The organism is Rhodospirillales bacterium (genome assembly GCA_016872535.1).
Lineage (GTDB): Bacteria > Pseudomonadota > Alphaproteobacteria > Rhodospirillales > 2-12-FULL-67-15 > 2-12-FULL-67-15.
In genome coordinates this window covers 1-47,942 of the sequence record VGZQ01000012.1, presented here as the reverse complement: position 1 = coordinate 47,942, position 47,942 = coordinate 1, and the positions used below count along the sequence as shown (strand labels likewise).

General features: G+C 63.2%; 38 protein-coding genes and 1 pseudogene. 25 read left to right on the top strand and 14 right to left on the bottom strand.

Going from position 1 to position 47,942, the window contains the following annotated elements:
- The first annotated feature begins 823 nt into the window (after positions 1 to 823).
- The 7 genes from FJ311_04050 to FJ311_04020 all read left to right on the top strand — a co-directional run bounded on the left by FJ311_04050 (position 824) and on the right by FJ311_04020 (position 10,250).
- Positions 824 to 3,088, top strand: a complete 2,265-nt coding sequence (locus FJ311_04050) for a flagellar hook-basal body complex protein (GenBank protein MBM3950608.1) — start codon at positions 824 to 826, stop codon at positions 3,086 to 3,088.
- A gap of 167 nt (positions 3,089 to 3,255) precedes the next feature.
- Entirely contained in the window at positions 3,256 to 4,380 is a 1,125-nt protein-coding gene (locus tag FJ311_04045; GenBank protein MBM3950607.1) for a flagellar basal body P-ring protein FlgI, read from the top strand.
- Positions 4,380 to 4,700, top strand: coding sequence for a hypothetical protein (locus tag FJ311_04040; GenBank protein MBM3950606.1), 321 nt, complete (start codon positions 4,380 to 4,382; stop codon positions 4,698 to 4,700). The genes FJ311_04045 and FJ311_04040 overlap by 1 nt, the downstream gene beginning before the upstream one ends.
- A 38-nt stretch (positions 4,701 to 4,738) precedes the next feature.
- On the top strand, positions 4,739 to 5,188 hold the full coding sequence (locus tag FJ311_04035; protein MBM3950605.1) for a flagellar protein FlgN: 450 nt from the start codon (positions 4,739 to 4,741) through the stop codon (positions 5,186 to 5,188).
- A 27-nt stretch (positions 5,189 to 5,215) separates the two neighbouring features.
- Positions 5,216 to 7,423 (top strand): flagellar hook-associated protein FlgK, encoded by a 2,208-nt coding sequence (gene flgK, locus FJ311_04030; GenBank protein ID MBM3950604.1) that lies wholly within the window; start codon positions 5,216 to 5,218, stop codon positions 7,421 to 7,423.
- An 11-nt stretch (positions 7,424 to 7,434) separates the two neighbouring features.
- Positions 7,435 to 9,519, top strand: a complete 2,085-nt coding sequence (locus tag FJ311_04025) for a hypothetical protein (GenBank protein MBM3950603.1) — start codon at positions 7,435 to 7,437, stop codon at positions 9,517 to 9,519.
- Between the two features lie 53 nt (positions 9,520 to 9,572).
- Positions 9,573 to 10,250 carry a hypothetical protein gene (locus FJ311_04020; protein ID MBM3950602.1) on the top strand — a complete coding sequence of 226 codons (678 nt, stop codon included), beginning with the start codon at positions 9,573 to 9,575 and terminating at the stop codon, positions 10,248 to 10,250.
- Here the strand turns inward: FJ311_04020 and FJ311_04015 are convergent.
- Positions 10,234 to 10,713 carry a flagellum biosynthesis protein FlbT gene (locus tag FJ311_04015; protein ID MBM3950601.1) on the bottom strand — a complete coding sequence of 160 codons (480 nt, stop codon included), beginning with the start codon at positions 10,711 to 10,713 and terminating at the stop codon, positions 10,234 to 10,236. The genes FJ311_04020 and FJ311_04015 overlap by 17 nt on opposite strands.
- A gap of 158 nt (positions 10,714 to 10,871) precedes the next feature.
- On the opposite strand from FJ311_04015, the gene FJ311_04010 reads away from it, so the two are divergent.
- Positions 10,872 to 11,891: a GNAT family N-acetyltransferase gene (locus tag FJ311_04010; GenBank protein ID MBM3950600.1), complete on the top strand. Its 1,020-nt coding sequence runs from the start codon at positions 10,872 to 10,874 to the stop codon at positions 11,889 to 11,891.
- Here the strand turns inward: FJ311_04010 and FJ311_04005 are convergent.
- The 8 genes from FJ311_04005 to pseB are packed head-to-tail and all read right to left on the bottom strand — an operon-like array spanning position 11,888 to position 19,409.
- Positions 11,888 to 12,238, bottom strand: coding sequence for a hypothetical protein (locus tag FJ311_04005; protein MBM3950599.1), 351 nt, complete (start codon positions 12,236 to 12,238; stop codon positions 11,888 to 11,890). The genes FJ311_04010 and FJ311_04005 overlap by 4 nt on opposite strands.
- A 49-nt stretch (positions 12,239 to 12,287) precedes the next feature.
- A complete protein-coding gene (locus FJ311_04000) occupies positions 12,288 to 13,313 on the bottom strand; it encodes a hypothetical protein (protein MBM3950598.1) in 1,026 nt (341 codons plus the stop codon).
- A 4-nt stretch (positions 13,314 to 13,317) separates the two neighbouring features.
- Positions 13,318 to 14,646 carry a DegT/DnrJ/EryC1/StrS family aminotransferase gene (locus FJ311_03995; GenBank protein ID MBM3950597.1) on the bottom strand — a complete coding sequence of 443 codons (1,329 nt, stop codon included), beginning with the start codon at positions 14,644 to 14,646 and terminating at the stop codon, positions 13,318 to 13,320.
- Positions 14,643 to 15,671, bottom strand: a complete 1,029-nt coding sequence (locus tag FJ311_03990) for a Gfo/Idh/MocA family oxidoreductase (protein MBM3950596.1) — start codon at positions 15,669 to 15,671, stop codon at positions 14,643 to 14,645. Before FJ311_03990 ends, FJ311_03995 begins: the two co-directional genes overlap by 4 nt.
- Positions 15,643 to 16,377 (bottom strand): spore coat biosynthesis protein F, encoded by a 735-nt coding sequence (locus FJ311_03985; GenBank protein MBM3950595.1) that lies wholly within the window; start codon positions 16,375 to 16,377, stop codon positions 15,643 to 15,645. The genes FJ311_03990 and FJ311_03985 overlap by 29 nt, the downstream gene beginning before the upstream one ends.
- Positions 16,378 to 16,421: 44 nt before the next feature.
- Positions 16,422 to 17,135, bottom strand: coding sequence for a spore coat polysaccharide biosynthesis protein F (locus tag FJ311_03980; GenBank protein ID MBM3950594.1), 714 nt, complete (start codon positions 17,133 to 17,135; stop codon positions 16,422 to 16,424).
- The gene (gene pseC / locus FJ311_03975; GenBank protein MBM3950593.1) at positions 17,132 to 18,328 is read right to left on the bottom strand and encodes a UDP-4-amino-4,6-dideoxy-N-acetyl-beta-L-altrosamine transaminase; all 1,197 of its coding nucleotides are present in this window, start codon (positions 18,326 to 18,328) and stop codon (positions 17,132 to 17,134) included. The genes FJ311_03980 and pseC overlap by 4 nt, the downstream gene beginning before the upstream one ends.
- 19 nt (positions 18,329 to 18,347) lie before the next feature.
- Positions 18,348 to 19,409 carry a UDP-N-acetylglucosamine 4,6-dehydratase (inverting) gene (gene pseB / locus FJ311_03970; GenBank protein MBM3950592.1) on the bottom strand — a complete coding sequence of 354 codons (1,062 nt, stop codon included), beginning with the start codon at positions 19,407 to 19,409 and terminating at the stop codon, positions 18,348 to 18,350.
- Between the two features lie 105 nt (positions 19,410 to 19,514).
- Here pseB and FJ311_03965 point away from each other — a divergent pair, with 105 nt between their 5' ends.
- From FJ311_03965 to FJ311_03945, 5 genes are all read left to right on the top strand, one after another.
- On the top strand, positions 19,515 to 20,774 hold the full coding sequence (locus FJ311_03965) for a methyltransferase domain-containing protein (GenBank protein ID MBM3950591.1): 1,260 nt from the start codon (positions 19,515 to 19,517) through the stop codon (positions 20,772 to 20,774).
- Positions 20,584 to 22,011 (top strand): methyltransferase domain-containing protein, encoded by a 1,428-nt coding sequence (locus tag FJ311_03960; protein MBM3950590.1) that lies wholly within the window; start codon positions 20,584 to 20,586, stop codon positions 22,009 to 22,011. The genes FJ311_03965 and FJ311_03960 overlap by 191 nt, the downstream gene beginning before the upstream one ends.
- Before the next feature lie 363 nt (positions 22,012 to 22,374).
- Positions 22,375 to 23,670 carry a flagellin-like protein gene (locus FJ311_03955; protein MBM3950589.1) on the top strand — a complete coding sequence of 432 codons (1,296 nt, stop codon included), beginning with the start codon at positions 22,375 to 22,377 and terminating at the stop codon, positions 23,668 to 23,670.
- Positions 23,671 to 23,841: 171 nt separating this feature from the next.
- Positions 23,842 to 26,052, top strand: a complete 2,211-nt coding sequence (locus FJ311_03950; GenBank protein ID MBM3950588.1) for a motility associated factor glycosyltransferase family protein — start codon at positions 23,842 to 23,844, stop codon at positions 26,050 to 26,052.
- A 112-nt stretch (positions 26,053 to 26,164) separates the two neighbouring features.
- A complete protein-coding gene (locus tag FJ311_03945) occupies positions 26,165 to 27,010 on the top strand; it encodes a hypothetical protein (protein MBM3950587.1) in 846 nt (281 codons plus the stop codon).
- Positions 27,011 to 27,014: 4 nt separating this feature from the next.
- On the opposite strand, the gene FJ311_03940 is transcribed toward FJ311_03945, so the two are convergent.
- Entirely contained in the window at positions 27,015 to 28,985 is a 1,971-nt protein-coding gene (locus tag FJ311_03940; GenBank protein MBM3950586.1) for a tetratricopeptide repeat protein, read from the bottom strand.
- A gap of 253 nt (positions 28,986 to 29,238) precedes the next feature.
- Between FJ311_03940 and FJ311_03935 the strand changes: the two genes are divergently transcribed.
- From FJ311_03935 to FJ311_03880, 12 genes and pseudogenes are all read left to right on the top strand, one after another.
- A complete protein-coding gene (locus tag FJ311_03935) occupies positions 29,239 to 30,657 on the top strand; it encodes a hypothetical protein (GenBank protein MBM3950585.1) in 1,419 nt (472 codons plus the stop codon).
- A gap of 9 nt (positions 30,658 to 30,666) precedes the next feature.
- Positions 30,667 to 30,978 carry a flagellar hook-length control protein FliK gene (locus FJ311_03930; GenBank protein ID MBM3950584.1) on the top strand — a complete coding sequence of 104 codons (312 nt, stop codon included), beginning with the start codon at positions 30,667 to 30,669 and terminating at the stop codon, positions 30,976 to 30,978.
- A gap of 37 nt (positions 30,979 to 31,015) precedes the next feature.
- On the top strand, positions 31,016 to 31,687 hold the full coding sequence (locus tag FJ311_03925) for a flagellar hook assembly protein FlgD (protein ID MBM3950583.1): 672 nt from the start codon (positions 31,016 to 31,018) through the stop codon (positions 31,685 to 31,687).
- 53 nt (positions 31,688 to 31,740) lie between these two features.
- Positions 31,741 to 33,855 carry a flagellar hook-basal body complex protein gene (locus FJ311_03920; GenBank protein MBM3950582.1) on the top strand — a complete coding sequence of 705 codons (2,115 nt, stop codon included), beginning with the start codon at positions 31,741 to 31,743 and terminating at the stop codon, positions 33,853 to 33,855.
- Positions 33,856 to 34,110: 255 nt separating this feature from the next.
- Positions 34,111 to 34,461: a DUF1153 domain-containing protein gene (locus FJ311_03915; protein MBM3950581.1), complete on the top strand. Its 351-nt coding sequence runs from the start codon at positions 34,111 to 34,113 to the stop codon at positions 34,459 to 34,461.
- A 237-nt stretch (positions 34,462 to 34,698) separates the two neighbouring features.
- Positions 34,699 to 36,354, top strand: a pseudogene (gene fliF / locus FJ311_03910) (flagellar M-ring protein FliF).
- A gap of 21 nt (positions 36,355 to 36,375) precedes the next feature.
- On the top strand, positions 36,376 to 37,395 hold the full coding sequence (gene fliG, locus FJ311_03905; protein MBM3950580.1) for a flagellar motor switch protein FliG: 1,020 nt from the start codon (positions 36,376 to 36,378) through the stop codon (positions 37,393 to 37,395).
- 18 nt (positions 37,396 to 37,413) lie between these two features.
- Positions 37,414 to 38,181 (top strand): hypothetical protein, encoded by a 768-nt coding sequence (locus FJ311_03900; protein ID MBM3950579.1) that lies wholly within the window; start codon positions 37,414 to 37,416, stop codon positions 38,179 to 38,181.
- Positions 38,174 to 38,512, top strand: a complete 339-nt coding sequence (gene fliN, locus FJ311_03895; protein MBM3950578.1) for a flagellar motor switch protein FliN — start codon at positions 38,174 to 38,176, stop codon at positions 38,510 to 38,512. Before FJ311_03900 ends, fliN begins: the two co-directional genes overlap by 8 nt.
- A 45-nt stretch (positions 38,513 to 38,557) precedes the next feature.
- The gene (locus FJ311_03890; GenBank protein ID MBM3950577.1) at positions 38,558 to 39,886 is read left to right on the top strand and encodes a sigma-54-dependent Fis family transcriptional regulator; all 1,329 of its coding nucleotides are present in this window, start codon (positions 38,558 to 38,560) and stop codon (positions 39,884 to 39,886) included.
- Between the two features lie 37 nt (positions 39,887 to 39,923).
- The gene (flhA, locus tag FJ311_03885; protein MBM3950576.1) at positions 39,924 to 42,050 is read left to right on the top strand and encodes a flagellar biosynthesis protein FlhA; all 2,127 of its coding nucleotides are present in this window, start codon (positions 39,924 to 39,926) and stop codon (positions 42,048 to 42,050) included.
- 343 nt (positions 42,051 to 42,393) lie between these two features.
- Complete coding sequence (locus FJ311_03880) at positions 42,394 to 43,104, top strand: response regulator transcription factor (protein ID MBM3950575.1); 711 nt, start codon at positions 42,394 to 42,396, stop codon at positions 43,102 to 43,104.
- A 42-nt stretch (positions 43,105 to 43,146) separates the two neighbouring features.
- Here FJ311_03880 and FJ311_03875 read toward each other — a convergent pair whose 3' ends face one another.
- The 4 genes from FJ311_03875 to FJ311_03860 form a co-directional block, all read right to left on the bottom strand.
- Entirely contained in the window at positions 43,147 to 43,989 is an 843-nt protein-coding gene (locus FJ311_03875; protein ID MBM3950574.1) for a protein-glutamate O-methyltransferase CheR, read from the bottom strand.
- Positions 43,986 to 45,074, bottom strand: a complete 1,089-nt coding sequence (locus FJ311_03870; protein ID MBM3950573.1) for a chemotaxis response regulator protein-glutamate methylesterase — start codon at positions 45,072 to 45,074, stop codon at positions 43,986 to 43,988. Before FJ311_03870 ends, FJ311_03875 begins: the two co-directional genes overlap by 4 nt.
- 87 nt (positions 45,075 to 45,161) lie before the next feature.
- Positions 45,162 to 45,527, bottom strand: a complete 366-nt coding sequence (locus FJ311_03865; protein ID MBM3950572.1) for a response regulator — start codon at positions 45,525 to 45,527, stop codon at positions 45,162 to 45,164.
- Between the two features lie 85 nt (positions 45,528 to 45,612).
- A partial coding sequence (locus FJ311_03860) for a response regulator (GenBank protein MBM3950571.1) occupies positions 45,613 to 47,942 on the bottom strand: 2,330 nt, incomplete at its 5' end.

Below are 47,942 nucleotides of genomic sequence, written 5' to 3'. Positions count from 1 at the left end.
TGCTGCGCGCGCTGGCTCCCGAACCGGGCGTAATGCTGCTCGACGAGCCGTTTTCCAATCTCGACGCGACGCTCCGGGTGCAGGTTCGCGCCGATACGCTCGGTCTGCTCAAGGAAACCGGCGTCGCGACCCTGATGGTGACCCACGACCCCGAAGAGGCGATGTTCATGGCCGACCGGCTGCTGGTCATGAACGACGGTCGCATCATCCAGGCGGGAACGCCGCTCGATATTTATTTCCGCCCCGCCAATTCGTTCGTCGCGTCGCTGTTCGGTCCGCTCAACCGAATCGAGGCCGTCGTCCGCGACGGACGGGCGAATACGTTCATCGGTTCCTTCGCCGCCTCCGGAATCGCGGACGGAACCCCGGTCGAGGTGCAAATACGACCCGAAGCCCTTATGCCGCGCGCGCCAGTGCCGCCCGCAACCGAGCAGCGCCCGGTGATCCCGTCGCCAATCCCGCTGACGGTGCTTGATATCCATCCCATCGGCCGGGCGAGTTTCGTCCGCTTCGCCGGGCCTGGCGGCGAGCGGATGGACGCGCGCATACCCGGCGTCTTCCGGGCGGTACCGGGCAGCGACGTCGAACTGACCATCGATCCGGCGCGCAGCTTCGTTTTTCCCCGCTAGGCAATAAATTCCAGCCCGGTGCGACGCCCGTTGACCGCGCTTAAGCGCGGCTGATCAAAGTCGTTCCACTTCAATAGGTTAGATAAGTCAAAAGCTGGCATTCCGTTTGCTTCATTCCAACCGGATCAGACCGTCCGCGGCGTGGGAGTCCTCCCTTCCGCCGTGGCCGGCCGCGATCCACAGGAGCCATCGCCATGCCCGTCTACAGCGCATTCGCCCCCAGCATTCTCGGCCTGCAAAGCCAGGCCCAGAGTCTCGGCACCATCAGCCAGAATATCGCCAACGCTACCACCGGCGGCTACAAGCGCACCGAAACGCGCTTCCAGACGGTCTTGAGCGAATCCCTGCGGAACCAAAGCGATCTTGGCGGATCCCGCCCGATCGACGTGCAAATGATCGATAACCAAGGGGTCGTGCTCACCACCACCCGTGACCTCGATCTCGCCATTGTCGGCGATGGGTTCTTCGTGGTCAGCACCGCGATTACGGGTGGCGAGACTTTCTATACCCGCGACGGTTCGTTCGAAATAAAAGTGGGAGCGCCCGTCACCAGCGGCACGACCACCACAACTCCCGGTTATCTGGTCGACAAGAACGGCTATTACCTGATGGGTTGGGCGCCCAACGCGACAACCGGGGTGTTCCCCACCTCGGGCGCGGTGCAGGCGCTGCGCGTCGACGCGGACAATTTCGCCAACACGTTCACCGCTACCACCAAGGTCGATTTGGGAGTCAACCTGCCGGCCTCGACGACGTTGATACCGGGGACCCGGCGGGTCGATACCGTTACCTTTGCCGGCACCATCGAGGCGGGCGACGTGTATTCGATAACGGTCGGGGGTGCGACATATTCCTACACCACCACCGGCGGCGAGGCGAACATCAACGCCGTGCGCGACAACCTGATTTCGCAGATCAACGCCGCGGCCGGCGCCCCCGTCACCGCCAGCATCGGCGGCACCGGAGTGGTTCAGCTCTCGGCCAAAACCATCGGCACCGCGTTCACCGCCACGGCAAGCGCGACCAACGGCGGCGCCACCGCCGACAACACGGCCACGCCCGCAACCGTCACCGCCAATGTGACCGCCGCCGCCGCGCACGCCACCGCCGTATCCAACGCCGATTCCGGCTCCATCCCGAATGGCTATCACAGCTATTCGATTTCGGTGATCGATTCCGCCGGCAACCGTCAGCCGGTTCGGCTTAATTTCACCCGCAGCGACGAGAATACGTGGCAGGTGTCCGCCACCCATAGCCGAACGCCGACCGCGCAGGTCGACACCATTACGCTCGCCGGCGCCGTCGAACCCGGCGATTCCTATTCCGTGACGGTCGGCGGTACGACCTACACCTATACCCGCTCCGGCGCGACCACGACCATCGATACTGCGCGCGACGCCCTGGTGAGCCAGATCAACGCCAATACCAACTCCACCGTCACCGCAGCGGCTGGCGGGACCGGCGTGCTGACGTTGACCGCCAAGACCGCCGGTACTGCTTTTACGGCTTCTGTCAGCGCCACCAACGTCACCAGCACCGCCGACAATACAGCCAACGGCGTTAATATCACCGCTGCCGCCCCCGGCGTGGCGCAAGTGGATGACGTCACCATTGCCGGCACCATCGAAGCCGGAGACTCCTATTCGATCACCGTCAACGGCACGGTTTTCACTTACACCTTGACCGGATCCGAATCCGGCATCAACGCCGTCCGCGATGCCCTGATTGCCTCGATCAACGCCGACGCCGCCCTGCCCGTCACCGCGTCGGCCAATGGCGCTGGCGTCATTCGCTTGACCGCCGATGCCGTCAACACGCCGTTCACACGCACTCAATCCGCAACCAACATCGGCGGTGGCGCCGCCAACACCGCCAGCCGGACAACCACCACCGCCAACGTCACCAACACGACCACAACTGCGTCGACTACCCTGACTTTTTCCGGGAAGGGCGCGTTATCGTCCCCGACGTCTCCTATCTCCTATTCCCTCACCTTCAACGGCGGAACCACGGGTAGTTTCACCCTCGACCTGTCGACCACGACCCAATTCGACACCGGCTTTACGGCCCTTAGCCAGAATTCGGACGGGTTCGAAAAATCGAACCTGGGCGGAATATCCTGGGACCAGGACGGATTCCTTGTCGGCACTTTCAGCAACGGCAACAGCCGCCGCCTCTATAAGCTTCCGCTTGCCTACTTCACCAGCCCCAACAACCTGACCATGCGCAACGGCATGGTGTTCGAGGAAAACGAAGCGTCCGGCACCCCGCGCATCGAGGATCCCAACACCAACGGCAAGGCCCTGTTCGCCGCCGGCGCGGTCGAGTCGTCCAACGTCGAAATTGCCGACGAGTTCTCGCGCATGATCCAAACCCAGGCGGTCTACAACGCCAATGCGCTTGCGTTTCGCACCAACGACGAGTTGACCGTGACGATACGCGACTTGGTCCGGGCCTAGGCTGGGCGCGGGGTGGACCGGTAAAAATTGCCGGGAGGTTGAAAATGGCCAGCGTCAGATCGAAAAATGATCCCATGAAGCGACAAAAAATGTTTTTATTCCAACTAGTTACATTAATCCGGACACTGGCACGAAATTGGCAGGGATACGACCGCAGGAGCCCATCCATGATCCGCCGCTTCACCCTAGGTCTTGTCGCGTTCGTCCTGGCGTTCGCTCCGATCCTCGGTTCCGGACCGGCGTCCGCGTCGTCGCGGATCAAGGACATCGTCGATTTCGAAGGGGTGCGCGAAAACCAGCTGGTCGGCTACGGCCTCGTCGTCGGCCTCAACAACACCGGTGATTCGCTCAAGACCGGCCATTTCACCAAGCAGAGCCTGCAATCGATGCTCAACCGGCTCGGCGTCAAGCCGACCGACGCTGGACTCGATTCGAAAAACGTCGCCGCGGTGATGGTGACCGCGAAGCTGCCGCCGTTCGCGCGTCAAGGCGCCCGTCTCGACGTGCGCGTCAGCGCGCTCGGCGATTCCAAAAGCCTGCTCGGCGGCACGCTGCTGGTGACGCCGCTGCTCGGCGCCGACGGCGAAGTCTACGCCGTCGCCCAGGGCACGCTCACCGTCGGCGGCTTTGCCGCCAGCGGCCAAGCCGAAACCGTGACCAAGGGCGTGCCGACCTCGGGGCGGATCGCCAACGGCGCCATCGTCGAACGCGAAATCGCCTTCAAGCTCGCCAATCTGAGCCGCGTGAAACTCGGGCTGCGCAATCCGGACCTGACCACCGCGCGGCGCGTCGCCCAGGCGATCAACGCGTTTCTCGGCACGGACGCGGCGCGGCCGAGCGACCCGACCACCATCCATCTTCTGGTTCCGGAAAATTATATCGGCAATGTCGTCAACCTGCTGACCGACATCGAACAGTTGCGCGTCGAACCCGACCAGGTCGCCCGCATCCTCATCGACGAGGCGACCGGGACCATCGTCATGGGCGAAAACGTGCGTATCTCCACGGTCGCGATCGCGCAAGGCTCGCTCACCATCCGCATTACCGAGGCGCCGCAAGTATCCCAGCCGGGTCCCTTCGCGCAAGTCGGCACCACCACGACGGTGCAGCGCACCGATATCCAGGTCGAGGAAGGCGCCGAGCGCCAACTCGCGGTGCTCAATCAAGGCGTGACGTTGCAGGAACTGGTCAACGGTCTCAACGCGCTGGGCATCGGCCCGCGCGACCTGATCACCATACTGCAGGCGATCAAGGCGGCCGGCGCCATGCAAGCCGATATGGGAGTGCTGTGATGAGCCTTGAGAACGCCGTCACCTTCCAGGCCGAACAGCTTTTCGTTAACAAGCCGGTTGCGCCGTCGCTCGGCAAGAAGGCGAGCGAGGAGCAGGCCAAAAAAGTCGCGCGTGATTTCGAATCGTTCTTCATCGCCCAGATGCTGCAACCGATGTTCCGCGAGGTGGATCCGGCGGAGCCGTTCTCGGGCGGACCGGGCGAAGAGATCTGGCGCGGATTCCAGGTCGAGCAGTACGGCAAAGCCGTCGCGCGCTCGGGCGGAATTGGAATCGCCGACATGGTTTACCGCGAAATTCTCAAGGCCCAGGAATCGCGTTGAACGGCGACTCGTCAGAAGCAATCTCCAGGAGAATCCTTATGGATATCAACAAACGCCTCTCCGAACTGATCGCGATCTCCGGGCAACTGGCGGACGTGCTCGAGCAGGAAAACGCGGCGCTGACCCGTTACGAGCGCGGCAGCCTCCCGGCCCTGCTCGAGGAAAAGACGCGCCTGGGGCGCGCTTACGAATCGCGCATGGAAACTCTCGGCGACGACCCTGCCGCCATGGCCGAAGCCGACCCGGATCTCGGCGGGCGCTTGCGCGAAATCGGCGCGCGGGTGCGGGATCTGATTGAGCGCAACGCGCGGTTGCTCAAGATCGCCATCGAAGCCAATCGTCGCGTCGTCGATCTCATCGCCGAAGCGGTCAAATCGAGCGCGCCGGGACCGGCGATTTACGGCGTTCGCGGCCGAAAAGCCGCGGCGGCGGCCGGCGCGCGCGGAGCTCCGAAAAGTCTGCCGATCACCCTCGATCGGTCGTTGTAAAAATTCCGCGACGGAAGGCGGATCGACATGGCCGGCGATATTACCCTCGCGCTGCGAACGGTCCAGAGCGGCTTGCTCACCAGCCAAGCCGCGCTGAATACCGTCGCCAACAACATCGCCAACGTCAACACGCCGGCGTATTCGCGCAAGATCGTGAATCTGGAAACGCGCGTGGTCGGCGGCGCCGGCGCGGGTGTCCAGATCGCCGATATCGGCCGCCGGGTGGACGAGGGCCTGCTGCGCGCCATGCGCCGGGAAAGCAGCCTGTTCCGGCGATTCGACAGCCAGATCGCGATATTCGAGCGCCTGCAGGATGCGTTCGGCGCGCCCGGCAACAACAATTCGCTCGCCCATATCACCCAGAAGTTCGTGGATGCCGCCGAATTGCTGGTGGTTTCGCCCAACCGCTTGATCGAACAGAGCAACCTGGTGCGCTGGGGCCAGCAGTTGACCGATTCACTCAAGTCCATGACCGCCACGATCCAGGATTTGCGCCTGCAGGCCGACATCGCCATCGGCGAGCACAAGGACCGGATCAACGGACTGATCACCCGGATCAGCGACCTCAACGATTCCCTGATTGCCAACTCCTCCACCGGGCGCGACGTATCCGATTTCAAGGACCAGCGCGATCAGGCGATCGACGAACTCGCGTCGATCATCGACATTCGCTACTTCTTCCGCTCGGACGGCGATGCCGTTATCTACACCACCAACGGGCGTACGCTGGTCGACAAGATTCCCGGAGTGCTGTCGCACGACGTCGCCTCAACCATGTCGGAAACGCTCAGCCATGCCGGCGGCCAGATCGACGGCCTCTACATCGGCGACAAGGTCGCCGGCAACGACCTGACCAATTCCATCCAGGGCGGCAAGCTGAAAGGCTTGATTGATGCGCGCGATCAGGTTCTGCCGAAACTGCAAAGCGAGCTGGATCACTTCGCCGCGATGATCCGCGACGTGGTCAATCAGGTGCACAACCGGGGCATGCCCTTCCCCGGCATGCAGACCATGACCGGCACGCGGACTTTCATCGAACCGGGGTCGCAAACGATCCGGCTTGATCCGACCGGCTCGGTCGACGACGTGACCATCGTGCTGTTCGATTCGAGCGGCAATCAAAGCCAGGTCTCGACGCTCAACACCATCATGACCAGCGTGACCGCCAGTCTTGGCGCGCAGGCCAGCCGCGGCCCCTGGACGATCAACAACGTCGCGACGAAACTGCAGGACTGGCTGCGCGACAACGGGGCGTCGACCGCGACGGTGGCGGTCAATTCGAGCGGCAAATTGGCGATCGAGCTCAACCAGCCGTCCCTCAGCCTCGCGTTCCGGGACCAAACCGCGACCGCCAACGGCAGCACCCACCAGGACGCCGAAATCGGGTTCGACGCCAACTTCGACGGAACCGTGGATCAGACGGTTTTTGGATTTTCCAATTTCTTCGGGCTTAACGACTTCTTCGTCGACAATCTCGCCGATAACGTCCATGAATCGGACGTCATCACCGGCACATTTTCTTCGGGTGCCGCGACACTGGTGTTCCGCGACTCGACCGGCGCGCTGACCGGCAGCCCGCTTGCGATTCCCGCCGGCACCAGCCTGCAAGGCATCGCCGACCTGATCAACAATAACGTTCCCAAGCTCGACGCCGCGTTGGTGCCGGACGGCGCCGGCTACCGGCTGCGAATCACGCACGAAAACGGCAGCAGCTTTACGCTCACCCAAACGGCCGGCACGCTCTTAAGTACTTTGAACATGCACATTGCCGACATCCGCACCGCATCGGCCCTGGCCGTCCGTTCCGACATCGTTCTGACACCGTCCCTGATATCGCGCGGGACCGTCCAGTGGGATTCCAACCTTGGCGCCTCCGGCCTCTATTACGCCAGCGCCGGCGACGATACCTCGGCCCTGCAGCTCGCCCAGGCCCTGAACGCCAACACAACCTTCAAGACCACCGGCCATCTTGGCGGAATTACCGTCAATTTTACGGGCTACGCCGCGCAAATTCTGTCCGAAAATGCCAATCGCGCCGACAACAACACCGCCGACGCCGAAATGAGCAAATCCTTGTTCGAGTCCCTCAAGACAAAGTCGGATAACGAGCGCGGCGTCAACCTCGACGAGGAGATGTCCTCGCTGCTCCTCTACCAGCAGTCCTATTCGGCGGCAGCGCGCGTCGTCAACGTGATCCAGCGCATGTTCGAAGCGCTCAACAACATCGTCACCTGACGGAGAGCTTCATGGCCCGCATCGCCACACTCGCCACCAATAACGTTCTCATCAATCACCTATTCGACGTCAATCGACGCCTTCAGAACGAACAAATTCGACTGTCGACCGAAAAGGTGTCCCAGACCTACAGCGGCATCGCCGCCGATTCGCAGCGCCTGGTCACCTTCGAGAACTCCGTTGCCGCTCTCCGCCAATTCGTTACCAATAACGAAGCCGTTCAAACGCGGCTCGACATCGCATCTTCCGCGCTGGAGGCGATTCAATCGACCATCAAAGATTTCGAAGGCGAATTGCTGCGTTTCCAGTCGTCCGCGGTCAAGGATCGCGTCGCCGCCGATCATCTGCAGAACGCCGCCTTCCGCGCGATGGCCAATCTGTCGACGTACCTCAACACCGAGGCCGACGGCCGGTTCATTTTCGCCGGAGGCCGGGTCGACCGCCAGCCGGTCGAACTGCCGTATTCAAACCTGGCCGCGTTCCAGGCGACCTTCAACGGCTCCACCGTCACCTACCCGACCACCCGCAGTGCCCAGCTTGAAAACTTTTCCCTGGCCAAGGACGGCAACAACGTCACCAACTGGCTCACCTTCCGGCGCGACAACGGCGCCTCGCCGCCGCTTGGACGGATTACCTCGGCCACGGCGCAATTTGCCAACGTCGCCGTCGGCAGCACCATTACCATCTCCGGAACCGCGAGCAACAACGGCACCTATACGGTCAAGGCCGTGGGCGGCGGCGGCACCACCATCGATATCGTGACCGAGATGCTGACCGACGAGACGTCGGTGCCCATCTCCGTCACCTATCCGAATCCCAACCAATCCAACGCGACGATAACGCTCAATACCACCGCTACCTTCAACCGGGCCAACGGCACCATCACCTACAGCGGCAGCGATCTGGCGGCCATACCCGCCGGCTCGGCCATCACCGTTGCCAATTCGGCGAACAACAACGGCACCTACACGGTGTCCTCGAATTCGAGCAGCGTTATCACCATCGTCCAGAAGAAGCTGACCGACGAAGGGGCCTCGACGGTTTTCCAGAACACGGCGGGTGGCACCATCACCTTCACCGACGTGGGCGCCGCCGGCACGGACACCATTACCTTGCCCGCGGGCACGGTCGCCGGCCTTTCACCCGCGCCCACGGCCGGAACGACGTTCAAGATCACCGGTACCGGCGCCACCGACGGCACCTACACGGTGGTCAGCGTCGCTGGCGACGTCATCACCGTCGCCGAAAACATAGCCGCGACCACCAATACGACCGACAACGCCGCCACCATCGTGTTCGGCCCATCGGCCTATTTCCAGTTCGCCGCGGCCGCGAACACCATCACCTTCACCAACAACACCGCACCGACCAAGGACACCATCGCCTCGACCGTCGCCGGCGCCTTCAGCAGCCTGAAAGCCGGCATGCAGGTCAAGCTGACCGGCAGTTCCAGCACCAACGGCGACAACGACACCTATACGATCGATTCCGTTTCCAGCGACGGCAGAACCCTTACCATCAAGGAGGATCTGCCGGCGGCGACCGTGACCGACGCCACCGACATCATCAATTTCCTGGTCATGACCGCACCCGGCACCATCGCCGCCACACCCTATTACCGCGGCGACGCCATCAACCTGTCGCACCGCCCGAGTACGCAGCGCGAGATGGATTGGGATTTGACCGCCGCCGATCCCGCTTTCGAAAAGGCGTTTCGCGCCATGGGGCTGATCGCCCAAGGCGCCTTCAACAGCGAAGGCGGACTCGATCAAAATACCAGCCGCGTCAACCAAGCCTTGTATCTGGTGCGCAGCAGCCTTTCCGTCACGGTTACCGGCACGCCGCCGTTCGGCACCGAGGAGATCGGCAGCATCGAGGCGGTTACGCAACGCATCGGCTACAAGCAAGTCCTCCTCAAGGAAACCAACGAGGTCCATGTCTCGTTCCGAGGCTTCCTGGAGACGCGGATGAACAAAATCGAGAACATCGACCGCATCGAAGTTATGATGAATATCCTCGACGACGCCCGTACCCTGGAAGCGTCTTATCAAGCGCTCGCGCGGATACGCGAACTGACGCTCGTCAATTTCCTCTGAGCGGCGAAATACACCGGCCCTCCGGCTACTGAGGGTCCGTAAGGGATTTCCCCATGTTGCGATCCGAACAAAGAAGAGCTAAGGTCGTACCCGCTCACGAGGGGTACGCCAACGATCACAATCCGAGCCGGCCGAGCGGTTTAGAAGCCGTCCCGCTCGCGGCGACAGAAGTCGTTCATCATCGGAATTACCCAGGAGCGAAGATGCCCCCGCAAGTCAAAGGATACCCTCAGAGTGGCGGGAACTATTCCCGCGTTCCCGCTCCGGGCTCGCCCACCTACACCGAAGCCTGGGCGCTGGTCGAGGCGGCGCGGCGCTTGGCCGTCGCCATTGAAAGCGGCCCGCTTGAATCCCCCGACGTGCGCAAGGCCGTGCGCGATGCCCTGCGCTTGAATTGGCGCCTGTGGACCATCTTTCAGTCGGAACTGAGCGCGGATGAGAGTCCGGTCCCGGTCGAAATCCGCCAAAACATGCTGAGCCTGTGCAACTTCGTCGATACCCACACGGTGCAGGCGATGGCCGAACCGACCGCCGAGAAGATTGCGATCCTGATCGAAATCAACCGCAACATCGCAACTGGGCTACTCGAATCTCTTCAAGCCCGGATTCAAGCCGAGGAAGCGGCGAAAGCCAAAGCCGCGCCCTCCGCCGGCAAGGATGAAGGCAAAGCGGCCGGCAAAGCGGAAAGTGCGACGCCGCCGACGCCGAGTTCCTTCAACGCCGAGGCGTAGGCGTCTCGGCGGGCGCCGTTTCGGCGGAAGAAGGCTTTTCCTCGGGAAGCGATTCCGCGATTTCCGTCACTTTTCGCTGCATCGATTTGAGAATTTCGCTTTCGTGGGCGATCAGTTTTTGCGCCGCCTTGAGGGCACGGTAAAGCTTTTCGTCCTTGATTTCCCTGCGAATTTGTTCGCCGATCGGTTTTCCGCTCGGACATGCAGTGAGATAATCGTCGAGCAGCTTCTCGAACTTCGCCAAATATTCCGCGTTCTTGTCGGCGAAGATGTAGGCGCACTGCAAAGCGAAATAAGCGCGCGCCGCCGGCGTGCCGCAATCTTCTTCCGACAGGACTTCCTTGCCGCGCAGGATCGCAGCCTGGTTGTGGACGAACAGCTTGGTGCTGTTGCCTGCGTTCTCGATCACCGCGCCGTTGATGATAACCTTGTCGCCGGGCTTTATGTCGATCAGCAGCGGCACGGGTTATATCCCATTCCAAAAATAGACCGGACCGACGCCGACCCGGGCGGGTACGATCCTTTCAGATTCGAGCGCAAAACACAACGTCATGGGCGGGAGGTTCGCCCACCCACGCGTAATTTCGCATGTTATATTGACGCCGGCGGTGGTTAAGAACCTTGAGCAAACCGAATTTCCATATCGTCGATTCCGACGGCGGGCCCACGACGGCGGCCAAAGCCTTCGAAGCGATCGACCGCGCCCACTTTCCGGATCTCGACGAACACCCCTTGTTCGGCGAATTCACGCGTCGCCTTTACCGGACCATCAATCCCGGCCGCCATCCGGACCGATCCTTCGTCGTTGCCCACGAAACGGGGCCGGTTGCGGCCGTGGCCGCGACCGTGCAGGACGGCGAAATCTCGATGTTCGGCTTGCCGGCGGTGATCGCACTGCGTCGCGATCTCGATGCGGCCGCGGCGAGCAGGGCGCTCGCGGCGGCGCTGGCGCACCTCGACCGGATCGGCGCCGCCGACGGCGCAACCCGTGTCCGGTTGCGCGGCGGCGCGGCCTCCAGCCTCGGCCCGCTCGATATGGCCTGCATCGGACGCCTGGCCAAGCCCATCGCCAAAATGCATGCGGTGGTCGACCTCGCCGGCGGCGAAGACGCCATACGCCGGGGCGTGCGCGACAGTTATCGTTCGCTGATCAACTGGGGGCGCAAGCAGTTGATCATGACCTACGTCAACCGGGACAATCCCGATCGCGCCGCGTTCGATTCCTATCCCGCCTTCCATACGCGCGTCGCCGGCGCGGGCGCGCGCGGCGAAAGTTACTGGAACGTGATCTGGGAGGAGATCGCGCGCGGCCGGGCCGAATTGTCCCTCGGCCATCTCGACGACGGCAACTTGGTCGCCGGAACGCTCACCGCGTTTGCGGGCACGACCGTCTACTACGCCTCTGGCGTCTACGATCGCGAGCGGTTTGAAAAGCCGCTCGGCCATTGGCCCGTGTTCGACGCCATGGCGCGCGCTGGGGCGCGCGGCATGACGCGTTTTGACCTGGGCGAAATCGTCCCGCGCGGCGAGGGCTCCGACAAGGAAACACAGATCGGATTTTTTAAAAAAGGATTTACCGATCGGATCGCGCTGTGGATCGAATGGCGCGTGCCGCTCGCGCCCCCGGCCGCTCCGACCTAGGCCCGGCGCTTGGCGCCTTCGAGCAGGCCTTCGGAAATCTGCAAATTGATGTTGATGAGGGTGTTGAGCGTCGAATCGGGAATATCGATGCCGTGCATGAACGTCGTGCTGGCGACGAACATGGACAACCGCAAGAGATTTTCGCGGATATTCGGTAGAATGGTGGAGGCGGGATCTTCCACCAGCGTGCGAATCGCCACCCAGACCTCGACGTTCGCCTCGAGCGCCTTCGCCAAAACGACCGGATCGCGCGTACCCGCCCGCGCCTGGTCGAGGCCGATCGCGGCCTGAGACAAGACCAAGGCCTGCTCCTCGATGGCGCTGAGATCGGGAAAATCGTCTTTCATCGATTCCTGCCGTGCGGAGGCGGAACCCTGGGGATTCGGGACCCGCCTGTCAAGCGCGCTCGCGCAGGATTTCCTCCACGGTCGTCGCTAATCGCGCCGGATCGTCGAGCAAATCCCTTGCCGTCGGGGCCTGAACCGCACGATCAACGCCAGACAACCACGACCGGACGGCATCCGCGGCTTCTGCCCGGCGCGAGACGACGGAAACCACATCCTCCAAAATCGGGACGAGAATCCCCGGCCGGTCCGGCTGCAACGACAGCGTCGGAATTCCCGCCAACGCGGCCTCGACCAGCGCCATGGTGGTCATGCCGAGAACCCCGTCGGCCGCCGCGAGCAGGGCCTCGGTGTCCTCCGTCGCCAGGCGCGCGTTCGGCGCGCGCGCCAACCAATCGCGCCAGCGTGCCTCCGTCTCGCGCGGATGTGGTTTCACCTCCACCGTCACCGACGCCGCTCCGGCCAGCGCTTCGGCGGCGAGCGTCGCCACCTCGAACTGGGTGAATCCGCGCGCAATCGGCCCGTAATCCTCCTCGATCGGCTCGGAGAAGAACACGATCCGCTTCGGCGCGCCGCCCGGACGGTTCTTGCGTCGCCGCCGCAGCCGGTCGACCCGCCCGGCGAGATGCGGCTGGCCGACCACCAACACGCGCGCCGTGCACCACCCTTCGGCGGCAATTTGCGCGCGGGTACGTTCGTCCGTTACGCCGAGCGCCGATGGCTGTTCGAGCGAGCCGTCCGCCGAGCGGAAACGCTTTTCGATGTTGGTCCAGGAGTCGAGCGCCGCGAACGACGGAATCCCGAGCTTGCGCGCGGCCGCCCACAGGGCGCGCTCGTATCCGTCGTGAAAGCTGGTCCCCGTCAGCAGCAGCGCCGGCTGCTCGCGCGTAATCGCCGCGATCGCGGCCGACGCGGTCATAGCTTCGGGTACGTATTCGCCCGCCTCGCGCCAAAGCTTCGCCGCCGGCCCCGCCGGCAGCCACAGCAGCCCGTGGCCGCGATCGCGCAACCCGGGCGCCGCGGCGGCGAGAACCCCCGCTCCGCCCGGATCGTGCGCCGCGAGCGCGATTAAGGCCACCGGCTCAGGTCCCCTTGGCGGCGAAATTGCTCAGCGTCGACACGTTTTCCGCCACCTTGTGAAAAGCGGCGGCGACGTCGTCGAGATCGCGTTCGGTCATCGGCGGGCGCATGAGTTCATGGGTAATCAGGGTTTCGGTATGCGCGCGTTCCGCGTTCGGGCAGAGGCCCGGGCGGTAATCGGCCTCGCCCTGGTAATGGGGACAACGGAACGGGCATTGGACCGAGCCGTAGGCGATCTTCTTCTGGTACATGGGCTCGAGATAGAGCGGACGCAGGTAGCCCGCGCCGACCAGCGGCCCGTGCTGCTCGCGCAGGCGCGTCGGCGGCAACTCCGCCTTGACCGCGCGCACGAACAAATCGCGCGAAACGCCGGCACGGTTGGCGTCGAACAACAGCGGATGAACGTAATAGACGTGGGTATCGCCGGGGCGGACCGGGGCCGGGGCGAGGCCGGGAATCCCGGCGAGTTTTTTTTCGAGCGCGGCAACCAGCGCCCGGCGCTTGGCCACCAGTTCGGGCCCTTTGGCGAGCTGGCAGCGGCCGACCGCCGCTTCCATTTCGCCGAGCCGGAAATTGAATCCGACCATGTTGACGAGGTCGTCGTGGCCCTGCTTCTTGCCGACCACCGCTTCGCCGTGGTTGCGGATCAGGGCCACGCGTTCGGCCAATCGATCGTCGTTGGTGACCACCACTCCGCCTTCGCCGGTGTGGATGTGCTTGTGGTAGTTGAGGCTGAAAACCCCCATGTGGCCGAGAGTGCCGGGCGGACGGCCCTTGTAGGCGCCGAACGGAATCTGGGCGCAGTCTTCGATCACCGTCAAATGGCGCTCGCGCGCGAGCGCCATGATCGGATCCATGTCGGCGGGGCCGCCAAAGATGTGGACCACGATCACCGCCTTGGTGCGCGGCGTCAGGCGGGCGCGAATGGTGTCGGCGGTCAGGCAAAAGGTTTGCGGGTCGATGTCGGCGAACACCGGCACCGCGTTGAAGATCAGCGCCGCAGTCGCCGAGGCCATCATGGTGTAGGGCGACACGATCACCTCGTCGCCCGGGCCGACGCCGGCGGCGCCGGCGGCGGCATAGAGGCCGCTGGTGGCGGAATTGACCGAAATCGCGTGCTTGGCCTTGAAGGCGAGCGCCCATTCGGCTTCGAAGGCGCGCACTTCCGGCCCGCCCCAGAAATCGTCGTGCCAGGTGCCGAGATATTGCGAGAGGTTTCCGCTCTCCAGCACGCGGGTCACCGCGGCGATTTCCTCGCGCCCGACGAAGTTATAGGCGGGAAAGGGCTCGCGGCGCACCGGATCGCCGCCGAGCAGGGCCAGTCGGCTCATGGTCTTCCTCCTTGAGCGCCGCCGTCCATCGCCAGCAGCGCGGCGCAGATTTCTTCGGCCGCGAGCGCGTTGGTGCCATCGCTGAGCAGCGCCTCGCCCCGGGTGACGCATCGATGCAGGTTATCGACGCCCTCGACCAGCGCCCGGCCGAACCCGGTCGGGCGGCGTCGTTCCGAAACCAACACGCGATAGCCGGCGAACAGCGGGCTCGATTGCACGCGGCGCACTCGCAGGCGCTGGCCCTGTTCCTCGATGGCGAGGCGGCCTTTGTCGGTGGTGATTTGCAGCTCGAAATCGAAGAACGCACGGGAATCGGTTGCGACCAGATGAAAAAGGCCGCCGTCCGGACCTTCGAGCACCGCGTCCAGCGACGGATCGTTCGGCAGGTGATCGTCGAGCCGTCCCGATACCGCGCGCGGCGCGAGCGGCCCCCAGAGATAGGCGAGCAAGTCGATCAGATGGCTGCCGCAGTTGAGAAGGCCCTTGCCGTAGTAGCCGACCGCGCCGTGGACCCGGCCCCAGGCGCCGGCGGCGATTTCGCGCTTGAGCGCCCGCAGGACGGGATCGAAGCGGCGGAAATAATTGACCGCGAGCGGCCGGCCGGCCTTGGCGTAAGCCGCGACGATCCGGCGCGAATCTGCGGGTGCGCCGGTCAACGGCTTTTCCGCGAACACCGCGCGCACCGGAAACGCGAGCAGCGCCTCAAGCTGGGCGGCATGCGCGGGCGTCGGCACGCAAATGCTGGCGACATCGAACGCGGCGCCGGATTCGAGACATTCGCCGAGACTTGCGAACCCCTGCTTGACCCCCCAGCGGGCCATGAACGCCTTGCGCCGTTTCGCATCCGGCTCGACGCATGCCGCCAAATGGTACCCCTTATGCGCGCGGTAGGCCCCGGCGTGGGTGAAAACGCCCGCGCTTTTTGCCCTCGTCGGACGCCGTTCATCGTAGCCGCCGGCGATGGCGCCGCAGCCGACGATCAATACCGAGAGCGTTTTAGACTTTCTTGCGGCGGACATGGGCATTCATTTCGGCGATGTCGGGCCGGCGGTCGAGCAGCGCCAGCACGTCGGCGAGCGTAAAGACGGGATTCTTCGGATACAACTCCGCGAAGATCGCGCCGATCAGGCGATAATCCTCGGGCGTATCCAGCGTCAGCGCCAGATCGGGACGCCTAAGCGCGGCCGGCGCCGGCACGTTGCGCAACGAATAGATTTCGGGGTGGCGGTAGATGTAGAGACTGACGTGCTCGTGGTCGCCGGCGTCGTCGGTGCGGCGCGCCACGTCGGCGAGCACCGAGGTTGCGAACACCTGGGTATCCATGCCGATCGGATAGCTCCGCTCCAGGACGTTGGACACGTAATCGACCTTGGCCGATCGATACGTCCGGATGCAGTCCTCCACCAGCGCCGGGTCGATCAACGGGCAATCGCCGGTCGTTTCGACGATCACGTCGATCTTGTGATGGACGGCCGCGTCGAGCACCCGTCGCAGCACGTCGTCTTCGCTGCCGCGCCAAACCCCGACGCCGAGGCGGCGCGCCAGCGCCTCAACCGGGTCGTCGGTGGCGTTGGTCGTCGTCGCCACCACAATCCCGTCGAGGGAAGGCACGCGCCGGAGCCGCTCGATCATCAGTTCGAGCATCGGCTTGCCGAGAACCTCCTTCAGCACCTTGCCGGGAAGCCGGGTCGAGGTCATGCGGGCTTCAATGGTGGCGACGGTGCGCGGCATGGCTAGGCTCTGAATGTAATCCAGGGCGCCCGCCAACGCACCGGTCAAGCGCGCGATTCGTCCACGTGGGCGAGCGCGGGATCGGCCTCGACCAGGGCCAGCGCCGCGCGCCAGTTGTGGCCCGCCGGTCCCGCCGGCAACCGGGGAAACAACGCACGCATGAAGGCAAGATCGGCCGGCGTGTCGAGGGTCCAGCGATGCTTGGCCACGCCCGCGATCGGGCACGGTAGGTTCGCCTTGCGCGAATCGGGATGCGCGCGGATGAAGGGCGTTACGTGCTCGCGGTCATGGGGCTTGCTCGCTTCGCGCGCGGCGCGATCGAGCCAGGCGAACGTCATCGCCTCGCAGTCGAGCCCGTGCGGCCAGGTCGGCGGCATGTTGTTGCAGGTGTAGTCGAGGCCGTCGCGGGCGCGCAAGCCGAGCACTTCGGCCGCCACCGCGGGATCGATCAGGGGGCAGTCGGAGGTGATGCGCATGACGACGTCGGCCTTGAGCGCGCGCGCGGCCCGCCAGTAGCGGTCGAGGACGTCGGATTCGGAGCCGCGAAAAACCGCGATGCCCAAGCGGCGAGCCTCGGCGGCGACCGGATCGCTGTCGGCGGTGTCGGGAATCGCGCAACACACCACGTCCCCGCCGGCGACGGCCCGGCACCTGGTCATCACGTGATCGAGCACGGTCTTGCCGCCGACATCCATCAGAACCTTGCCGCAGAGGCGGGTCGAGCCCATGCGCGCCTGCACGATGATCGCCGTGGTCACGATTTCAATCCCAGGGCGCCGGCGAGCGCCGCGACCACGCGCGCGACATCGGCCCGCGTCAGCCCGACATAGAGCGGCAGCGAGAGCGTGCGCTCGTAATAGGCGTCGGCCCCGGGCAGCGCCAGGTCGCCGTAGAGGCGCCGGTAATAGGGCTGGCGATGGACCGGGAGATAATGAACCTGGGAGCCGACGCCTTTCCCCGCCAGCGCGCGCATGACCTTACCCCGCGTCGTGCCGGCGGCGCGAAAATCGATCAGGACGACGCACAAGTGCCACGAGGGCTCGCTCCATGCCACGCGCGGCAGCGGCCGGACCACGGGCGCGAGCGGCGCCAATGCTTCCGCGTACCAATCGACGATGCGGCGGCGTTCGGCGGCGAATCGGCCGAGCTTGGCGAGTTGGCTTTCGCCTAGCGCGCATTGGATGTCGCTGGCGCGGTAATTGAATCCCGGTTCGGGCATTTCGTAGTACCAGGGATTGGGCTCGCCATCGGACCCAAACCCCTGTTCGCGGATTTCGAAGCGCGCCGGATCGCGCACCATGCCGTGGCTGCGGAGTTCCGCGAGCAGGCGCGCGAGAGTCGCGTCGCGGGTAGTGACGGCGCCGCCCTCGCCCATGGTGATCGTCTTGACCGGATGGAACGAAAACGCGGCCATGTCCGAATGCGCGCACGCGCCGACCGGCTGACCGGCGCACGTCCCGCCGAGGGCGTGACAGGCGTCCTCGACCACCTTGAGGCCACGCGCGCGCGCGATCGCGCCCACGCCTTCCATGTCGACGCATTGGCCACCGAGATGCACGGGAAAGACCGCCTTGACGCGGCGGCCCGCGCGGGCGAGCGCGGATTCGAAAGCGGCCGGGGTCAGAAGCCCCGTGTCGGCATCGACGTCGGCGAACACCACGTCGGCGCCAACGTAGCGGAGCGCGTTGGCGGTGGCGAGAAAGGTGAGGGTCGGCACCACCGCCGCGTCGCCGGGGCCGAGATCGAGGGCGAGCGCGGCAAGATGTAGCGCGGCGGTGCCGTTGGCGCACGCGACGGCGTGCGGAGCGCCGGTCGCCCGGGCCAGCGCATGCTCGAACGCGGCGACCGCGGGCCCGCCGGTGAGCGTACCGGAGCGAAGCGCACGCCCGACCGCGGCGACATCGTCGTCCTCGATCAGGTGCCGGCCGTAGGGAAGGAACGGGTCCGCCATGACGACCGCCGCGCGCGCCTCACACGGAAACAGCGATCAGGCGCTTCAAGCCGGCCTCGTCCAGCCATTCGGTATTGTTGTCGCTGGCGTAGCGGAACCCATCCTGAACCGGCAACGCGCCGTCGCGCAACACGTGCCCGGTCCAGGAGACCGAATCGGGCTCGATGATGTAGCGGTCGGGAAATTCGACCGTGTTGCGGGCGTGGTCCTCGGTGATCATCACTTCGTGCAGCTTCTCGCCGGGACGGATGCCGATAATCTTGTGCGGCAGATTGGGCGCGAGCGCGCGGGCGAGATCGACCACGTTCATGCTCGGAATCTTCGGCACGTAAACCTCGCCGCCGCGCATGGTGGCGAGGCACGAGAGCACGAAATCGACGCCCTGCTGCAGCGTGATCCAGAAGCGCGTCATGCGCGTGTCGGTGATGGGGATTTCCTTGGCGCCCTCGCGCATGAGACGCTGGAACAGCGGCACCACGCTGCCGCGCGAGCCGACCACGTTGCCGTAGCGCACGACCGAGAAGATGGTGTTGGCCTCGCCGCTGAGGGCGTTGGCGGCGGTGAAAATCTTGTCGGAGGCGAGCTTGCTGGCGCCGTAGAGGTTGAGCGGGTTGACCGCCTTGTCGGTCGAGAGCGCGACCACCCGCTCGACCCGCGCGGCGATCGAGGCGAGCACCACGTTTTCCGCGCCGATGACGTTGGTGTGGATGCACTCGGTCGGGTTGTATTCGGCGATCGGCACGTGCTTAAGCGCGGCGGCGTGGATGACGACATCGATGCCGTTGAGCGCCATGGTCAGGCGGTCGCGGTCGCGCACGTCGCCGATGAAATAACGCAAGGCCCGGTACTGGCGCGGATCCAGCTCCTGGCTCATTTCGTACTGCTTGAGCTCGTCGCGCGAATAAACCACCAAGCGCTTCGGCTTGTAGCGTTCGAGCACGGTCTTGACGAATCGCTTGCCGAACGAGCCGGTGCCGCCGGTCACCAGAATCGAGCGTCCGTCGAGGTTGAGCGCGGTGGAATAGTGGCTGACGGAGGGCGAGGTCACGGGGAAATCCGGGAAAACCGAGAGTCGTGGCATCTTATCCGCGCGGTCGCGGGGGAGGCAAGGCGGGGGATCGATTGCCCGCGATACTGCGTGGGCGCATAATCACTCGCCCGGTCGATCAACAATGGACTCGCCGACATGGCGGCAAAGCATCGATCCGCCTTAGGGCGGGCCGCGAAAGCGAAACGGCGCCCCTCAGCCGCCTTAAAACGGGGGGCTGCCGTCTCGCCCCGCAAGAATGTGCGGACAAAAGATCCTCTGGCGCGCGCAAAGGCGCTTGTCGAACGCGGGGCCTTCGGGGAAGCCATTACCGTCGCCGAGTCGTTGCTTGATGCCGATCCGCGCTATTGGCCCGCGCGGGAATTCATCGCCCACATTCTCTGGAGACGCGGTTATCCCAAGGAGGCAATTCTGTTTCTCGAATCGGCGATCATGACCGCTCCGGACAAGGCAGAGATTCAGACAAGACTCGCGTCGACGCTGATGCTCGCGGCGCAACAAAGCGGGTTGATGATGGAGCGCGCCGTCGAGCTGGCCGAGAAAATCCTGGCGCGGCACGTTCCGACCGTCCCTTTGTTGCTGGATCTGTCCAATCTTAATTTCCGATGCGGCCGACCGGATAAAGCCTTGCGGACGGCTGAACGGGCCGTGGCCGAATTTCCCGACAGCAAGTCGGCGAAAATGAATCTTAGCGTCGCGTTGCTGATGCACGGCCGGAAAGAGGACGCCGTCAACGCTTACGCCACCATTTTGAAGCCCTACCGCATCCGAACCGGGGCCAACGCCGATAATGTCCGGCGCCAATACGCCAATCTGGCCGCCGAATACGACAACAACCCGCTGCACCAATATTTCAGCGCCCGGATGGCGAAGTTCATTGCCGACACCATCGGGCCGATCGGTGGCTTGCGTATGTTGGATGCGGGTTGCGGCACCGGACTGCTCGGCACCCTTTTGAACCCGGAGCGCCTAGTGGGCATCGACCTGTCGCCGGAAATGATCGAAAGAGCGCGGGCGCGGAACGCCTATGCCGACCTGATCGCGGGAGATCTCGTCGAGACGATGAGCAAGCTTGACACCCGTTTCGATCTGATCGCGTCTTCTTGTGTTCTTTACCACCTGGCCGACCTCGCCCCTTATTTCCGGCAAGCGGCGCGTTTGCTGGAGCCCGGCGGGCATTTGTTCATTTCCACCGATCCCGCCCCGGATGATATGGACATTGGCGAAAGCGGCCCGGGCGAGTACGCTCATAGCCGCGCCTATCTCCGCCGTCTGGCGGCGAAAACCGGTTTTGCGGAAATCGCCATCGCGATTATGGGCCACCGGGCCACGCCGGGCTTCTGGTGCGCCTTCCGCAAGGGATCGCCGGCGAACACGGATTCCGCCCATGGCCGCTAAACGATCGTCCGCCAAAACAAGACGGCGAGCGAAAAAACCGCCCTCGCCGATCACGGCCAAATCGGGGCGGCGCGGCGGGAAACCCCGACCGAAAGCCGACCCGCTGGCGCGCGCCAAGAAACTGGCCGATCAGGGCAAAATCGGCGATGCCTTGCGCGCGGCGCAACAGGTGGCGAACGCCGACCCGAAACAGTGGCAGGCCCTGAACCTGATCGGCTCGCTGCTCTGGCGTTCGGGCCATCCCGCCGAAGCCCTGGCCATGCATGAAAAAGCGATTGCGGTCGCGCCGGACGAGGCAGGCGTTCAGGCCGAATTGATCGGACAGTTCTTCAGCGCGTCGTTCAAAGCCTCGATCGATCCGGAGCGGGCGATAAGAATCGTCGAACGGTTTCTCGACCGGCATGTTCCGACGGTCATATTCATGGCGCAATACATCAACGCCCTTCTCATCGCGCGCCGCTTCATGGACGCCTTGAGAATGTCCGAGCGGGCCATAAGCTTGTTTCCGGATAATGCCACGTTGCACAGAAACAAATCGGTTGCCCTCGTCCACATGGGCCGGGCCGAGGAAGCCGTCGCCGCCTTCGCGCGCGGTCTTCGCCCATACCGGCCCGAGGCCGAGTCGAGCGAAAGTCAGGCGCGCCAGAATTCCGGCCTCCTCACCCAATACGCCGATCTGGCGGCGACCTACGACGACAACCCCTTGCATCGATCCTTCAGCGAACGCATGGCGGCGTTCATCACCAAGTTCGCGGGCGCGACCATAGGCAAGAACGTATTGGATGCCGGCTGCGGTACCGGACTGCTCGGCACCCGAATTAAAACCCGGCGATTGGTCGGTATCGAAATATCGCCCGCCATGATCGCGCAAGCGCGCGGCCGAGGCGTTTACGACGAACTGGTCGAAGGCGACCTGACCGGAGCGATGGCTGCGCGCGACGACACGTTCGACATCATCGCGTCTTCATGCGTGTTGTACCATCTCGCCGATTTCGCCCCGTTCTTCCGCGAAGCCGCCCGGCTCCTGGTTCCCGGGGGCTATTTGTTCTTCTCCGTGGATCCGGCGCCCGACGACATGGATGTCGGCATCACCGAACCCGGCGAATACGCCCATAGCCGCTCCTATCTGCGACGCCTGGCCGCGCAGGCGAGCCTTACCGAAACGGCCATCGCCGTCATGCCTCACCGCATTTGTCCGGGATTCTGGTGCGCATTCCGAAGACGATCCAAATCTTAACGACCGTTTACCATGCCGCCCGAGGCGTCCTTGTCGGGGCGGTCCGACCCTTCGGCAACCGGGGAAAATACGTTCAATCTGGCGCGGGGTTGTGGCCAAAGCCGACGGCAAGGATTCAAAAAAATCGTTATAAAACAATTCATTAACGAAAATGCGGGATTTTCCCTCATGAAGATTTTGGGGATCGATCCGCCTGATCGCGCTTGCGTCCGATTTTAAAAACGGGTAATCATCCCGGGTCGGCCGGAAGGCAAAGAATGCCCGAGGGTCGGCGTGTGGCGCGGAACCGTAGAAAACCGGGACTTCGCCGTACCGAACGCAGAAACCGCGTTCGATGTGCAACTCTAGAACGGAGTGACTCCAATGGCAGAGAACGTCTCGCTTTCGGCCGCAGTACGGGCCAACCTACTCGCTCTCCAATCCACCTCTGAGCTGATCGCGCGCACGCAGGGCCGCCTGTCGACGGGCTTGCGCGTCGCGGCCGCCGTCGACGACCCGGTCTCGTTCTTCCAGGCCAAGTCGTTGAACGACCGGTCCGACGACTTCAACACCAAGAAGCGCGGCATCGACCAGGGCATTAGCACCATCTCCGCCGCGACCGACGCGGTGACCGGCATCGAAGCGCTGGTGCAGCAGCTGAAAGGTCTCATCCTCACCGCCAAGTCGGCGGCGACATCGACCGAAGTCAGCGACCTGGTCACGCAGTTCAACGACCTGCGCACCCAGATCAACAACCTGGCTTCCGACGCCACTTACCAGGGCATCAACCTGGTGAACGGTACCGGCCAGACGCTCACGGTGAACTTCAGCAACGATACCGCGAGCGTGTTGAACGTAAACTCGTCGGACATCCGCACCAGCCGTCTCGGCCTCAACGTCGCCAAACTTTCGGCGGTGACGAGCACCGATCTGGCCTTCAACCGGGGCTACATCTCCGCCGGCACGATCTCCGGCGCGGGCGTCGGCGCGAGCGAAGCTTCCGGCATCGCTTCGGGCAACACGATCTCGGTGACGGTCGCGGGCCAATCCACCACCACTATCTCGGCGGGCGATACCATCACGCTTTACTACGATGGGCTCACGTTCACCGTGAACGTCGTGGAAAGCCGGACCGCGGCGAACGCCATCTCCGGCGGCGTCAACTTCATCACCGCCGGCACGTACGCCGTCGGCTCGTCGGTGGTGTTCAACCTGATCACCGGGTTCTTCTCCGGGGCTTCGGCCGGCACCGGCTACAGCAACCAGTCCGCCGGCACGGGCTACAGCGCGGGCACCAACCATGTGTCCACGTTGTCCGGGCCGTTCCTGCTGCTGACCGGAACGTCGATCAGCGTCTCCGAAACCGACGCCACCCGCGTCGTCGGCGTCGGGTTCACGACCGAGTTCAACTCCCGAATCAACAACCTCGATACCGGGTTGACCACGCTGCGGTCGCGCGCCCAGTCGCTGGGTTCGAACGTCGCCCTGCTCCAGACCCGGCTCAACTTCACCAAGGCCTACGTGAGCACGCTCACCACGGGCGCGGGCAAGTTGACGCTCTCCGACCTTAACGAGGAAGGCGCCAACCTGCTGGCCCTGCAGACCCGCCAGCAGTTGGGCATCCAGTCGCTGGCCTTCGCCGGCCAGGCCGAGCAGACGATCCTCACCCTCTTCCGTTAATCGCGGAGTGAGGCGCGGACGGCGCCGAATCGCCGGCCGAACCGGAAGATCGGAGAGAGGCGGGGAGAAATCCCCGCCTCTCTTGTTTTTCGGAACGACCGGCCCGCCAGGCGGCTTGACGCTGCTTTTCGGTCCGGTCACTTTCTACGGGTTCGTCGCCTCGGAGATTCCATGCCGCCCGGATCGAACGCCGCCAAACAACGCCCTCGCCGCTCGGACACCCCGCGCGGCAAGGACGTTTTTCGTCCCGCCGAACCGAAGGATCTCGATCGAAAATTGCTCGAGCGGAACCTGGCCGCGTTCGCGCGCCATTTGCCCTCGATCCACCGCAAGCTGACGGCCGTCAACCAACCTCGCTCCCGCCTGTTGATATCGGGGCGGCGCGATTTCGACGTCGAGTTCGGCGGCGTCCGCCTGTACGGCATGGGCGCGCGGGAAGCCGCCAAACGGCGCGTCAAGATTTTCTTCGAAACCCCCTACGACCGCACCCGGCTGATCATCGCCCCGCCCGATACGTCCAACCTCGACAAATTCGCCAACTTGGCGGTTTATCGGGCCCTTCGGCACGCGGCCAAGGACGCGGATATCTTGTTCGCGAAAAATCCCATTCGCGAATGCTTTCACCTTGTCGTTCTCGGCGTCGGACTCGCCGAACAACTTCCCCTGCTGGTCAAGGAAACCAATTGCCAGCATTTGATCTTCATCGAGCCCAACAACGAGTTTCTCTACCATTCGCTCCGCACGTTCGACTGGGACAAATTCTTGCGCGGCTTCCTGACGGAAGGAAAAACCATCTCCGTCGAGGAAAACACCACGCCCAAGGGCATCGCCGTGTCGATCCGCAATCAGATGCGGTTCATCAATCCCGCCTTCATCGACGGCGCGTTTATTTACAAGAGCTACCCGAATTCCCTGCTCGACGGCGCGGCGCTGGAGATGGCGGCCGATCTCAATTTGTTCCTGACCGGTCTCGGCTTCCTCGAGGACGAGATCGACATGATGCGGAACTCCTACCATAACCTCAAGGATTTCTCCGGCGCCTATTTCAAGGAGCGCAAGACGCGATGCGAAATGCCGGCTTTTGTCGTCGCCTCGGGGCCGTCTCTCGACAACGACCTGCCGTTTCTCAAGGCGAACGCCGATCGCGCCATCGTTATTTCGTGCGGAACCTCGATTCGCATCCTGCTTCGCAACGGCATCGTGCCCGATTTCCACATGGAAATGGAAAACGTGCCCGCGGTCGCGGATTTGATGGAAAAAATATCGGCGGTGCATTCCCTCGGGGGTATTACCCTGGTCGCGTCCACGACGGTCGACCCCAGGGTCAAATCCTACTTCGACCGCACGATCTTTTATTTTCGCGCCGGATTGGCGTCCTGCATCATGTTTGCGCCCGAAGACGGCACCAATATTCCGCAAGGAATGCCGACCGTTTCCAATCTCGGCCTTTCTTTCGCCCAGCAGATCGGTTGCCATTCCATTTACATGTTCGGGATCGACCTCGGCGCGCGCGACCCCAAGCGCCATCATGCCAAGGACGCGCCCTATGGCGAAGGCGAACTCGATTTCACGACGGTCATCGACCAGCCGGTTCCCGGCAACTTGGGCGGAACCGTGTATTCGGAAGCTATTTATCTGTGGTCCCGCGATACGATGCAGGACGTTATCAAATACATGGGGCCGGGATATACGTACTATAACTGCAGCGACGGGATACGCATTCTGGGCACGACGCCCAAGTTGTCATCCACGATTTCCCTGCCCACGACCGCCGCAAAATCCGAAACAGTCGAGCGAATCGTCGGCCGCTTCGACCGTTACGAATCAGCCATGTTCCAGAAGGCATGGGCCGACCGCAATCATGTTCTTGAAATACGAAAATTTCGCGATCTTCTCCTAAATCTCTGCCGTCCGCCCCGATCGGGCGGAAATGGGCGGTCACGGAAAAAGCTGGGATTTTCGCTCGACTACATGCAAAGGGTCGTGCGCGCCCTGATTCCGCCGCGCACCAATCCATCGATCGAAATCCATTGCTATCGCGGGTCGACGTTCCTGACCATGATTGCGCTCTATTTTTACTTCACCCGTATTCACAGCCGGGCGAAGCGGCGCGCCATGGAGCAAATCCTCCGAGATCAGTTTGCCGATCTTATCAACAGGATCGCCGATCGCGTCGTCGAATTCTACGGCGAACTCGATCCCGAAAAAACCGAGCGCGACGCCAAAGACGCCGACGCCGCGCTCGGCCGATCCCGTCGGCCCCGGCCGAAAAGATCCGAACCGCGAACGAAACCGCGCAAGACACCGGCCAACGGCGCGGCCGCCCGCCGGCGCGAAACCCGGCGCAACGGCGGCAAATCCCGCCCCGGACGTACTTTATAATCGCTTGATATAATTACGTTTATTAGATATTCGTCCTGCCCGCGAGTCTGGACACCGCCGAACAACCTCGGTATGCTTGGGGCGTCTGCGTAACCAGAAGGGATGCGCGATCATGGTCGGCACGCCCGACATTCTCGCCGGACGCTCCGTCGCTTTTGGCCTAGTCTCCCTGGGCACGGCCGCGGCGCGACCGAATTTCGAACTCCGGTTCAGCGTTCTGCAAAACACGATTATTGATCGCCTCAACAAGGAAATCGAGGCAGTCAATGAATCTTCCCGCGAATCGGTGGACGCGTTTCTCCTGTCGTCGCAGAAAAAACTGGAAGCGTTTCAGGCCAAGCTCGGGGCTTTCACGTTTGCCAATACGCGCAATGCCTGGAACTTGTCCGATTTGGCCGGCAAAGTTGATGATCTGCAGACCGCGCTCAATGCCGCCGATACGGCAACGTTCAACAGCGTGCTCCATGCGATCAATGAAAACGTCGGCCGGCTGTCGGTTCCCAATGGGGCCGCCGTCGGAATATTGCTTGATGACGGCATAACCGCTATCCGCCGGAACGGCTTGATCAATGTCACCCGCGACGGCGCCAAGGAGCGGGTTACAAGCTTCGCCCAGTTCACCGACAACGCCGAGGCTCAGAGCGCTATCAACGCGGCAAAGTCGACGATCACGAGATCCCTCAATGCCGTTCTCGCGCGCGCCGAAGCAGCGGCGAAACTGAACCAAGTCACCGACAAAAACCTCGTCGCGACCAAATTTCAAATCGAGGCGACAAAAGCCGCGCAAGATGTGGAGTTGGCCGCGGAAGTCGCGAAACTGCGCCAGAAGTACGCCATATTCCTCAACGATCTGTCGCTCGCCTTCGAGTCGAATCAGGCGCTGGCCGAACAATTAGGCAAAGGCCTGTTCGATCCGAACAAGGTCGATCCCGGATCGGTATTGAATATTTTCACCTGACTCGCTACGCCGCCTTGGCGCGTGCTTTCGTAACCAGCGCTTCAAGCACCGCGAAAAACTCGTCCGCGAATTTTTTTGCGTCGCAGAGACGGCTTTTCTTGAACTGCTCGGGCAGGGTCCGCCGTGTTTGCCGAAGCGCGGGCAGATTTGCGGCCAGTTGTCCGGCTATCGACGCGATTCCGTCGGCATCGTCCGCGATCCATTCGTCGCGGCCGGCCAAGTGCAAAATCGCCGATCCCAAGCGGCCGGCGCTGCGATCTCCGCGCAATGAAACGACCGGAACGCCGCGCCATAATGCTTCGCAAATTTCCGTCGCGCCGCTCACCGGATAAGTATCGAGCAGAATATCGATCGCGGAATAGAACGCCGCCGCCGGGCTTTTACCCTCCCCGGCCGTGAGAAAATCCACCCGCTCGCCGACCCCGAACCGTGAAAACAAATCGATTACGCGGGCTCGCGTACCGTCATCGAGCGACGGTCCGCGGCCGAGAACGAGCCGCGCGCCCGGTACCGCACGCAAAGCCCGTGCCCAGATTTCCGCCGCTCCGGCGACGCGCGCGGGATCGAGAACGCCACCGAAGGTAACGAATCCGTTGCGCGCGGCGGGATTCACCTCGTCCTCCGAATCGTCGTCGATTTCCACCGACGCCCCGATATATGCCATCAGACCGCGCGCGAGGGTAAGCGTCGTGGTTGCGCCCGCATCCTTTCCATCGGTTTCCGCCATCGACGAATCGGACAGGACCACGTCCGCGGTCCCGGGAAGGCTGCCTTGGGGCCAACCGAGCCAGCTGACCTGGACCGGCGCGGGATGTCGGGCAAGGAAAGCGGGCCGGGCGTCCGGCGCCGCTCCGCACAAGTCAACCAGCACGTCGATCGCGTCGTTGGCGACAATACGGGACAACGTTTCGTCGTCGATATTGTAAATCGGACACCAGTCCTCCGTCTCTTTTTGCAGCCGGGGCGTATCGACAATCGGACGGGCAAACTGCTGATAAACCTGAATATAGATTTTTCTGGCGTCGTGATGAGCCATGACGCATTCGAAAAACCCGATATTGCGCTGCATCGCCGTCTCGTTGACGAGAAATGCGACGCGAAGCTTGCCGCGGCGACCGGGGTCGATCGTCTTGGGGTCGATCGCCGGCGGCGGAGGATTGGGTATCGGCCCTTGCGCGATCGCCGAGACGGCCGCCGCGGCCTCGGCGGGATAGGCGCGCCATTCGGACGATGGCAGATATGCGAGCACAGTCAGCAATTGGCCGCGCGCCGGCCATGACGTGGGATCGAGCCGAACGGCTTCGCGCGCGACTTTAAGAGCCAAGTCAAGCCGCCCCTGCTTCAGGAGGACTTCCGCCCAATGAATGAATCCCGCCGCTTCTGTCGGCGCGAGCCGGCAGGCATGCTCAAGGGATTGGGCGGCCTCCTCGTACTGTCCCAGGCCGAGCAGCGATTGTCCCAATAGCCGATATGCCTCGACGTTTTGAGGGCGCAGCGAGAGTTCGCGCCGGCAAAGATCGACAGCCTTATCGTAACGGCGGATGTAATACTCGTATCCGGCATCCAACACATATGCCGATTGCCGCGCCTTTTCGATATTGGCGATGAAATCCGTGAACCCCTCGGGCAGAATTAAAGAAAGTCGAGGGTTTTCCTCCAGAGTCACCGCAAGCTTGGAATAGTAAAGACTGTCCGTGATGTTGCCTGCCCGGCCATGCACCGCGGCCAAGGCTTCGACGATTTCACGCCCGTCGGGATTGAGCCGGTGCGCCTCGTCCAAGATCCGAATCGCCGAACCGATATCATTGAGCGACAACGCCGAAAGGCCGAGAACGAATAAGGGCTCGGACGCCTGGGGCGACAGGAGCCGCGCGGCTTCGGCCCGCTCCACCGCCGTGTCGGTATTCCCTTCCGCGAGCGCGCGGAGCGCGAGATCCAAATGATCGTCGTAAGTGGTGTTCGCCCCGGGATTCATGGCTGAAACTTAATCGGTGGACGGGAAAATGGATAGCGGCGGGTTAGGCATTTATTGCCGCCCGATACGAGACGGAAATGCCATTCCCGACGGCCGACCATATCGCCTCGTTCCCCCGAGATTGTTAAAAAAATATTATATTTCAGATAGTTATTTGGCTATCGGCGGTTGGCACACCCCTTGCGAGAGAGGCAGGCGAACACCCGAAGAGCGCTTTCGGGCGGCGACCAAAACCGCGCAAAGGACACGAGCGATGGAAGACCTCAGCGTCAAGACCAAGTCCCTCAACGCCGCGACCCTGGCGGCCGCAACGGGCCAGGGCTCGGATGCGGCGGACAAGGCCGGCTCGGCGCCCCCCGATGCCTTCGCCATCGCCTTCAACCAATTCCTGCGCAGAGCCGCCAAGCCGGAGCAGTTGCTGGGTGGCGCCCGAGGCCAGATCCTTCCGTTCAACATTTCGTTCGGCGCCCACCGCGCCGATCCGGCGCCCAAGAACGCCGAATTCGAGCGGACCGACGCCTCCGCCTTTCGCGCCGAGCCGACCCGGTCCGCTCCCGCCCCGCGCGACGACCGCCCGGCTCCGGCCCGGGATTCCGGCCCGGCCGCCAACGAGGCCGCGCCCGGGTCCGCCGACCAGGCACCGACCGAGGCGTCGACGCAAGCCGCGAACGATGCCGCCAAGACCCAAACTCCCGCCGCCCAGCACGCGCATGCCGCCGACAACCGCGATGCATCGCGCGCCGCGAACAGGGCTCAAGCCGCCGACGCCGTCGATTCCGACGAGCATGGCCGCGGCCGTAAGAAAAAGTCGACGGCCGCCGCCAAGGAACCCGGCCCCGCGCCCAAGGATCAAGCCATTGCCGTCCTGACCGCCCTCGCCGCCGCGAATGCGCCGGAAGATGGCGATAAGTCCCGGGGCGACGGCGCCAAGACAACCGACGAAACGTCCGAAGACGGCGACGACGGCCGGCGCCTGACCGGCATCGCCAACGCCCTCACCCAACTGGCCAAGCAGCCGCGTGGGCTCGCGCGCGCGGGCGCCAACGAGACCGGAGAAAACGGGCGTGCCGCCGCCGGCGACGAGGACACCGCCGTCGACAAGGGCGAACCGAAGGAGAAAAAGGCCGGTACGCTTATGGACGCGCGCACGCGGCAGGCCGCCGATCTCGCCGAGCGTGTCGGGCCGGCCACGCGGATGACGGTCGAGGTGACCGTGACCGACGAGGCCAAAACCTTGATTTCGCGCCCGACGGGGGCCTTGTTCGCCGCCCGCGACAACCGCGGCGCCGATACCGCCCTCGCGCGCGCGAACGGCGCCGCGGCCGACGCGACACCCGAACAGATGCTCGCCAACAATGCGACTCCCGATGCCGCGGACGATATCGCCGCGCGCCTGGCGCTGATGCCCGGCGCGAACGGCGTCAATGCCGCTTCCACCATGACCATCGAGGGCGAGAAGCCCGGAGTCCAGATCGCCACCCAGGGCCTCGCCGCGACCAATGGCGGATCGGCCCGCGCCCTGGAGACCCCGAGCCAAACCAACGCCGCCCAACATGCGCAGCGGCCGGCCGCCACTTTCCGCGCCGAAGTGCTGGAGCAGGTATCCGTCAACATCCAGAAGGCGATCAAGGACGGCGCCGATCGCATCACCATCCAGCTGCGCCCGGCCTAACTCGGCCGCATCGACGTCAAGATCGAGGTCACGGGCGACGGCCGTACCCTGGTTCACGTCGCCGCGGACCGCTCCGACACCCTCGATCTCCTGCAACGGGACGCGCGCGATCTCGCCCGATCGCTCCAGGACGCGGGGCTCCGCGCCGACGCCGGCAACCTGCAGTTCAGCTTGCGCGAGCAGACGGCGGAAAACCGCGAGCGCCACCCGCACGGCACCGCGCCGGGCGGCTCCGCCGCCGGCACCGACGCGCCGCACACCGAACAAACGCCGGTCTGGACGCCGATCGTCCTGCCCGGGCGGGTCGACATCCGCGCTTAAAGGCATCCGTAACCAGGAATCCGGGGAACTTATCGTCATGGCCCTCCTCGACGGCACCACTTCCGCCACGACCGCCGCGTCCGGCGCGTCCGTCGCCGCCCGGTCCGAGGCGAAGCTCAAGGACGATCTCAACAAGTTCCTGAACCTGCTCGTGACCCAGCTCAAGCACCAGGACCCGCTCGATCCGATGGACGCGACCGAGTTCACCTCCCAGCTCGTCCAGTTCGCCAGCGTCGAACAGCAGATCCACCAGAACGCCAATCTGGAAAAGCTCATCGCCCTGCAGCAAAATTCGCAGATTTCCAGCCTGGTGAACTACATCGGCATGGGGGTCGAGGCGACGGGCCAGAAAGTGCCGCTCGAAAACGGCGCGGCCATATTTACCTACACGAACCCGAGCAACGTCGCCAAGAGCACCATCAATATCGTCAATGGCCAAGGCGCCACGGTTTACAGCGTCGATGCCGACCGGACCGTGGGCAAGCACGCGTTCTCCTGGGACGGGCGCGACAAGAACGGCATCCTCCAGCCCGACGGCGATTACACCGTGGTCGTCACGGCGCAGGACCGCGACGGCAAGATCCTGCCGATCGAATACACCGTCTTCGGGCGCGTCACTGGCGCGAGCGCCGAAAATGGCAACGTGTCCCTGTTCATGGGCCGGGACATCCAGGTGCCCATAGATAAAGTTAAGTCCGTCACGAGATAAGCGAAACCAAAGCCAGGGCCGCCACCCGCGGCCCGAACATAGGAGAGACGATCATGAGTTTGTTTGGAGCCATGGCATCCGGCGTGTCCGGCCTGACCGCGCAGAGCAGCTCGATGGGCGCTATTTCGGACAACATCACCAACATCAACACCATCGGTTTCAAGGGCACCAAGGTCAGCTTCCAGACCCTGGTCACCAAGCAGACCTCGTCCACGTTCTATTCCGCCGGCGGCGTGCAATCGAAGCCGCGCCAGGACACCGGCGTGCAGGGCCTGCTGCAGGCCTCCACGTCCTCGACCGACATCGCGATCTCCGGCCGCGGCTTCTTCGTGGTCAACGAGGCCGCCAAACCGACCACCGCCAACGAATTCCTGTTCACCCGCGCGGGATCGTTCTTCCAGGATTCGGAAGGGTTTTTGCGTAATACCGCCGGGTTCTACCTGCAGGGCTGGCCGACCAACGCCAACGGCACCGTCATTCCCGCCAACAAGAACCTGACCGTCGCCAACCAGAACATCATCTCCACCGACTATCTCGCCTCGATCAACCTGAACCGGGTCGGCGGCAGCGCCGCGGCCACCACCACCATCGCCATTGGCGCCAACCTGCCCTCCAACGACACGGCCGGTACCGCCCACAAGACCGACGTGCAGTTCTTCGACACCCTCGGTAACGCCAATACCGCAAGCTTCGTCTACACCAAGACCAACCGCGACAACCAATGGGACCTGACCATTGCGCCTCCCTCCGGCACCGCGGTCGCGACCATCGAGGATTCGAGCGGCAATGCCATGCGCAGCGTCGGCCAACTGGAATTCACGGCGCGCCCCGCCGACGGCGCCTCCGTCGTCATCGACGGCATTACCTACGAATTCGACTCCAACGCCTCTGTCGTCGAAAGCGCGACTTTGCGACGGGTCGACGTCAGTTCCAATACGACGCTCGCCCAAGACGTCGCCTCGCTGGTGGCGAAGGTGAAAAGCTCGGACACCGATTTCGCCAACTACGGCGCGTCCGGAACCTACACCAACAACCGCATCCAGGTCAGTTCCGGGAACACCGCCACCGTCCTCTTCACCGAGGACGGCACCGGCAGCTTCACGGTCAACCCGGCGGCGTTGCTGAATTCGTCCGGCGCGTTCGTGGTCAAACAGGAATCGTCCTTCACCGTCCGGAAGGTCACCAAGGCCTACAGCACTTTTGACCAATTCACCTTCACCGCCCTGCCGGCCGACGGCGACACCGTCGTCCTCAACGGTATTACCTATACATTCAGCGCGGCCGAAGCCGTGAACAACGACGGGGATACCAGCATCTATATCGGCGGCACGCTTTCGCAGGCGCTGATCGATTTGGAAAACGCCATCGAAGCGAACGACCCCGATTTCGCCACCAACGGCACCGGCGTCCGCATCCGCGACAATGCCGGCGATTTCAACGCCGTCACCACGCCGTCCTACGACACCTTGGTATTGGAAAGCCTGTCGAAGGGCAGCTATAACATCAACATCACCTTGGCCGGCGCGACCACGGTGACGGAACCGGATGGCACGGCCATTACCGAAGCCACCAATACCGCCATCGACACCACCTACGCCTTGAAGTTCAACGCCTCGGGCCTGCTGTCCGCGGTCGCCGCAGCGGAGCTGGAGGTTCTCGGCTTTTCCAACGGCGCGGCCGACATGGACGACGCCGCCTCCAACAGCCCGCAGATCACGCTCGATTTCGGCACGGTCGGCGAGGCCAACGGCATGACCCAGTTCGGCGCCGCCTTCACGCCGGTGTTCATCACCCAGAACGGCTCGCAGTTCGGCACCTTCGCCGGGGTCTCCATCTCCGAGAACGGCCTGGTGACGGCGCTGTTCGACAACGGCGAAACGCGTCCCGTCTATCAGATCCCGATCGCCACCTTCACCAACGTCAACGGCCTGGAGAATCGGACCGGCAACGTCTGGAACCAGACCCAATTCTCGGGCGACTACACGCTCCGCGTCGCCGGCGGCGGTCCGGCGGGCGCGGTGGTGCAGTCCTCGCTCGAACAGTCCACCGTCGACATCGGCGAGGAATTCACCAACATGATCGTCGTGCAGCGCGCCTATGCCTCGGCCGCCAAGATCATCTCGACCGCGGACGCGATGCTGGAACAGCTCCTGCAGGTGAAACGTTAATCCGATCCTTCCGCTCCTCCGAGGCTCTTCCCTCCAAGCCCAAGGAGTCGAGCCTCCCTCCCGCCGCCCGGGGTGCCCGCCCCGGGCGGTTTCTTTTTGGGGCGAAGCGGACTTTCCGCCCGGGCGAACATGGTTTCCGGTTTCCTAACGCGCGCGGGCAATTTTCGATCCGGGGCGGTTCTTAGCCGTTTTTTAAGGGCTGGGCCCTATGGTCGGAAACGGCGATTCGAACAGGAAATCCTTCGCGAGTCCGCGATGAACGAATTGGCGACCCGAACCACGAATTACTCCCGGCCCCGGCGGGCTCCCGTCTTGACGCTCGCCGATCTGCCGCCGATGGGTACGACCCGCTGGGTCGTCAGCCGCAAGGCGGCGGTGGTCGCCGGGGTCAAGGCCGGTCTCTTGTCCCTCGACGAAGCGCTGCAGCGCTACGGCATTTCCCTCGACGAATTCATGTGCTGGAAGCGCCTGCTCGACGACCATGGCGTCAAAGGCTTGCGTGTCACCCGCATCAAGGAATACCGGACGCAGCCGCATTCCGACACCGATGCGCAGCCGGCCGAAGACCAGAGCATCGTCGACCCCACCGCCGCCTACGCGACCTGATCGGGTCGCTCCCTTCCCGCCGGTAGCGAAGCGCCGCGCCTCTCGGGCGGCGGCCCCGGCGCTCCCCATATCTGTTTGTATTATATGGATAATTTTTTCACTTGCGGGAACTAGGCAATTTTTACCCGCGTCTTAACTATCTGTTTACGATCTCCTGACTAGCCTCGCGACGGTTGGATCGCCGGAGGGCCCCGTCACTCGGGCCGGCCCAACCTTCGAACGCGGGAGAGAACGGGCGTGGACACATTATTGCAAGCCGTTCGCAACATCGGCGCGGTGCGCCTTGTTGTCATGGGCGGATTGGTCGCCGGATTGGTCGGTTTCTTCGTGTTTATGTTGAGCCGGTTCGCCGGCCCCAACTACACGCTGCTCTATTCCAACCTCGACCTCAAGGATTAGGCGCGGATCGTCCAGCAACTCGAATCCCAAAACATCCCCTTCGAGCTCAAGCACGGCGGCACCACCATCAACGTTCCCGGCGATCGGGTCGCGCGCGCGCGCATGACCATGGCCGCGCAGGGACTGCCGAGCGGCGGATCGATCGGCTACGAATTGTTCGACAAGGCCGATTCCCTGGGCGCGACCAATTTCATGCAGAATGTCAATCTGGTGCGCGCGATGGAAGGCGAAATGTCGCGCACCATCCAGACCATCACCGGCGTCCGTTCGGCCCGGGTCCATCTGGTTCTTCCCCGCCGCGAGCTGTTCAGCCGCGACGCGCAAAAGCCGAGCGCGTCGGTCGTTCTGCAGATGCAGGGGTCGCGGCGGCTCGACACCGAGCAGGTCGGAGCCATCCAGCATTTGGTCGCTTCCGCCGTTCCCGGCTTGTTGCCGAGCCGAATTTCGATCGTCGACGACAAGGGATCGCTGCTGGCGCGCGGCTTCGAGGACGATTCATCGCCGACCGCCATTGCCGCCAAGGTGGAACAGCGCCGGCGGCATTTCGAGATGCAGCTCGGCCGCACGATCGAGGAACTGCTCGAACGCACCGCCGGTCCGGGCAAGGTTCGCGCCGAGGTGTCGGCCGATATGGATTACGATCGGATCACCACCCAAGAGGAACGCTTCGATCCGGACGGGCAAGTCGTCCGCTCGACCCAAACGATCTCGCAGACCGCCAGCAGCCGCGACGCCCAGGGCGAGGCGCCCGTCACCGTCGCGGGAGCGTTGCCCGACGCCGGAGCGACCGGCAGCGAAGGACAAAGCTCGCAAACGTCGGACAATCGGAGCGAGGAAACCGTCAATTACGAAATTTCGAAGAAAATCGTCAATCACGTCAAGGAAGCCGGCACGGTCAAGCGCCTGTCGGTCGCCGTTCTGGTCGACGGCATCTACGACAAGACGAAGGGGAGCGACAAAGGCGCCTATGCCGAGCGCCCCAAGGAACAACTGGACATGATGGCCGCGCTGGTGCGCGGCACCATCGGCTATAATGAAGCCCGCGGCGACCGCGTCGAGATCATTTCCATGCAGTTCGCCGATTTCGCGCCGCCGGAGGCGCCGATCGAGCTGTTCTTCGGTTTCAACAAGCAGGACATCGTCCGCATGGCCGAGATCGCGGTGCTCAGCATCGTCGCGATCATGGTCCTGCTCCTGGTCGTCCGTCCCTTGATTTCGCGCGCCCTCGAAGCCTTGCCCGGCGCCGCCGCGGGTATCGTCCGCGACGCGCAACAGCTGGCGCAGCAGATGCAGGCTCCGGCGCTGACCGGCCCAGGCGGCGCGCCGATGCCGGTCGAGGGCGAGGAAGAGGAGCAGTTCGAGGAGTTGATCGATATCGATCGAGTCGAAGGACGGGTCAAGGCGTCCTCGGTCAAGAAGGTCGGCGAAATCGTCGAAAAGCACCCGGAGGAAGCCTTGGCCATCGTTCGCACCTGGATGTACCAGGAAGGCTAAGAACGCGGGAGACGCTAGGACATGGCGCGATCGAAAGACGATTTTCGCGGCCTGAGCGGCCCGCAAAAAGCGGCCATCTTCATGCTCGCCATCGGCCAGGAACAGTCGAGCAAGCTGTTCGCGCGCATGGACGACGAAGAAATCAAGGAAATGTCCCAGGTCATGGCCTCCCTGGGTTCGGTCAGCTCGACCGTCATCGAACGCCTGTTCGTGGAATTCGCCGACCAGCTGTCGTCCGCCGGCTCGTTGGTCGGCACGTTCGACACGACGGAGCGCTTGCTCGCGCAAGCCATCCCGCCCGAGCGCGTCGCCCAGATCATGGAGGAAATTCGCGGCCCCGCCGGCCGCACCATGTGGGACAAGCTCGGCAACGTCAACGAAGGCGTTCTCGCCAATTATCTCAAGAACGAATACCCCCAGACCGTCGCCGTCGTGCTGTCCAAGATCAAGGCCGACCACGCGGCGCGGGTGCTCGCCATGCTGCCTGAGAATTTCGCCATGGAAGTCATCATGCGGATGTTGCGCATGGAATCGGTGCAGAAGGACGTTCTCGACCACGTCGAGAAAACGCTGCGCACGGAATTCATGACCAACCTCGCCCGTACCGCCCGGCGCGATTCCCACGAAATGATGGCGGAAATCTTCAACAACCTGGACCGCAACACCGAAAGCCGGTTCATTTCCGCGCTCGAGGAACGCAACCGCGAATCGGCGGATCGCATCAAGCAATTGATGTTCACCTTCGACGACCTCGTGCGCGTCGACGCCGCCGGCATCCAGCGTCTGCTGCGCCAGGTGGAAAAGGACGTTCTGGCGACTGCCCTCAAGGGCGCGTCCGACGAGGTCAAGCAGCTGTTTTTCTCCAACATGGCCGAGCGCGCCAGCAAGATGCTCAAGGAAGACATCGAGGCGATGGGCGCGGTGCGCCTGCGCGACGTGGACGAGGCGCAGGCCAAGATCGTCTCGGCCGCGAAGGCGTTGGCGGATGCCGGCGAAATCGTCATTTCCGGCCAAGAAGAAGAAGATCAGCTCGTCTACTAAGGTGTCGGGATCGAGGACATGGCCGCTTTGCGCAAATTCACATTCGATCGGGTCTTCGATGCTCCCGTCGCCCCGGTCGTGGAGGCGATCGCGTCGGAAAATCCCGTTGCAGCGCCCGAAACCGCATCCGAAACGCCCGCGGCGCCGACCTTCAGCGAAGAGGAACTGGCTGCCGCGCGCGAGGAAGCCTACGCCCAGGGCCGGGAGAACGGCATCAAGGAAATGTCCGAGTCCATCGAGCGCGAAACGCGCGATGCCCTGGCCGGAGTGGAAAACGCCTTGCGCGAATTGATGTGGTCGCAGTCCTCGATCGAGACGCGCGCGACCGAAGACTCCGTCCGCGTCGCCCTGACCGCCGTTCGACGACTGTTTCCATCTCTCGCCCAACGCGATCCCTTGTCCGAAATCGAGAACGTCGTCGGGCAAGCCATGACCATGGTCCAGGGCGAGGCGATCTTGAACATATATGTCCACGACCGCTTGGCCGAGCCGATTTCGGCGCGGATCCAGGCTCTGGCCGCGACCGCGGGTTTCGAAAACCGGATCAAGATTCATGCACTCGCCTCGATCGCCTCGGGCGACGTTCGGGTCGAATGGAACACCGGCGGCATGACCAGGGACATGGCGGCGATCGAAAAAACCGTCGAGGACATCCTCGTGCGCACGCTTCCCGAGCATGCAACCCCTGCGCACGCGGTCAAGACCGGTGGGGAACCCGCAACGACGGTACCGGCCCCGAACGCCACGCCTTCACCTTCGGAAAATTCGGAAGGGCAACATGGCTGAAGAGAAAGACCTCAACCTCAAGGACCTCGGTAACGGTCAGCCGGAAGGGAATATGCCGTCCTCCGACGTTCCCGAATCGCCCCGCAGCGCCAAGGATTTGGAGCCCGTTTACGACATCCCGGTCCAGGTCTCGGCCGTGCTCGGCAAATCGACGATGGAGGTCAGCCAGCTCCTGCGGCTGGGCCGCGGCGCCGTCGTCGAACTCGACCGCAAGGTCGGCGAGGCGATCGACATTTACGTCAACAATCGCCTGGTCGCGCGCGGCGAAGTGGTGGTGGTCGAGGACCGCCTTGGCATAACCATGACGGAAATCATCAAGACCGATCGCTGATCGCTTCGGCTGCCGTGACCCGACAATAAAGGAAGGTTGACGCTCATGCGCTTGCTCATCATCGGCGATCTCGACGGACAAATCGGCGCCGCCGCGCGCATCGCCATGGAACGTGGCGCGCGTGTCGCCCACGTCGACACTATCGACGCGGCGTTCGAGTCCTTGCGCGCGGGCCAGGGCGCGGACCTGATCATGGTCGACGTGCGGCTTGATGTCGCGCATCTGGTGAAAAGCCTGAAATCCGAACGAATCGGCGCGCCGGTCGTCGCCTGCGGCGTCGGCAACGAGACGCGGATCGCGGTTCAAGCGATCCGCGCCGGGGCCAAGGAATACGTACCGCTTCCGCCCAGCGTGGAACTGATCGCCGCCGTGCTCGAGGCCGTGACCGAGGAGAATACGACGCTGATCGCCCGCGACCCGAAGATGCTGGGCGTCCTCAAAATCGCCGACCAAATCGCCCCCAGCGATGCCAGCGTGTTGATCACCGGGGCATCGGGCACCGGCAAGGAAATGCTGGCGCGCTATCTTCACGAGAAATCCAGGCGCAAGGGCCATCGGTTCGTGGCCGTCAATTGCGCGGCGATTCCCGAAACCCTGCTCGAATCGGAACTGTTCGGCTATGAGAAAGGCGCTTTCACCGGCGCCGTCGCCCGCCGCATCGGCAAATTCGAGGAAGCCAGGGGCGGAACGCTGCTGCTCGACGAAATCAGCGAAATGGACATACGCATCCAGGCCAAGCTGCTGCGGGCAATCCAGGAGCGCGAAATCGACCGCCTGGGCGGCAATCAGCCGGTCAAGATCGATGTTCGCATTCTCGCGACGTCCAACAGGGTGCTCGAGGACGAAGTCGCCCAGGGACGCTTCCGCCAAGATTTGTTCTTCCGCCTGAACGTCGTCAACTTGAACATTCCGCCGCTCGCCGAACGCCCCGAGGATATTCCGTTCCTCGCCGAGCATTTCGCGCGCAAGCTCGCCGAGGCCAACGGCGTCAAGCCGCAGCCGATCTCCGCCGAAGCGATGGCGAAACTCAAGAGCCACGCTTGGCCGGGCAACGTGCGCGAGCTGGAGAACGCGCTGCATCGGGCGGTCCTGCTGTCCGCAGGGCCCGAAATCGGTCCCGAATCCGTTGTCGTCGGCGGTTCGCGCCCGACGGCGGCTGCGGCCCCCGGCGCCGGGGGCTTGGTCGGCCGTACCGTCGCCGAGGTCGAGCGGGATTTGATCATCGACACGCTGACCCATTGCCTCGGCAACCGCACTCACGCCGCCAATATCCTCGGCATTTCCATCCGCACGCTGCGCAACAAATTGAAGCAATACAGCGAGGAAGGCTATGCCGTCCCCACCCCGCGCGAGGGCGAGCGCCCCTCCGCCTGAGGGCGCTTGAATATCCGTTCCGCCTCTGGTCCCCATCATGGCCGACGCAACGCCCCAACCCGCTCTACCCGCCGTCCTGCCGCCGGCGGTGAATGCCCAGCTCTCCAAGCTGGCGCAGCGCGGCGATATCCTGTTCGCCATCGGCGTCGTCGCGATCCTGACGGTCCTCATCCTGCCGCTGCCCAAATGGCTGCTCGACATCAGCCTCGCCTTTTCGCTGACCTTGTCCGTGCTGATCCTGATGATCGCCCTGTTCATCAACCGGCCGCTGGACTTCAGCGCGTTTCCGACGGTTTTGCTGATTGCGACCCTGATTCGTCTCGCCCTCAATTTGGCGTCGACCCGCCTGATCCTGGCCGAGGGCCATACCGGCACCGCCGCCGCCGGTCACGTCATCGAGGCCTTCAGCGGCTTCATCATGGCCGGCAATCTGGTGATCGGCCTGATCGTGTTCGCGATCCTGACCATCGTCAACTTCGTCGTCATCACCAAGGGTTCGGGCCGCATCGCCGAGGTCGCCGCCCGGTTCACGCTCGATGCCCTGCCCGGCAAGCAGATGGCCATCGACGCCGACCTGTCTTCCGGATTGATTAACGAGGACGAGGCCCGCAAGCGCCGCCGCGTGCTCGAGGATGAAAGTACATTTTACGGCGCCATGGACGGCGCAGCGAAATTTGTCCGCGGCGACGTCATCGCCGGCCTATTGATCATCTTCATCAACATCATCGGCGGCATGATCATCGGCATGGCGCAAAAAGGCGTCACGTTCGCCCAGGCGGCCGATTTCTACACCCGGCTCAGCGTCGGCGACGGATTGGTGACTCAGATTCCCGCCCTGCTCGTCTCGACCGCCGCCGGCATGGTCGTCACCAAGGCCGGCCTTTCCGGCGCCACCGAGAAAGCGCTGTTCAACCAGCTCGGCGGTCAGCCGCGCGCCCTCGGCCTGGTTTGCGGCCTGATGCTGGCATTGGCCCTGGTGCCAGCCATTCCGGCGCTACCTTTTTTGATCATGGCGGTCATAACCGGCGGCATCGCTTTTTCCGTCGCGCGCGAGAACCTGCGCCGTGAGCAAGAAGACGCCAAGCGCAAGGAAGAAGAGCTAACCATCGAGAAAAAGCCGACTGCGGAAGAACCGATCGCCGCCGCGCTCAAGATCGACCACATCCGACTCGAGCTCGGCTATGGTCTGCTCTCGCTCATCAACGCGCCTCGCGACGGCCAGAAGCTGACCGATCAGATCAAGGCGCTGCGGCGTCAGATCGCGTCCGAGGTCGGATTCGTCATGCCGCCCGTTCGCATCCAGGACAACATGCAGCTTCCGGCCAATACCTACGTCATCCGGGTGAAGGAAATCGAAGCCGGACGCGGCGACCTTCGCCCCAATATGCTGCTGGTCATGGATCCGCGCGGCGAGGATATTTCGCTGCCCGGCGAAAAGACCACCGAACCGACTTTCGGCCTGCCGGCCATGTGGATCGAAGAAGCCAGCCGCGAGGAGGCGCTGTTCCGCGGCTATACGGTGGTCGACCCCGCGACCGTCATCACCACTCACCTGACCGAGACGATCAAGGACAACATGCCCGAAATGCTGTCCTACGCCGAAACGCAGAAGCTGATCGATGAAATGGACAAGCAGCATCACAAGCTGATCGCCGACATGGTGCCATCGCAAATATCGCTCGGCGGCGTTCAGCGCGTGCTGCAAAACCTGCTGGCGGAGCGAATTTCGATTCGCGACTTGCCGACCATCCTCGAGGGCATATCCGAGGCGTGCGGCCATACGCGCAACGTCATGTTGATCACCGAACACGTCCGCGCCCGGCTCGCCCGCCAGATCAGCGACCAGAACACCAATGCCTCGGGCTTCATCCCGCTGGTGACGCTCTCGCCGGGCTGGGAGCAAGTCTTCGCCGAATCCCTGGTCGGCACCGGCGACGACAAGCAGCTGTCGGTCCCGCCAACCAAGCTGCACGAATTCATCGGCCTGCTGCGCACCATCTTCGAGCGCCAGGCCATGGCCGGCGAAAGCGCGGTGCTGTTGACCAGCCCCGCCGTCCGGCCTTACGTTCGTTCCATCGTCGAGCGCTTCCGTCCCATGACCACGGTCATGTCTCAGAACGAGATTCACCCCAAGGCCCGCATCAAGACCGTCGGACAAATCTGATCCGAATGGAGGTCGAGGCGGTTTTCGGACGAAACCCGGATCTCCATGGCGCCATCACACCCGACCCCTCTTCCCAAGTCCCCACCCCGCGCCAAGGCCAGCAACGTAGATGCTGCGGGCGAGACTCAAAGCGGGTTCCTTGAGGATTCGAGCCGGGTTTAGTCTTGGTTTTCGTCGTTGGTCGCGACCACCTGCCAATATGAAAGGCGGAAAGTTAACTCGTCGTAAATCAAACTCGATACTATACGAACAAATAGGGAACTCAACTTATTGGGTACTTGATCGGGTTTTTGACCACCTGTATGGTTAACCAACGTTAATGGGTAGGATTCGGGAGGCAGCTATGCGGGTTCTGCTTGTCGAGGACGATACGGCGACCTCCAAGAGCATCGAACTTATCCTCAAGTCCGCGGGCATGGTGGTGGACGCCACCCAGCTCGGCGAGGACGGACTAGAGATCGGCAAACTCTACGATTACGACATCATCGTGCTCGATCTCGGGTTGCCCGATATCGACGGCATGGAAGTCCTTCGCCGGTTGCGCGACTCCCGGATCAAGACGTCGGTCCTGATTTTGTCGGGCATGACCCAATCGGAATTGAAGGTGAAGGGGCTCGGCACCGGCGCCGACGACTACCTCACCAAGCCGTTCGACAAGAACGAGCTTTTGGCTCGCATTCACGCCATCGTTCGCCGTTCTGCCGGCCATTCCAATTCGGTCATCCGCACCGGACGCCTTAACGTCAACCTCGACTCGCGCACGGTCGACGTGGACGGTCAGGCCGTGCATCTGACCGGCAAGGAATACGGAATCCTCGAATTGTTGTCCTTGCGTAAGGGGACGACGCTCACCAAGGAAATGTTCCTCAACCATCTTTACGGTGGAATGGACGAACCCGAACTCAAGATCATCGACGTTTTCATTTGCAAGCTGCGCAAGAAGCTTGCCCAGGCGACCGGAAACGAGAACTACATCGAAACGGTTTGGGGGCGCGGCTACGTTCTGCGCGACCCCGACGAAGTCGCGGCGGCGGCCAAAGCCCGCGCGTCGTGATCGGGCGCCGCGACGGCACCCTTCAACAACGGCAATCCGAAATCAGGATGCTTTCGCCATGCCGAGCCCGGCGGGAGCGTTGGCTTGGCAATAAACGCCGCGCTGGCCGGGCAAGGGCTTGAACTTGTCGGAAATGCCGAGAACCGTTTCCGCGCCGCCCAGAAACAGCATGCCGTCGTTGGGCATGAGCTTGGAAATATTCTCCAAAATCTTGCCTTTGGTCGCTTGATCGAAATAAATCAACACGTTTCGGCAGAACACGACGTCGAAATTGCCGAGCGCCTTCAAATCGTGCAGCAGGTTAAGCTCCTTGTATTGCACCATGCCCCGAATCTCGGGCTTGATCTGCCATTGGTCGTCCTTTTTCTCGAAATACTTCACCAGCATCTGGATCGGCAGTCCGCGCTGCACCTCGAACTGCGAATAAAGTCCCTTCTTGGCCCGTTCCAGGACTTCGCGCGACAGGTCCGTCCCCACGATCTCGTATTTCCAGCCCGCCAGCTTCGCCGATTGTTCCTTGAGGATCATGGCCAGCGAATAGGGTTCCTGGCCGGTCGAGGCGGCCGCGCACCAGACGCGGAAAGTTTTGTTCGGCCGGGCCGATAGGATGTGCGGCAGAACATTGTCCCGGAACAGATCGAAGGGCTTAGTGTCGCGGAAGAAGAACGATTCATTCGTCGTCATCGCCTCCGTGACGTCGGCGATCAACGGCTCGGGCTTGGTCTTGCGGATGGTATCGACCAAATCGTCGAGTCCCTTGAGGCCGCGCTTGCGCGCCACGGGAATCAGCCGGCTTTCCAGCAGGTAAACCTTGTCGCTGGTGAGGACCAGACCCGAGCGTTCTTTCAACAGCGCGGCAATATATTGGAAGTCTTCGGATTTCATGTGTTCTTGCCTGCCAGAAATGCCATGACCCGCGGGCCGATTTCCTTGAGCGGAATCACGGCGCTGCAAATTCCGTCGGTGGCGACCGCGCCGGGCATTCCCCAAACCGTGCTGGTGGCTTCGTCTTGGGCGAACACGGTGCCGCCCGCCTGAACCACCTCGCGGCATCCTTTGAGGCCGTCCGCGCCCATTCCGGTCAGGATGACGGTCAAAACGCGGCCGTTGTAGAACTTGACCATGCTGCGCAGCATGGGATCGACGGCCGGCCGGCAGAAGTTTTCCGGCGGATCCTGGGTCAGCCGGATAGTCGGCTTCCCGTCCTTCGATTCGACCAGCATATGATAGCCGCCCGGCGCCAGGAAAATTCGCCCGCTGACGACGGGCTCGCCGTCCTGCCCTTCGCGACAGGGCCAGTTGCAATTGCGCTCGATGTGCTGGGCGAGAATAGTGGTGAACGTCGGCGGCATGTGCTGGGTAATCAACACCGGCATGTCGATCAATGGACGAATCTCCTTCAGCACCGCGAACAAAGCCGGCGGCCCGCCGGTCGAACTTCCGATCGCCAGGGCACTCGGCCGCAACAGGCCCGGCGCGCGTAGCTTGATCGGGCCGGGCGGATAAATCTGCACGCCAGCGCGAGGCGCGGCGGCGGGAGACGCCGCAGCCGGCGCCGGCGCACGCGCCCCGCGTTTCGGTCTCGATGCACCCAGAGTGCGGACTTTTTCCAACAGATCACGCCGAAACTCCTCACCGCCGCTGATGTCGCGGGTGGCGGTCGGCTTCGAAATGTAATCGGATGCCCCTAATTCCAAGGCGCGCATGCTGGTCTCGGCGTTACGCACGGTCAAGGTCGACGACATAATAATCCGCACGTCGGGCTTGACTTTAAGCAGCTTCGGCAGCGCCGTAAGCCCGTCCATCACCGGCATCTCGATATCCATGACGATGACGTCGATATCGTTGCGCGCGAGCGAATCGATCGCCATCTGCCCGTTGCCGACCGAAGCGACGACGGAAATATTGGGATCGGAGGCGAGTATTTTACTGGTAAGTCCGCGAATGACGGCGGAATCGTCCACCACCATGACGCGAATGGAGTCTTCGGGAGGTCGGCCTCCCGTTTCTCCACGCGCGGTGGCTTCTGCAATCATGGGATTTCCCCGCCGACGAATTTACAAAAGGCCGACTTGCGAGAATTTGGCCTGGATGATTTCGCTATCGAACGGCTTCATAATGTATTCGTTGGCGCCCGCTTCGATCGCCTTCTGAATGTGATTCATGTCGTTTTCGGTGGTGCAGAACACCACCACCGGCTTATCGCCCCCCGGCAAGGCGCGGAGTTGTTTCAGAAACTCCAATCCGTCCATGACGGGCATGTTCCAGTCGAGCAAAACGCCGTCGGGCATTTTCTTCTTGCAGGCGTCGAGCGCCTGCGAACCATCGGCGGCCTCGGACGTCTCGAACTTGAGTTCCTGTAGGATCTTGCGCGCGACCATTCGAATGACTTTCGAATCGTCGACAATCAGACACGATTTCATGATTCTCTCTTTTGCATTGAAACGGCCTTCCGCGGGACCGACGCTTTATTTATCCGTAGCTTGAACTCATCGACGCCGGGCGTGATCAAACCGATCGACGGGAAGCCTGGGCGACGGTAGCGGCCAAGGTCGATACCAACATCTCGCGGTCGGCCTTGGCGACGTAGTCGTCGAACCCGGCCTCTTTTCCCCTGTCCCGGTCGCTTTGCTGCGCGCGCGACGACAACGCGACCATCGGCACCGCGCTCCACCGCGGATCACGACGCACATCTTCGGCGAACGCGAAGCCGTCCATCTCCGGCATCTCGATATCGCTGACGATCACGTCGTACATCTGTCCCGATTCGCGCAGCCTGAGGGCATCGACGGCGCTTTCGGCGGTGGTGACATGATACCCCGCGGCCGACAGCAGCGGCGAGAGAAGATTGCGGAAGAACGGACTGTCGTCAACCAAAAGGGCGCGCTTCTGGGCGAGCGCGCGGCCCGAACTATCACCGCCCTGGGCAAACCAATCGGCGTAGGCTTGGCTCAAGTAGTATCCGGCATCGACAATATCGGTCGCCTTGCCGGACACGATCGCGCTGCCGATGATTCCGGTGCGGCCGGAAGCGAGCTCGACCTTCAGGCGGTCCTCGACGATGTCGACGATTTCGTCGACCACCAGCCCCATGGACCGCTCACGATCGGTAAACACCAGCACCGGTTGGCGACCCGAGGACCGCCATTCGTGCGCCGGATTGAACGGAATCAGCGGCATCAAGTGGCCGCGGTATTGAACTACATGATGATCGTGCGCCCGTTCGACAGTCGCAAGATCGATTTCCTCGAGGCGCGCGATCAGCGCCAGCGGAATCGCTTTCAGCTCCGCGCCGCCGGCGCGGAAGATCAGGAGCGACGTTTTATCCTCGCTGCTGGCGACGACCGCGCTGGCCGCTTCGGCGGCGCGCTCGGAGCCCATCTTGCCTTGGCCGACCGCCGCCGCGATCCCATTGGGATCCAGGATCATGATTACGCTGCCGTCGCCGAGAATGGTGTTGCCCGAATAAAATGGTATTTCGCGCAGAATCGGCGCCACCGGCTTGACCACGATTTCCTCGGTATCGAACACCCGATCGACGATGATGCCGAAGGTGTAGGTGCCGACCTGGGTGACGACGATGTAGAAGTCATCGGTCGAATTGGTGATATCGATATCCTCGGCCTTGAACAGGCCGCGCAGGGATACCAAGGGCAACAGTCGATCGCGCAAGCGGAGCACCGGAGACGCGTTGATCATTTCGATCTTGGTGTCGGAGCGCGAGGACGTCCGCACCAGTTCGAGAACGCTGATCTGCGGAATGGCGAATCGCTCCCGGGCGCTTTCGACCACCAGGGCCGAAACGATCGCCAGCGTCAGCGGGATCTTGATGGTGAAGGTCGATCCCTTGCCCCACACCGATTTCATCTCGATGGTGCCGCCGATTTTTTCGATGTTGGTGCGCACCACGTCCATGCCGACGCCACGACCCGAAACCGACGTCACCTTCTCGGCCGTGGAAAAGCCGGCCTTGAAGATGAACTGCATGATCTGCTGTTCGCTCATGCCGTCGAGTTCGGCCTCGGTGGCGATGCCGTTGGCGATCGCCTTGGCGCGGATTTTCTCCACGTTCAATCCGCGTCCGTCGTCGGAAATCTGGATAATGATATGACCGCCCTCGTGGAAAGCCTTGAGGACGATCGTGCCGGTCTCGTCCTTGCCCGCCTCGCGCCGGACGTCCGGCACCTCGATGCCGTGGTCGGCGGAGTTGCGCACCATGTGCGTGAGCGGATCCTTGATCAATTCGAGCACCTGGCGGTCCAACTCGGTTTCCGCGCCCTGCATCACCAGCTCGATCTTCTTGTTCATTTCGATCGAAAGGTCGCGGATGATGCGCGGCAGCTTGGCCCAAGCGTTGCCGATGGGCTGCATGCGGGTCTTCATCACCCCCTCCTGCAAGTCGGAGGTGATATGGCTGAGCCGTTGCAGGGGAACCTTGAACGCGCTGTCTTCCTGTCCGCGTACCATCTGCAAAAGCTGGTTGCGGGTCAGCACCAGTTCGCTGACCAGGGTCATCAGCGCTTCGAGCACGTCGACGCCGACGCGGATCGAGGCCTGCGCCGCGCTCGGCTCCTTGGCTTCCTTCGATTCTTCCTTGGCCGGAACGCTCGCCTTGGCGGCGGGGGGCTTGGCCGCCGCGGCGGGCTTCGGGGCGGGCGCGGGTTTCGCCTGCTTGGCTTCCTTGGCGCGTTCAGCCTCCATTTCGGCGGCCAGTTCCGCGTCGGTCGCGCCGCGCTTGCCGGCGGCCTTGGCGGCGTTGAATTCGGCGAGCAGGTCGGCGGCGACGGGGAAGCCGCGCTCGTCGGTCACGGGACCGCCGCCGGACGGCGCCGCAGGCG

Bases quoted from the DNA above. Each gene is read 5' to 3' on its own strand.
- FJ311_03990 (MBM3950596.1), bottom strand. From the start codon at position 15,671: ATGCCCATGTCCGCCGCAAGAAAGTCTAAAACGCTCTCGGTATTGATC.
- FJ311_03900 (MBM3950579.1), top strand. From the start codon at position 37,414: ATGGCCGCTTTGCGCAAATTCACATTCGATCGGGTCTTCGATGCTCCC.
- fliG (MBM3950580.1), top strand. From the start codon at position 36,376: ATGGCGCGATCGAAAGACGATTTTCGCGGCCTGAGCGGCCCGCAAAAA.
- FJ311_03940 (MBM3950586.1), bottom strand. From the start codon at position 28,985: ATGAATCCCGGGGCGAACACCACTTACGACGATCATTTGGATCTCGCG.
- FJ311_04050 (MBM3950608.1), top strand. From the start codon at position 824: ATGCCCGTCTACAGCGCATTCGCCCCCAGCATTCTCGGCCTGCAAAGC.
- FJ311_04020 (MBM3950602.1), top strand. From the start codon at position 9,573: ATGTTGCGATCCGAACAAAGAAGAGCTAAGGTCGTACCCGCTCACGAG.
- FJ311_04045 (MBM3950607.1), top strand. From the start codon at position 3,256: ATGATCCGCCGCTTCACCCTAGGTCTTGTCGCGTTCGTCCTGGCGTTC.
- FJ311_03920 (MBM3950582.1), top strand. From the start codon at position 31,741: ATGAGTTTGTTTGGAGCCATGGCATCCGGCGTGTCCGGCCTGACCGCG.
- FJ311_03875 (MBM3950574.1), bottom strand. From the start codon at position 43,989: ATGAAATCCGAAGACTTCCAATATATTGCCGCGCTGTTGAAAGAACGC.
- FJ311_03880 (MBM3950575.1), top strand. From the start codon at position 42,394: ATGCGGGTTCTGCTTGTCGAGGACGATACGGCGACCTCCAAGAGCATC.
- FJ311_03985 (MBM3950595.1), bottom strand. From the start codon at position 16,377: ATGCCGCGCACCGTCGCCACCATTGAAGCCCGCATGACCTCGACCCGG.
- FJ311_03960 (MBM3950590.1), top strand. From the start codon at position 20,584: ATGATATGGACATTGGCGAAAGCGGCCCGGGCGAGTACGCTCATAGCC.
- FJ311_03865 (MBM3950572.1), bottom strand. From the start codon at position 45,527: ATGAAATCGTGTCTGATTGTCGACGATTCGAAAGTCATTCGAATGGTC.
- FJ311_03995 (MBM3950597.1), bottom strand. From the start codon at position 14,646: ATGAGCCGACTGGCCCTGCTCGGCGGCGATCCGGTGCGCCGCGAGCCC.
- FJ311_04035 (MBM3950605.1), top strand. From the start codon at position 4,739: ATGGATATCAACAAACGCCTCTCCGAACTGATCGCGATCTCCGGGCAA.
- flgK (MBM3950604.1), top strand. From the start codon at position 5,216: ATGGCCGGCGATATTACCCTCGCGCTGCGAACGGTCCAGAGCGGCTTG.
- FJ311_03935 (MBM3950585.1), top strand. From the start codon at position 29,239: ATGGAAGACCTCAGCGTCAAGACCAAGTCCCTCAACGCCGCGACCCTG.
- pseC (MBM3950593.1), bottom strand. From the start codon at position 18,328: ATGGCGGACCCGTTCCTTCCCTACGGCCGGCACCTGATCGAGGACGAC.
- FJ311_03925 (MBM3950583.1), top strand. From the start codon at position 31,016: ATGGCCCTCCTCGACGGCACCACTTCCGCCACGACCGCCGCGTCCGGC.
- FJ311_03955 (MBM3950589.1), top strand. From the start codon at position 22,375: ATGGCAGAGAACGTCTCGCTTTCGGCCGCAGTACGGGCCAACCTACTC.
- FJ311_03965 (MBM3950591.1), top strand. From the start codon at position 19,515: ATGGCGGCAAAGCATCGATCCGCCTTAGGGCGGGCCGCGAAAGCGAAA.
- fliN (MBM3950578.1), top strand. From the start codon at position 38,174: ATGGCTGAAGAGAAAGACCTCAACCTCAAGGACCTCGGTAACGGTCAG.
- FJ311_03870 (MBM3950573.1), bottom strand. From the start codon at position 45,074: ATGGTGGTGGACGATTCCGCCGTCATTCGCGGACTTACCAGTAAAATA.
- FJ311_04005 (MBM3950599.1), bottom strand. From the start codon at position 12,238: ATGAAAGACGATTTTCCCGATCTCAGCGCCATCGAGGAGCAGGCCTTG.
- FJ311_03945 (MBM3950587.1), top strand. From the start codon at position 26,165: ATGGTCGGCACGCCCGACATTCTCGCCGGACGCTCCGTCGCTTTTGGC.
- pseB (MBM3950592.1), bottom strand. From the start codon at position 19,409: ATGCCACGACTCTCGGTTTTCCCGGATTTCCCCGTGACCTCGCCCTCC.
- flhA (MBM3950576.1), top strand. From the start codon at position 39,924: ATGGCCGACGCAACGCCCCAACCCGCTCTACCCGCCGTCCTGCCGCCG.
- FJ311_04025 (MBM3950603.1), top strand. From the start codon at position 7,435: ATGGCCCGCATCGCCACACTCGCCACCAATAACGTTCTCATCAATCAC.
- FJ311_03890 (MBM3950577.1), top strand. From the start codon at position 38,558: ATGCGCTTGCTCATCATCGGCGATCTCGACGGACAAATCGGCGCCGCC.
- FJ311_03950 (MBM3950588.1), top strand. From the start codon at position 23,842: ATGCCGCCCGGATCGAACGCCGCCAAACAACGCCCTCGCCGCTCGGAC.
- FJ311_04040 (MBM3950606.1), top strand. From the start codon at position 4,380: ATGAGCCTTGAGAACGCCGTCACCTTCCAGGCCGAACAGCTTTTCGTT.
- FJ311_03915 (MBM3950581.1), top strand. From the start codon at position 34,111: ATGAACGAATTGGCGACCCGAACCACGAATTACTCCCGGCCCCGGCGG.